Consider the following 56095-nt stretch of genomic DNA (forward strand, 5'->3'; position numbering starts at 1 on the left):
CACCCTCACCGTCACATCGCTCGACGGCACCGCGACGCAGACCATCACCGTCACCGTGAACGGCGTGAACGACCTCGCCACGATCTCGGGCAACGATGCGGGCGAAGTGACCGAGGATGACACCGGCGCCGCCTCCGTCTCCGGCACCCTCTTGGTCAGCGACGCCGACACCGGCGAGGCTGGCTTCCAGGAGCCGGCCGCCGCCGATCTGGTCACCGACTACGGCACCTTCACCTTCAACACCACCACCGGCGCGTGGACCTTCAAAATCGATAACGAGGCGGCCCAGTCCCTCGGCGACGGCGACAGCGAGGACGTCACCCTCACCGTCACATCGCTCGACGGCACCGCGACGCAGACCATCACCGTCACCGTGAACGGCGTGAACGACCTCGCCACGATCTCGGGCAACGATGCGGGCGAAGTGACCGAGGATGACACCGGCACCGCCTCCGTCTCCGGCACCCTCTCGGTCAGCGACGCCGACACCGGCGAGGCTGGCTTCCAGGAGCCGGCCGCCGCCGATCTGGTCACCGACTACGGCACCTTCACCTTCAACACCGAAACCGGCGAGTGGACCTTCGCCATCGACAACGACAATGCACAGCTCCTCGGCGCCGGCGACAGCGAGGACGTCACCCTCACCGTCACATCGCTCGACGGCACCGCGACGCAGACCATCACCGTCACCGTGAACGGCGTGAACGACCTCGCCACGATCTCGGGCAACGATGCGGGCTCGGTGACCGAAGACGGCACCGCCTCCGTCTCCGGCACCCTCTCGGTCGCGGATGCCGACGACGGCGAGGCGGGCTTCCAGGAGCCGGCCGCCGCCGATCTGGACACCGACTACGGCAGCTTCACCTTCGACGCCGGAACCGGCGCGTGGACCTTCACCATCGACAACGCCGCCGCGCAGTCGCTGGGGGCGGATGACTCCAAGGACGTCACCCTCACCGTCACATCGCTCGACGGCACAGACACGCAGACCATCACCGTCACCGTCACCGGCACCAACGACGCGCCCGTGATCACCAACTCCAACACCACCGCCTCGGTGACCGAGGATGCGGCGACGAACAAGGTGTCGGGCACGCTGTCCATCACCGATGCCGATGCGGGCCAGGCTGGTTTCGCGTCGACCTCGTCGCTGAACGGCACCTATGGCACGTTCACCTTCGATGCCGCGACGAAGGGCTGGACCTACACCCTGAACAACAGCCTCGCGGCGACGCAGGCCCTCACCGCATCGGACGTGAAGACCGAGACGCTGAAGGTCACTTCCACCGACGGGACCACCTTCGACATCAACGTGACGGTGAACGGCGCGGCAGAGCCGGTGACGACGCCCACGACGACGGCGGCTGTAAGTGGAACGACCGCTGCCAACGGGCAGACCGACGTGAACGATATCAGTGGAACAGGCGGACCCAACACGACTGCGACCGCCGGTAACGACAACCTTCGTGACGCGAACAACACCGACGGCACGATCAGCGGTGGCGCGGGCAATGATGACATCTACGGCCGCAACGGAAACGACGTGCTGAACGGCGACGGTGGTAACGACCGCCTGTACGGTTCGACCGGCAATGACGTACTGAACGGCGGCTCGGAGAATGACCAGCTGTTCGGCGGCTCCGGCAACGACACCATGAACGGAAACGACGGAAGCGATGCCCTTACCGGAGGTTTCGGTGCCGACTCCGTAACCGGCGGCACGGGCGCAGACCGCTTCATCTTCATCTCTCTCAACGACAGCGGCGACACCATCACCGACTTCAATGCCGCGGACCCGGACAAGATCGTGCTGACGAGTATCGATGCCAACGGCGCTGTGGCTGCGGATCAGGCCTTCAACTGGGGCGGCACCACCGCCACGGCCAACGGCCTGTGGTATGCCAACAATGCCGACGGCACGTCGTCGACCTTCTATGCCGACACGGACGGCAACACGTCGACGGCCGAACTCTGGTTCATCGTCAACGGCACCTCCTTCAGCAGCGGCAGCTTCGACCTCTGACGCGACGACACACGCATCCCGAAAGGCCCCGCCCCCGTGGCGGGGCCTTTTCCTTTGCGCATCAATGCCCGCCCCGCCGGAACCCGTCCCCGCCCCGCCCGTTCCCCTTGGCCCCAACGTCAAAGGAGACACCCATGCGCGGCATCCTCGCCTGGCTGATCGGCATCCCGATCCCCATCATCATCATCCTCTACTTCCTCGACGTATTCTGACCCCCTCAAGCCCCCTGCAGGGCCCGCCCCCGCGCGCGGCGCTGCATCCCCCGCCCGACCCCGCGTCACCCGCCGCCGTGACGCCACGTTACGTTTACCTTCGCGTCAACTTGTCTGCTAACCTGCCCGCAACGCACCAGATTCCGGCCATCCCGCCGACCACCGGACAGGCACCGACATGACCGCCGACACGACCAACAGAGACGACCACCTGACCATCCGCCAGATGTGTGACGCCTTCGACGTCACCCCCCGCACCCTGCGCTTCTACGAGGCGAAGGAACTCCTCTCCCCCCTCCGCCGGGGCACGGCCCGCTTCTACACCTACCGCGACCGCGCGCGGCTCAAACTCATCCTGCGCGGCAAACGCTTCGGCTTCTCGCTCGAGGATATCCGCCAGCTTCTCGACATGTACGACCGCGACGGCGGCCAGCAAGAGGCGCAACTGCGCCGCACCTATGACCTCGCCCGCGACCGCCTCGCGCAGATGGAACGCCAGCGCGCCGAACTGGACGAGGCGATTGCAGACCTCAAGGACCAGATCGCCTGGGGGGAAAGTGTGCTTTCCGCCTTCCGCAAGGCCGCCGAATAAGGAGACGACAGGATGCCCAGCTACACCGCCCCCGTAAAGGACATGCAATTCGTCCTGCATGACCTGCTGAACGTCACCGCCTCCGACATTCCCGGCTATGCCGATCTCGACGCCGCCTTCACCGCCGCCGTGCTGGAAGAGGCGGGCAAACTGGCGACCGACGTCCTCGCCCCGCTCAACCCTGTGGGCGACCGCGAAGGCTGCACCCTCGAAAACGGCATCGTCCGCACCCCCACCGGCTTCAAGTCCGCCTTCGACCGGCTCCGCGACGGCGGCTGGACCGCGCTCGACTGCGACCCCGACTATGGCGGTCAGGGTCTGCCCTACCTCATGGGCACCGCCGTGGGCGAAATCCTCGTCTCGGCCAACATGGCGCTGAACATGTATCAGGGCCTGACCCACGGTGCCTATTCCGCCATCCACGCCCATGGCACGCCGGACCAGAAGGCGACCTTCCTGCCCCGCATGGTGTCCTGCCAATGGACGGGCACCATGAACCTGACCGAACCGCATTGCGGCACCGACCTCGGCCTCATGCGGACGAAGGCCGAACCGCAACCCGACGGCAGCTACCGCATCACGGGGCAAAAGATCTTCATCTCCGCCGGCGAACACGACATGGCGGAAAACATCATCCACCTCGTGCTGGCCAAGGCCCCGGGCGGCGGCGAAGGCACCAAGGGCATCTCCCTCTTCATCGTGCCCAAATTCCTCGTGAACCCCGACGGCACCCTGGGCAACCGCAACGCCCTCTCGGTCGGCAAGATCGAACACAAGATGGGCATCCACGGCAACGCCACCTGCGTGATGAACTATGACGGCGCGACGGGGTATCTGCTGGGCGAGTTGCACAAGGGCATGCGCGCCATGTTCACCATGATGAACGAAGCCCGCATCGGCGTCGGCGTGCAGGGCTATGCCGTGGCCGAGGCCGCCTATCAGAACGCGCTCGCCTACGCCAAGGACCGCCTGCAGGGCCGCGACGTGACGGGGGTCAAGAACCCCGACGGCCCCGCCGATCCGCTGATCGTCCACCCCGACATCCGTCGCAACCTGATGGACCAGAAATCCTTCGTCGAAGGCGCCCGCGCCTTCACCTTCTGGGGTGCCTCGCTGATCGACCGCGCCCACCGTACGGGCGACGCCTCTGCCGAAGGGCTCATCTCGCTGCTCACCCCCGTCATCAAGGGCTTCCAGACCGACCGCGGCTTCGACATGGCCGTGGCCGCGCAACAGGTCTATGGCGGGCATGGCTATATCGAAGAATGGGGCATGTCCCAATTCGCCCGCGACGCCCGCATCGCCATGATCTACGAAGGCGCCAACGGCATCCAGGCGCTGGACCTCGTGGCGCGCAAACTGGCCGCCGACGGCGGCAAGCACGTCATGGCCTTCTTCGACCTCGTCAAAACCTTCCTCAAGGAAAACGAAGGCGACGAACGCCTGAAGGCGGGCTTCCTCGACCCCCTGAAAAACGCCTCCAAATCCCTGCAGGGCGCGGCCATGTATTTCATGCAGAACGGCATGAAGACCCCCAACGCCGCACTGTCGGGCAGCTACGACTTCATGCACCTGATGGGCCATGTCTGCCTCGGCCTGATGTGGGCGCGCATGGCCAAGGCCGCCTATGCCGCCCTCGACGCGGGTGCCCCCGACCGCGACTTCTACGAATCGAAGATCGCCACCGGCCGCTACTACATGGCCCGCCAGCTCCCCGCCTGCGCGATGCACCTCGCCCGCATCGAATCCGGCGCGGAACCGGTGATGGCCCTGAAGGCAGAGGCGTTCTAGGCTGGGCCGAACAGACAGGAGACCGCCATGCCCAAACGCTTCCGCCTCACCCGCCGCTTCCCCGTCGCCATGACGGAAGACGGCTACCGCAAGCTCAAACGCTTCGCGACCGAGGCGGGCCTCGACGAAGGCGAGGCGCTCTCCTTCCTGTTCGAGAATTTCGACAGCGTGACGGACAAGGACACCCTCACCCACCGCCTGCGCCTGTTCAATTCCGAACTCGAAGACCGCAAGCGGTGACGCGGGTGGACAGGGAAGATTTGGGTATTTGGACCGAGATGAAAACCAGGGCGCACGCTGCGCCCCGAGCCTAGGGTCTGGTTAACCTTCGGGGCAGGACGCAGCGCTTCACCTCGGGCGGCCATCGGCTCCCCAGCCTGTACCGCAGGGGCAAGACTGGGAAGAAAAGATGAAGAAACCGTTTCTTCATCTCGGAAAAAATACCCTCGGGGTCCGGGGGTGAAGCCCCCGGGTGGCGGGCACAGGGAGGAACGGATGGGAATGAAGCTCCACTGCTTCGGCGAAAGCGGCAACGCCTACAAATGCGCCCTTGCCCTGACCCTGACGGGGCAGGACTGGCAGCCCGTCTTCGTTGATTTCTTCAGCGGCGAAACCCGCACCCCCGCCTTCCGCGCGCTCAATCCGATGGGCGAGGTGCCGGTGATGGAGGATGGCGACACCATCCTCACCCAATCCGGCGTGATCCTCGACTACATCTCCTCGAAAACCGGCCAACTCGGCGGGCGCTCGGCGGCGGAACGGCGCGAGGTGCTGCGCTGGCTCTTCTGGGACAACCACAAACTGTCCACGCAGGTGGGCACGACCCGCTTCCTGTCCAACTTCATCCCCGAAACCAAACGCCCCGAAGGCGTCATACCCTTCCTGCAGGCCCGCCTGAAATCCGCCTACACCGTGCTGAACGACCACCTCTCCACCCGCCAATGGATCGTGGGCGACGCCCCCACCATCGCGGACCTGTCCTGCGCCTCCTACCTCTATTACCCCGAACCCTTCGGCTTTTCCCGCGCCGACTGGCCCCACATGGACCGCTGGCTGGACGGCATCTCCGCGCTGCCCGGCTGGAAACACCCCTACGACATGATGCCCGGCAACCCCTCGCAACGGGCATGAAGGAGACGACGATGACCGACGCCTATATCTACGACGCCATCCGCACCCCGCGCGGCAAGGGCCGCCCCGACGGCGCCCTGCACGAGGTGACCTCCGTCACCCTCTCCGCCCGCATCCTCGACGCGCTGGCGGAACGGAACGGGCTGACCGGCCACGCGGTCGAAGACGTCATCTGGGGCAACGTCACACAGGTGGGCGAACAGGGCGGCTGCCTCGCCCGCTCTGCCGTCCTTGCCTCCGGCCTCGACCAATCCATCCCCGGCCTTGCCATCAACCGCTTCTGCGCCAGCGGAATGGAAGCCGTGAACCTCGCCGCCAATCAGGTGAAGGGCGGCGCGGGCGCGGCCTATATCGCGGGCGGGGTGGAAATGATGGGGCGTGTGGCGATGGGCAGCGACGGCGCCGCCATCGCGGTGGACCCCTCGCTCGCCATGAAGACCTATTTCGTCCCGCAAGGCATCAGCGCCGACATCATCGCCACCGAATACGGCTTCACCCGCGATCAGGCCGACGCGCTCGCCGTGGAATCCCAGCGCCGCGCGGCCGAGGCATGGGCCGCAGGCCGCTTCGCCAAATCCATTGTCCCGGTCAAGGACCAGAACGGCCTGACCATCCTCGCCCATGACGAATACATGCGCCCGGGAACCGACATGCAGGCGCTCGGCGCGCTGAAACCCAGCTTCAAGGACATGGGCGAAGGGATGCCCGGCTTCGACAAGCTGGCGCTGATGAAATACCCCCATCTGGAACGGATCGACCATATCCACCATGCCGGCAACTCCTCGGGCATCGTGGACGGGGCCGCCGCCATCCTCATCGGCAACGCCGACTTCGGCCGCGCCCACGGCCTCAAACCCCGCGCCCGCATCCGCGCCACGGCCAAGATCGGCACCGACCCGACCATCATGCTCACCGGCCCCGTCCCGGTGACCGAGAAAATCCTCCGCGACAGCGGCATGGGCATCGCTGACATCGACCTCTTCGAGGTGAACGAAGCCTTCGCCTCGGTCGTGCTGCGCTTCATGCAGGCCTTCGACGTGGACCCCGCCAAGGTCAACCCCAACGGCGGCTCCATCGCCATGGGCCACCCCTTGGGCGCGACGGGGGCCATCATCATCGGCACACTGCTGGACGAACTGGAACGCACCGGCAAATCCACCGGCCTCGCCACGCTCTGCATCGCCTCCGGCATGGGTGCCGCCACCATCATCGAGAGGGTGTGATGCCGAAGCTCGACCTCGCCTCCGTCCCGGTCAAGACCGGCTCCATCTACCCCGCGCCCTATGCGGCGATGATGGCGGGCCGGTCCTCCCTGCGGCTGGGCGAGGCGGGGGGCCTTACCCATTTCGGCGTCAACCTCGTGACGCTGGACCCCGGCGCGATGTCGTCGCTGCGCCACTGGCACGCGCAAGAGGATGAATTCGTCATGGTGCTGGAAGGCACCTGCACCATGGTCACCGACGCGGGCGAGGAAGAGATGCACCCCGGCGACTGCGCCGCCTTTCCGGCGGGCCGCGCGGACGGGCACCATTTCCTCAACCGGACCGACCGACCCGCGCGCTTCCTCGTCATCGGAACGAAAGCCGCGCGCGAGGTCGCCACCTATTCCGACGTGGACCTGATGGTCACGATCGACGGGAAAACCGCCACCTTCACCCGCAAGGACGGCACGCCCTTCGTCGCCGACGACCGCGACACTCTCCCTCCCCCGCCCGCGGGGGAGGGTCGGGGTGGGGGTCGCAAACTCACTCCGCCCGCATGGGCCACCGACAACCCGACCCACCCCATCCTCGGCCCCGGCCCCGGTCCCTACAGCTACCAGCTCCTCTCCGACCCCGGCGGCCTGACGCAATTCGGTGCCTTCCTCGAAGAACTCCCCCCGGGCAGCCGCTCTGGTCACCATCACTGGCATGAAAACGAAGACGAAATGGTGATCCTCCTGTCCGGCACCCTCACCCTCGTCGAAGACACCGAAACCCCCATGCAGGCAGGCGACGTCGCCGCATGGCCCGCAGGCCACCCCATCGGCCACCGCCTCGACAACCGCAGCGCGGAAGCTGCCCGCTATCTCGTCATCGGCACCCGCCGCCAGACGGACCGCATCCATTACACCGACCACGACCTGATCACGGAAAAGGACGGCCCCGCGCGCCGCTACCTGCACCGCGACGGCACCCCTTACGGAGACGCGAAATGACCGACTTCACCTATGCGCTCGACGCCGACGGCGTCGCCACCATCACCTGGGACGTCAAGGCGAAGTCCATGAATGTCATGTCCACCGACGGCTTCGCCCTGCTGGACAGCCTGATCGACCGCGCACTGTCAGACGCCGCCGTAAAAGGCGTCATCCTCACTTCCGCCAAGAAGGACTTTGCCGGCGGCATGGACCTGAACGTCATCGCCCGGATGCGCGCGGGTGGCGCCGAAGCCATCTTCAACGGCGTCATGCAGATGCACGCCGTCCTGCGCAAGATCGAACGCGCCGGCATGGACCCCAAGACGAAGAAGGGGGGAAAGCCCATCGTCGCGGCCCTCCCCGGCACGGCGCTCGGCATCGGCTACGAACTCCCCCTCGCCTGCCACCGCATCATCGCGGCGGATAACCCGAAGGCCAAGATCGGCCTGCCCGAAATCATGGTGGGCATCTTCCCCGGCGCGGGCGGCACCACCCGCCTCGTCCGCAAACTGGGCGCGATGATGGCCGCGCCCTTCCTGCTCGAAGGCAAACTCTCCGACCCGAAATCCGCCAAGGCGGCGGGCCTGATCGACGAAGTCGTGGCCCCCGAAGACCTGCTCACCCGCGCGAAGGAATGGGTCCTCACGGCCAAAGACGCCGACCTCGTCAAACCCTGGGACGACAAGGGCTACAAGATGCCCGGCGGCGCCCCTTACCACCCCGCGGGCTTCATGACCTTCGTCGGCGCCTCCGCCATGATCATGGGCAAGACGATGGGCGTCTACCCCGCCGCCAAGGCCCTGCTCTCTGCCGCCTATGAAGGCGCCCTCGTCCCCTTCGACACCGCGCTCAAGATCGAGGCGCGCTGGTTCACCTCCGTCCTGATGAACCCGTCCTCCAGCGCCATGATCCGCTCGCTCTTCATCAACAAGGAGGCGCTGGAAAAAGGCGCGAACCGCCCCAAGGTGGCCGATCAGACCGTCCGCAAACTCGGCGTCATTGGCGCGGGCATGATGGGCGCGGGCATCGCCTATGTCAGTGCGAACGCAGGCATCGACGTGGTTCTGATCGACTCCACGCAAGAGGCGGCGGACAGGGGCAAATCCCATTCCGCCGACCTCCTCGACAAAGGCATGAAGCGCGGCAAGGTCACGGCAGAGCGCAAGGAAGAAACCCTGTCACGCATCACCGCCACCACCGACTACGCCGCCCTGTCCGGCTGCGACCTGATCGTCGAGGCCGTCTTCGAAGACCCGAAGGTCAAGGCCGACGTCACCGCCAAGGTCGACGCCGCCACCGGCGCGGCGACGATCTTCGCCACCAATACCTCCACCCTTCCCATCACCTCGCTGTCCAAGGCCAGCGCGCGGCCCGCCAACTTCATCGGCATCCACTTCTTCTCGCCCGTGGACAAGATGAACCTCGTGGAAATCATCCGCGGCAAGGACACCTCGGACACCGCCGTCGCCAAGGCGCTGGACTACGTCCGCCAGATCAGGAAAACCCCGATCGTGGTGAACGACGCCCGCTTCTTCTACGCCAACCGCTGCATCATCCCCTATATCAACGAAGGCATCCGCATGGTCGCCGAAGGCGTGGAACCCGCGCTGGTGGAAAACGCCGCCAAACTGGTGGGGATGCCGCTGGGCCCCCTGCAACTGGTCGATGAAACCTCCATCGACCTCGGGGTAAAGATCGCCAAGGCCACCCGCACCGCCATGGGCGACGCCTATCCCGATGGCGCGGTGGATGACGTCCTCTTCCGGATGGCCGATCAGGGCCGTCTGGGCAAGAAATCCAACGCGGGCTTCTACGCCTATGACGCGGCGGGCAAACGCGAGGGGCTCTGGGACGGCCTCGCCACCCAATACCCCGTGGTCGCAGAACAACCCGACCTCACGACCGTCCAGCACCGCCTTCTGATGGCCCAAACCCTCGAGGCCGTCCGCGCCCTCGAACAGGGCGTCCTGACCGACATCCGCGAAGGCGACGTGGGCGCCATCCTCGGCTGGGGATTCGCGCCGTGGTCGGGCGGGCCCTTCTCGTGGCTCGACATCATCGGCGCCCCCCGCGCCGTCGAGATCTGCGACCGCCTGACCGCCACCTTCGGGCCCCGCTTCACCGCCCCCGCGCTCCTGCGCGACATGGCGGCGAAAGGCGACGGCTTCTACAGCCGCTTCTCCGCCGCCAAGGCCGCCTGAGCGGGCGCGTAAAGCCGCGCCCTCTCGCCCTCGCGGATCAGGCCCGCCACCAGTTGGCGGGCCGCAGCCACGTTCAGCGTCATCATCCCCGGCGCGGCAAAGGCATTTGCGGCCAGCGCCCCGGTCCCGCCACAGCCCAGCAGCAAGCTCCGCCCCGCAAAGACCACCTGCGGCCTGTCGAATTGCAGATGCACGATCTCCACCTCGCGCGGGGCGCTCCGCACGATCCCGTTCCAGCCGCACAGCGCCACCGCCGGCACCATGACGAAAGGCTCGCCAAAGACGTCCTCCGCCAGATCGCTCTCCAGCATCACCATCTGCGCGGGCAGCAATTCCACGGGATGGTCATTGTCGAACGCCCCCTCGGGCAGGCAGACCGGCCAGAAGGTCTGCGGCAGGCGCGGTGCCTGCGCCGACCGGAACACCTGTCGCACCACCCGCTCACCCTGTTCAAAGGTCAGCACCGGATCACCCGCTTCCAGATCGCCCGCCTCGACCCAGCCATCCTGCGTGGCCAGACGCAGGCTTGCGGGCAAGCCGTCCACCAGAACGGGCACCGCCGTCTCTTCCCCCTGCACGCCCATGACCGACACGTCCCGCACTCCGGATCAGCATTCCTGCCTGACCTTTTGCCTGCGTGATTTGTCCGCCATCGGGCAAAAGGCGGGCATGTCGCGGAAAGATTGTGTCACGATCCGGCACAATCAGGCCGGATCGAACCCGTATCCGAACCGCGCAATATCCGCCGCGCAGAGCCCCGCCACCAGCGCGGCATCCGCATCCGTGTAATAGCCCCGCCAGTCCCGCGCCCGCGCGCTGTCATTGGCCCGCGGAAATGGCGTGACACGGAACCCCAGATGCGCCTCGAACGGGGCCAGATCCTCTTCCACCGCCTCCAGCCGCGCATAAAGCGTGGCCCGCTCCACCCCGCCCGCATCGCGCATATAGGCGGCATAGGGCCATGCCGCGAAAGCCGCCCGCGTGTCGGGATGGTTCACAAAGGGCGAAAACTCCAGCGCCTTCGCCAGCCCCACCGCCGGATGGTCGAAGGACTGCCCCCGCAGCCAGTGGTAATAGCTGACCATCCGGTCCCACGGATTGCGCACCAGCGTGACGGTGAACATCCCCGCCAACTCCTCCGCGCCCAGAACCCCGTCGAGATCGGCCAGCGTCGAATGTTTCCACAACCGCCCCCGCGGCGTCAGCCCCGCCAGCCGCCCCCGCCGCGCCCGCGCCTTGGGCGTGTCCCCGATCAGGATATCATCCCGCATCGCCCGCGCCTCCAGCGCCAGCGCCAGCGCCGTTCCCCCCGTCTTGGGGATATGGACAAAGACGTAACCCCGCCCGCGCGAGAGGATCACCACCGCCCCCGCAAGCGGAATTTGAACGCAAATTCCGCGCCGGAAATTGCTCGCAATTTCCGCCCCCTCACCTCGCCCGCCAGATCCCTACGCACCTCCGCCCCCACCAACTTCCCCGGCAATCGCGTGCAGTTTCCGCCCCGTCACACCACCCGACAGGTCAGCCGGAAATTGCGTGCAATTTCCGCCGCGATTTCTGCGTGCAGAAATCGCCCCGCCCCGTCAATTCACCCGATTGGGCAACTCCCGCCCCTCCAGATGCGCGATCAGGTTGTCGACCGCCATCATCCCCATATTTTCCCGCACCTCCAGCGCCGCCGTCCCCAGATGCGGCAGGAGCGTCACATTCTCCATCCCCATCAACGCCGCAGGCACCTCCGGCTCGAACTCATAGACATCCAGCCCCGCCCCCGCGATCCGCCCCCCGGCCAAGGCCGCGACCAGCGCCCCCTCATCCACCACATCCCCGCGCGCGATGTTGACGAAGATCCCCGTCCGCTTCATCGCTCCAAACGCCTCTGCCCCGATCAGGTGATGCGTGGCCTTCCCCCCCGGCACCGCCACCACCACGAAATCCTGCCCCATCGCCTCGGCCATCGACACCTGCCGCGCGGGAACCCCCGCATCCTCCACCACCGACCGGTTATGGAACACCACCCCCATCCCGAACCCGTGGTGACAGCGCCGCGCAATCGCCTTGCCGATCCGCCCCATCCCGATGATCCCCACCGTCTTGCCGCTGACATGGGTGCCCAGCATCTGCGTCGGCCCCCAGCCGATCCACTTGCCCGCCCGAAGGATGCGCTCCCCCTCGCCCAGCCGCCGCGCCGTCATCAGGATCAGCGACATCGCGATATCCGCCGTCGCATCCGTCACCGCACCGGGCGTGTTCGTCACCGCCACCCCCGCAGCCTTCGCCGCCTCCACGTCGATATGGTTGAACCCCACCCCGAAATTCGCCAGAAGCCGGCAGCGCGGCGCCGCCACATCCGCGAACACCTCCGCCGAGAACCGGTCCCCCAGCGTCGGCATCACCGCGTCATAGTCCCGCAGCGCCGCCCGCAACTCCTCGCCCGACAGCACCCGCGACTCCGCCTCGCGCGCCATCACCTCGACCCGCGCGCGCAGCGCCGCCATCACCCGCTCCGGCATCCGCCGCGTGACCAGAACCCGCATCAGAACATCCTCCCGCCCAAGGGCACCTCATGCCCCGGTCCGATCAGCACCACCTCGCCCGTCTCATCCGGCAGGCCCAGCACCAGCACCTCGGACACGAACTTCCCGATCTGCCGCGGCGGGAAATTCACCACCCCAAGCACCTGCCGCCCCACAAGCCCCTCCGGCGTGTAGTGCTTCGTGATCTGGGCCGAAGACCGCTTTTCCCCGATCTCCCCCCCGAAATCGACCCACAGCTTGATCGCGGGCTTGCGCGCCTCCGGATACGGCTCCGCCCGCACGATCCGGCCCACGCGGATATCGACCTTCTGGAAATCCTCGTACGAAATCACTTCCCCAACTCCCGCCCGCGATCCGCCGCCGCCTTCACGGCACGGCCCATCAACCCCGGCAATTCCGGCATCAGAACCGCCAGCGCCGCCGCCGTCGTCCCCCCGGGCGAGGTCACATTGACCCTCAACTGCGCCACGCTCTCCCCCGACCGGTGCGCCAGCTCTCCCGCCCCGCTCACCGTCGCCCGCGCCAGCTTCATCGCCACCTCGGGCGACAGCCCCTCCGCCTCGCCCGCCGCCGCCATCGCCTCGATCAGATGGAACACATAGGCCGGCCCCGACCCCGACACCGCCGTCACGGCGTCAATCTGATGCTCGCCCTCCAGCAGCACCGTCTCGCCCACCGCCGCCATCAGCGCCACGGCCAGCCCCATATCCGCATCCGACACATGCGAATTCCGGCACAAGGCGGTAATGCCACGGTTCACCATCGCAGGCGTGTTGGGCATCGTCCGCACGATGGGCGTCCGCGCCCCCAATGCCGCCTCGAAGGCCGCAATCGTCGTCCCCGCCGCGATCGACACGAACAGCGTCGCGCCATTGCCCAAGGCCTGCAGCGCAGGCAGCGCCGCCCCCATCATCTGCGGCTTCACCGCCAGAAGCGCGACGGCAGGCGCCGCAGGCACCCCCTCGTTCAGATGCACCCCCGACGCCTGCAACCACTCCGAAGGGTTCGGCTCGATCACCCAGACCGACCGCGCAGGCACCCCCGCCGCCAGCCATCCGGCCAGCAGCGCCGATCCCATCTTCCCGCATCCCAGAAGAACCAGCCCGTCTTGGGCCACACGCTCCAACGCCATCCGCGTCCCCCGTTGTCAAACAGGGGGCAGGTTAGGCGCGCCCGTAGGCCTCGGCAATGGCGACCTGCATCGCATCGGCGGGGGCACGGTCCCCCCATGCCACCAGCTGGAACGCCGGATAGAACCGCTCCGCCGCGCCCACCGCACTGCCGATCAGCCGGTCGATCTGGTCGGCATTGGCGCATTGCCCCCCCGCCAGCAGCAGACCATAGCGCCAGACCATCAGCTTCTGCTCTTCCCAATAGGTGAAGGCACCGGTCCAGACCATGTCGTTGCAACGGTTGAGCACATCGTAAAGCGCCCCCATCCGCGCCTCCGGCGGCTCCATTTCAAAGGTGCAGATCAGCCGCAGCGTCTCATCCTGCGCCGACCAGGCAAGGGTCAGGCTGTAGGTCCGCCACTGCCCCTCGACTGCCATGGCGATCTGGTCGTCGGTGACACGGTCGAATTCCCAATCGTGATGCGCGGCCAGCGTTTCCACGATGTCGATCGGGTGAAGATCGTCGGTAGAGAGGAAGTCTTCAGCAATCGACATGACCCAAGCCTTATATGAAGCCACCAGCGAAAGCGTTTCCACTAGGGGCTGGGCGTCCGGCAAGCCTCTGCGTTCGCCTGACAAAGGCCATACTAGATATGGTGTCGCAGGTCGGGAAGTCTGTAAAGCGAATTCTGGGCAAATCTTCTGTGGACAAACGATCCACAGCGGACCGCTTCAGAAGGCGCAACGCTAGGGTGGCGGCCGTCACGCCGGGGGGGGCGGGGCGGCCGCCACCCGTGGCTTGGGGCCACGGGCGAAACCCTGCCGTTGTGCATCGGGTCTTCAATCCCAACCGTTCAGGCGCGCGAAGAAACAGGGCCGACGCGCGCCATCCGACACCGCTTGTCACCCTGAAAAACCAAAAAGGCGGCCCGCAGGCCGCCCCTCATCCCGTTACCCGCAAAGGGTACTCACTCCGCCTTCTTCTTCACAGCCTTCGGCGCCGCCTCGGCCAGCTTGGCCTCCAGCACCGCCAGCCGCGCCTCCAGCGCCGCGTTCTCCTCGCGGGCCTTCACGGCCATGGCGCGGGCGGCATCGAACTCCTCGCGCGTGACGAAATCGCGGTCGGCCATCCAGCGGTCGATAAAGCCCTTCATCGCCGTCTCGGCCTCGGTCTTGGCGCCCTGCGCCACGCCCATGGCATTGGTCATCAGCTGCGACATGTCGTCGAAGAACTTGCTGCGCGTCTGCATGATCCGGCCTCCTTGCATCCAGCCCCCTATATGGCCCCCCGCGCCGCAACTCTCAACCCTCCCCGCCTGCTTCATCTCGGCGCAAGTCGGGATGGCGCCCCTGACGCGGCACTCCTCACCCCCTCCTTCATCTCGGCAAAAATACTCTCGGGGGGTGCGGGGGGCAGACGGCCCCCCGCAGCGACGCCAATCCCCCCGCGCAACCCTGTGCACCCACGCACCCTTAACCACGATCCGCCACCCTGCCCTCTCCAAATTTGTATGAACACTTTGCGGTACAGGTTTCGGCACAGGCTCCGGCACAGACCTTTTCGCCCAACCCCTTGAAAACCCCGCGCATCCCGCCCCGTTAACGCGCCGCCGCCCACCACGCCCCGACCGCAGGTTGACATCCCGCCCCCCGCGCCGGAAAACCCCCCACAACCCGCCCGCAGGAGCAGCCATGATCCCCTTCCCCGACATCTCGCCCGAGATCTTCCGGATCGACCTCGGCGGCTTCTCCTTCGCGCTGCGCTGGTACGCGCTGGCCTATATCGTGGGCCTCGTCGCGGGCTGGAAACTCATCGCCCGCCTCGTCTCCACCCCCCGCCTCTGGCCCGCAGGCGCGCCCATGACACCGGCACAGGTGGAAAGCCTGCTGACATGGGTCATCCTCGGCGTCGTCCTCGGCGGCAGGCTAGGGTTCGTGGTCTTCTACCAACCCGCCTACTACATGCAGAACCCGGGCCACATCCTGCGCGTCTGGGAAGGCGGCATGTCCTTCCACGGCGGCTTCCTCGGCGTCGTGGTGGCGGGCATCGCCTTCTGCCGCCTCAACCGCATCCCGATGCTGCCGCTGGCCGACCTCATGGCCATCGTCGCCCCCATCGGCATCGGTCTGGGCCGCCTTGCCAATTTCATCAACGCCGAACTCTGGGGCCGCCCCACCACCCTGCCCTGGGGCGTGATCTTCCCGGGCGAGGCCGCCCAGACCTGCCCCGGCGTGGTGGGCCTCTGCGCCCGCCACCCCTCGCAACTCTACGAAGCCGCCCTCGAAGGCGCCCTCCTCTTCGCAGCCCTCCTTTACGTAACCTACCGGAAAGGTTGGCTTTCCACCCCCGGCCGCATCGCGGGCCTGTTCTTCGCAGGCTACGGCGCCGCCCGTTTCGCGGTGGAATTCGTCCGCCAACCCGACGCGCAATTCGTGACCGAAGGCAACCCGCTCGGCCTTGCCGTCCACGTCGCGGGCTATGGCCTGACCATGGGCCAGATCCTGTCGCTGCCCATGATCCTCGCGGGCCTGTGGTTCATCACCCGCGCCCGCCGCCAGACCGCCCCCGCATGACGGAACTGGCCGAAATCCTGAAGGCGCGCATCCGGGCCACGGGTCCGATGACCCTTGCCGATTACATGGCCGACTGCCTGCTCCACCCGACCCACGGCTATTACGCCACCCGCGATCCCTTTGGCGCACAAGGCGATTTCACCACCGCGCCGGAAATCAGCCAGATGTTCGGCGAGCTCATGGGCCTCTGTCTTGCCCAGACATGGCTCGACCAAGGCTCGCCCGCCCCCTTCACCCTTGCCGAACTCGGCCCCGGTCGCGGCACGCTGATGGCCGACATCCTGCGCGCCACCCGCGCCGTGCCGGGCTTCCACGCCGCTGCCACTGTCACGCTGGTCGAGGCGTCTCCCACCCTCCGCCGGATCCAGCGCACCACGCTCGGCCCCCACCCCGTCACATGGGCCGACACGGTGGAATCCCTGCCCGAAGCCCCCATCTTCCTGATTGCCAACGAATTCTTCGACGCCCTCCCGATCCGCCAATTCACCCGTCAGGGGGGCGGCTGGGCCGAAACCGTGGTGGGCCTGACCGACGACCACCTCACCCTCGGCCGCACGCCCCCCGCCCCCATCGCGGCACTCACCCACCGCCTGACCGACACACGCGACGGCGACATCATCGAAACCTGCCCCGCCGCCGCACCCGTCATGGCCCGCCTCGGCCACCTCATCGCCACCCATGGCGGCGCGGCCATCCTGATCGACTACGGCGATGCGCGCTCCCTCGGGGATACCTTCCAGGCCCTTGAAAACCACCGCTTCACCGACCCCCTGGCCCATCCCGGCAATGCCGACCTGACCGCCCATGTCGATTTCGGCGCCCTTGCCGCCGCCGCCACCCCGGCCAAGGCCAGCCGCCTGATCGCCCAAGGCGACCTCCTCAGACGCCTCGGCATCGACGCCCGCGCCGCCCGCCTTGCTCAATCCCTGACCGGCGACGCCCTGCAATCCCACCTCGCCGCGCATCACCGCTTGACCGACCCGCAGGAAATGGGTTCGCTGTTCAAGGCGCTGGCGATCCACCCGCCCCACCTGCCGCCCCCGCCCGGATTCGACGCCCAAGATGCTTGAAAAGATCACCTCCGACGCGCTCGCCGCCCGCCACGGCTTCTTCACCCGCAAGGGCGGGGCCTCCTCGGGCATCTTCGCGGGGCTGAACTGCGGCCCGGGATCCTCGGATCAGGCCGAGGTGGTGGCGATCAACCGCGCAAGGGTGGCCGAGGCGATGGGCGTCGCCCCCGACCACCTGCTGTCGGTCCACCAGATCCACTCTCCCGACGTGATCCACGTCACCGCGCCGCTTGCCGACAAACCCCGCGCCGACGCCATGGTCACCGCGACACCCGGCCTTGCACTGGGCGTGCTGACCGCCGATTGCCAGCCCGTCCTGTTCCATGACGCTCAGGCGCGCATCATCGGCGCGGCCCATGCCGGATGGCGCGGCACCCGCGACGGCGTGCTCGAGGCGACCGTGGACGCCATGGTCGCCCTCGGCGCCCGCCGCGACAACATCACCGCCGTCATCGGCCCCACCATCAGCCAATCCGCCTACGAGGTCGGCCCCGAATTCTTCGAGAATTTCACCGATGACGACCGCGACAATGCCCGCTTCTTCATCGCGGGCCAGAACGGGCGCTATCTCTTCGACCTGCCAGCCTTCGGTCTGTCGCGCCTGCGCGCGGCGGGCGTGGGCCATGCCGAATGGACCCGCCACTGCACCTATCGCGATTCGGAGCGGTTCTTCTCCTACCGCCGCACCACCCACGCGGCCGAGGCCGATTATGGCCGCCTGATCAGCGTCATCCGCCTCTGATTGCGGCGACAATCCGGCACGGGGCCGCCACGGGATTGTCGCATTTCCCGAAACAATCCCGCGCCATTGTCACGCCCACGGAAACACCCCTGAGATTCCAGACACTTAGACCCCGTTATCCTTTCGGGCAACGCCGCCACAATCCCCGCCAGACCGCCCCGATCCGGCCCGCATTTTCCACGCGGGCGGCCAAAACACTGCCGCAAACCGGCGTCAGATTGTCCTCAACAGGGACGCAGCGCCCAAGACATCGCAAGACGGAGACGGATGATGAAAAAGGAACGCCGCTGGCTCAAATCGGTTCTCGCCGCCAGCCTCGACCCCACCCCCGCCCTGCCGTGGCAGCGCGGCAGCCGCCGCCGCCCCGAAGCGGTGAAGGCCACCCCCGCCCCGCTGAAACCGCGCGCCATGGCCGCGCGCTGATCCGTCGGCCCGAAACGAAAAAGGCCGGGCCCCGCGCCCGGCCTTCGCCATTTCCAACCGTGGGACGTCAGGCCGTCCGCGCCAACCGCGCCTCCAGCACGTCGAAAGGCACGCCGGGCTGATCCTTGGCACATCGGATCACCAGCGAGGTCTTGACCGTCGCCACATTCTCGGCCTTCAGCAACTCGCCCGTCAGAAAGCTCTGGAAGGTGGACAGGTCTGGGGCCACGCATTTCAGGATGAAATCGATCTCGCCGTTCAGCATGTGGCACTCGCGGACCAGCGGCCAGTTGCGGCACCGCTCTTCGAAGGTCGCAAGATCCGCCTCGGCCTGCGACTGCAAGCGCACCATGGCAAAGACCTGCACCTCGAAGCCCAGCTCGCGTGCGTCGATATCGGCGTGATAGCCCTTGATATACCCCGCCTCCTCCAATGTCCGCACGCGGCGCAGGCAGGGCGGCGCGGAAATCCCCACACGGCTGGCCAGTTCCACATTCGTCATCCGCCCGTCGGCCTGCAATTCCGCAAGGATATGTCGGTCGATGGGGTCGAGCTTCGATCCAGCCATGGCGATTGGTTCCCTTGTTCCGGTCTATGACGGCATACCGGACTTTCGGCTGTAGATAGGCTTCCCCTCGCCCCCGCGCAATATTGTTTCAACATCACGCAAGAAAAAACCGCATCCGTTTCAAACAAAGGGTCAAAAGCACGGCAAACCGGCCTTGCACGGGCGGCCCTTCCCCCCGCCCGCGGCTTTCCCTATATGGGAAAGCCGGACGAAACGGGGGTCAAAGATGGGCAATACGCGGCATACCAAGGTTCTGATCATCGGCTCGGGGCCGGCCGGCTATACCGCCGCCGTCTACGCCTCGCGCGCCATGCTGGAGCCGATCCTCGTGCAGGGCCTGCAACCCGGCGGCCAACTGACCATCACGACCGAGGTCGAAAACTGGCCCGGCGACACCCATGTGCAGGGCCCCGAGCTGATGGTCCGCATGGAAGACCACGCCCGCGCCATGGGGGCAGAGGTCATCACCGATTACATCACCAGCCTTGACCTGCAAAACCGCCCCTTCACCGCGCAATCCGACAGCGGCACGGTCTACACCGCCGATGCCGTCATCCTCGCCACCGGCGCACAGGCCAAATGGCTGGGCCTGCCGTCCGAGGAACGCTTCAAGGGCTTCGGCGTCTCGGCCTGCGCGACCTGCGACGGCTTCTTCTATCGCGGGAAAGAGGTCGTCGTGATCGGCGGCGGCAACACGGCGGTGGAAGAGGCGCTCTTCCTGACCAACTTCGCCACCAAGGTCACCGTGATCCACCGCCGCGACAGCTTCCGCGCCGAAAAGATCATGCAGGACCGCCTGTTCAAGAACCCCAAGGTCGAAGTCCTCTGGAACCACACGGTCGAGGAAGTGCTGGGCGACGAAACGCCCCTCGGCGTCACCGCCGTCCGCGCCCGCGACGTGAACACCGGCGCCACGCGCGACATCCCCTGCGCGGGCTTCTTCGTGGCGATCGGCCATGCCCCGGCGTCCGAACTGGTCAAGGACCAACTCGAACTGCACAATGGCGGCTATGTCCGGGTCGAACCCGGCACCACCCGCACCTCCATCCCCGGCGTCTTCGCGGCAGGCGACCTGACCGACCATGTCTACCGTCAGGCCGTCACCTCGGCCGGCATGGGCTGCATGGCCGCGCTGGACGCCGAACGCTGGCTGGCGGGGCACTGACGGTAAATTTCTGACGCAGAAATTTACCCGGAATTTGACGCAAATTTCGGGCCTCGGCGTCAGACCGTTTCCTGTGTCAGGAAACGGCGCGGACCCTGCGTCAGGGTCCGCCTTCTCGGCACAAGGCAAAGGGCGAAACACTCTCCACCCTCCTTGCACCGCGCCGGAACAGCGTTCCACCCCGCACCCGATGCGCGGCATTTCTGCCCTATTGCGCGCCCTTTACCCTTGTTTGCTGGAATTCCGTCCGCCAAAGGCGTAAAGCGCGCCGCAACAGGCGGGGTCACCCGCCGCCGGAACATCACCCAGAGGCCCGTTTCAGATGACGCTGTCCAATACCGCCCCGATCCCCGAACTCTACGTCTCGCCCGAATCCGCGCAGAAGCTGAAGCACGAGGCGGGCAACCTGCCCTCGTGGGATCTCACCCCGCGTCAGGTCTGCGATCTGGAACTGCTGATGAACGGCGGCTTTTTCCCGCTCAAGGGCTTCCAGTCCGAGGCCGACTATAACGGCACCGTCGAAAACATGCGCACCGCCGACGGCACGCTCTGGCCGATCCCGGTGACGCTCGACGTGTCCGAGAAGTTTGCCGAAACCGTCGCCCCCGGTCAGGACATCGCCCTGCGCGATCAGGAAGGCGTGATCCTCGCCATCCTGTCGATCACCGACAAATGGACGCCCAACAAGGCGAACGAGGCGGAAAAGGTCTTCGGCGCCGACGACCTCGCCCACCCTGCCGTCAACTACCTGCACAACGTCGCGGGCCCCGTCTATCTGGGCGGCCCGATCACCGGCATCCAGCAGCCCGTCCATTACGACTTCCGCGCCCGCCGCGACACGCCGAACGAACTGCGCGCCTTCTTCCGCAAGATGGGCTGGCGCCGCATCGTGGCCTTCCAGACCCGCAACCCGCTGCACCGCGCCCATCAGGAACTCACCTTCCGCGCCGCGAAAGAGGCAGAGGCCAACCTCCTCATCCATCCCGTCGTCGGCATGACGAAACCGGGCGACGTGGACCACTTCACCCGCGTCCGCTGCTACGAGGCGGTGCTGGACCAATACCCCGCCTCCACCACGCACCTGTCGCTCCTGAACCTCGCCATGCGCATGGGCGGCCCGCGCGAGGCGCTGTGGCACGCCATCATCCGCAAGAACCACGGCCTGACCCATTTCATCGTGGGCCGCGACCATGCCGGTCCGGGCAAGAACAGCCAGGGCAAGGATTTCTACGACCCCTACGCCGCCCAGACGCTGGTGGCCGAACATCAAAAGGAAATCGGCATCGAGATGGTCGATTTCAAACAGATGGTCTACGTGCAGGAAAAGGCCCAGTACTACCCCGTGGACGAGGTGCCGGAAGGCTCCACCGTGCTGGACATCTCGGGCACCGAACTGCGCCGCCGCCTGCGCGAAGGGCTGGAGATCCCCGACTGGTTCTCCTTCCCGCAAGTGGTGCAGGAACTCCGCCGCACCTCGCCCCCGCGCTCCAAGCAGGGCTTCACCGTGTTCTTCACGGGCCTTTCCGGTTCCGGCAAATCCACCATCGCCAACGCGCTGATGGTGAAACTGATGGAAATGGGCGGCCGCCCCGTCACGCTCTTGGACGGTGACGTGGTGCGCAAGCACCTGTCGTCGGAACTCGGCTTCTCCAAGGAACACCGCGACATCAACATCCGCCGCATCGGCTATGTGGCGTCCGAGATCACCAAGAACGGCGGCATCGCCATCTGCGCCCCCATCGCGCCCTACACCGCCACACGGCGGGCCGTGCGCGAGATGATCGAGGCCTTCGGCGCCTTCATCGAAGTCCATGTCGCAACCTCCATCGAGGAATGCGAACGCCGCGACCGCAAGGGCCTGTACAAACTGGCGCGCGAGGGCAAGATCAAGGAATTCACCGGCATCTCCGACCCCTACGAGGCCCCGACCAAGGCGGAACTCGTGGTGGATACCGAAGGCACCGACGTGGATTACTGCGCCCAGCAGGTGATCCTGAAGCTGGAAAGCATGGGTCTGATCAAGGCGTAAAGGGGGGTCGCCTGACGTAGGGCGGGGTTCACCCCGCCTGCCACCCCCTCGGTCTTCTCCCTGACACCCCGCGCAACGGCAAGTTCCGGCCCGTGCTACAGGTACGGGCCGCGCACGACCCGCCCCCCCCGGGGCGCGCGCATTCTGCGCACTCCCCGGCGGGACGCGCGCGGCCCTACCGGCGGAGGGCGGAATGGCTCCACCGGAGCCTTTCCACCCTCCTTGCACTTCAAGAGGACAGGCACGCCGATCCGAGCGGAGACAAAGGCAACACGCCCCTACCGCTCCGTCGCACCCTTCCCCGCCAGTATCCTCTCCCGAAACCCCGCGATCCGCCGCCGCCGCGTCTCGGCCCCCTTGGCCCCGCGCAGATTGACCACATAGCTCCGCTGCCGCCCCGGCGTCAGCGCATGGAACGCCCCGGCCAGCGCCAGATCGGCCTCCAGCGCCTCGACCAACTCATCCGGCAAATCCACCTCCGCCGCCACCTTCGGCGCGCGCCGCCCCGCCGCCGCATGGCCCATCGCCTCGGCCAGATAGGCGTGGATCACGGGGGCCAACGCCTCCACCCGCCCCGCATCGGTGAACCGGATCGTATCGGGATACCGCGTATTCGGCCCCTGCCGCTCCATCACGCCTTCGGGGTCCGCCATCAGGCCCGCGTCAAAGAAATTCAGCCGGAACTCCCCGCGCAACGCCCCGATCAGCACCACGTTCCGCCCTGCATGGACATAGCAGGGATGCCCCCATTTCACCGTCTCGACCAGCCCCGCCCCAAGACACAGCCGCCGCAGAGCCACCACCCCCGCCTCCCAGCGCAGCGCCGAACACTCCGCCGTGGCGAACCGCGCACAGCGTCCGCAGCCCTTGGTGAAATAGTCAGCCGGGTCGGTGATCATGCGGCCCTCCGGACAGGATCACCGCATATTGGCACATCCGGATGGGCACGCCACCCCCTGCCGCCCGACATCATCCCGATGGAACCCGCGCCCCGGGCCTGACCCGGGGCCTCCCCCGCAGCTGCACTCCGGAACCGCGAACGAGGTCCCGGTTCAAGCCCGGGACGCGTCGTCACCCGTAGGGCGGGGTTCACCCCGCAACGGGCACCGCCCGCCGCGCCCTCAATGCACGTTCACCGGCGCCAGATCGTTCTGCCGCGCCAGCGCGAAGGCCAGCGCCCGGTCGCGCACCAGCGCCAGCCGGTCGCCATCCGCATCATGCAGCGCATAGATGGTCTTGAGCCCGCCCGCATGCGCCTGCACCTCGGCCGGCAGGTCCGCCACCTTCACAGGGCGGACATAGACGATGCGCGTCGCCCCCTCGGGGATACCGTCGAATTTCACATCCATGACATCACCTCATTTCCGACCGTTGCGCGAACTGATGGCAATCGTCTGCACCACCGTCTCGGGCACCGCCCGCTTCAGGTCGATGTGCAACAGCCCGTGTTCCATGCTCGCCCCCGCGACCTCCACCCCGTCGGCCAGCACGAAACTGCGCTGGAAGGCGCGGCTTGCGATGCCACGGTGCAGATAGACCCGCTCGCCCGCCTCCTCGGCCTGACGGCCGCGCACGACAAGCTGCCGGTCCTCGACCGTGATCGCCAGATCCTCCTCGCGGAACCCCGCGACGGCCAGCGTGATGCGATAGGCGTTCTCGGCGGTGGCCTCGATGTTGAAGGGGGGATAGCCCTCGGACGACTTCGCCGTCCGTTCCACCAGCCGCTCAAGCTGCTCGAACCCCAGAAGGAACGGGTGCGTGCCAAAGCTCAGTTTCGTCATCGGTCATGCCCTTGCATCAAAGCGACATAGCACCGGCGGTCCCGATCGCGGCAACCTCCGGTCCTTGGAATATGGGGCGCGCCCCGCCCGCCCGCAAGTCCCCCGCCACCTGCCCCAAGCCTGCGGATTTCCGCGTTTTTCCGACAGATTCCTTCCCGCAAGGGCAGAGAATCACTATAATGGTGCTAAGCAAGAAGAAGCACCCAGCCCGAAGGCCAAGGTCATGAACGCGCCCAGCGAAATGAACTTCGAAGACATGCTCCGCATCCGGCTGGAGGTTCTGCGGCGCGAACACCGCGATCTTGACGAGGCGATCCACGCACTCGAAACCGCAGGCCGCCCCGACCAGCTGACCCTGCGGCGGCTGAAAAAGCAGAAGCTCGCGCTGAAAGACCAGATCGTGAAGCTGGAAGACCAACTCATCCCCGACATCATCGCCTGACCCGCCGGATGGGCGATTGCCCATCCCGTGGTGCTTGCCCCCACGCCCCAATCCACTATACCCGCCCCAACCGCAGGGAACGGAGGCGCACATGCCCGTTGACGTTGGAATCATCATGGGGTCCCAATCCGACTGGGCCACGATGAAAGAGGCCGCCGCCATCCTCGACGAGCTCGGCATCCCCTACGAGACGAAGATCGTCTCCGCCCACCGCACCCCCGACCGGCTCTGGACCTATGGCAAGACCGCCGCCGACCGCGGCCTCAAGGTCATCATCGCAGGCGCGGGCGGCGCGGCGCACCTGCCGGGCATGATGGCCTCGAAAACCCGCATCCCCGTCATCGGCGTGCCCGTGCAGACCAGGGCGCTGTCGGGTGTCGACTCGCTCTACTCCATCGTCCAGATGCCCAAGGGCTTCCCCGTCGCCACCATGGCCATCGGCACGGCGGGGGCGGCCAATGCGGGCCTCATGGCGGCAGGCATCCTCGCCATCACCGACGCCGCCCTTGCCGCCCGACTCGACGCATGGCGCGACGCCCTGTCGGCCTCCATCCCCGAGGAGCCGACGGATGACTGACACCCTGCCCCCCGGCGCCACCATCGGCATCCTCGGCGGCGGCCAGCTTGGCCGGATGCTGTCCGTCGCGGCCTCGCGTCTCGGCTTCCGCACGCATATCTACGAACCCTCCGCGAACCCGCCCGCCGCCCATGTGGCGGACCGCGTGACGACCGCCCCCTATGACGACCTCGCAGCACTCGCCGCCTTCGCGGCCTCCGTCGACGTCGTCACCTACGAATTCGAAAACATCCCCACCGCCGCGCTGGACGTGCTGGAGAAATCCCACCCCATCCGCCCCAACCGCCGCGCGCTGGCCGTTTCGCAGGACCGCATCGCGGAAAAGGATTTCCTCACCTCGCTCGGTCTGACCACAGCCCCCTACGCGGCGGTGCAGACGCTCGACGACCTGCACCACGCCATCGCGAAGATCGGCACCCCCGCCATCCTGAAGACCACCCGCCTCGGCTATGACGGCAAGGGTCAGGCCCGCCTGAAATCCCCCGCCGATGCCGAATCGGCACTCGCCCAGATGAACGGCGCCCCCGCCGTGCTGGAAGGCTTCATCGACTTCTCGCACGAGGTCAGCGTGATCGCCGCCCGCGGCACCGACGGCTCCGTCGCCTGCTATGATCCGGGCGAGAATGTGCACAAGGACGGCATCCTCTCCACCACCACCATCCCCGCCCGCCTGTCGCCGTCCCAAAGAACCGACGCCATCCTGCTGGCCGCCCGCATCCTGAACGCGCTGGATTACGTCGGCGTCATGGGGGTCGAGCTCTTCGTCACCCGCGCCGGCCTCATCGTGAACGAGATCGCGCCGCGCGTGCACAACTCGGGTCACTGGACGCAGAACGGCTGCGCGGTGGACCAGTTCGAACAGCACATCCGCGCCGTGGCAGGCTGGCCGCTGGGCGACGGGTCGCGCCATTCCGACGTGGTGATGGAAAACCTGATCGGCGATGACATCCTCCGCGTGCCGCAGATCGCCCGCGAAAGGAACGCCGCCCTCCACCTGTACGGCAAGGCCGAGGCGCGACCGGGCCGCAAGATGGGCCATGTGAACCGGATCACGGGCTAAGGGAAAAACGCGCCCCGGACTTGATCCGGGGCCTCCATAGCGCCACGAGGCCCCGGGTCAGGCCCGGGGCGGGGTCACATCCACCACCCCAACACCACCGGCACGATCACCGCCGTCATCACCGCATTCAACCCGATGGCGATGCCCGCAAAGGTCCCCGCCACCGGGTCCACCTGAAAGGCCCGCGCCGTCCCGATCCCGTGGGATGCCAGCCCAACCGCAAACCCCCGCGCCCGATAATCCCGTATCCCCAGCGCATCCATCAGCGGCGTCACCACCAGCGCCCCGATCATCCCCGTCAGGATCACCAGCACCGCCGTCAGCGCGGGATCGCCCCCCTGCGCTTCGGTGATCGACATCGCCACCCCCGCCGTCACCGATTTCGGCGCGATGGCCACCAGCACCCCTTCCGGCGCGCCAAAGGCCCAGACCACGCCCAGCGCCGACACCGCCGCCACCACACTCCCCGCCACCAGCGCCGCCAGCATCGGCACTGCCGACCGCCGCACGACCGCCCGATGCTCCCACAGCGGCAGCGCCAGCGCCACCGTCGCAGGCCCCAGCAGGAAATGCACGAACTGCGCCCCCGCGAAATAGGTCGCATACTCCGTCCCCGAGGCCACCAGCACCCCGCCCACCAGCGCGACCGAGATCAGCACGGGGTTCGCCACCGGATGCCGCCCCGCCCGCAGCGACAGCCCGTCCGCCACCGCATAGGCCGCCAGCGTCACCGTCAGCCACAAAAGCGGCCCCTGCGTCAGATAGACCCAAAGCGCGAAATCCTGCCGCATCATTCCCCCACCATCCGCGCCACGACCCGGAACGTCACCACCGACACCACAAGCGTCAGCACGGTCGACACCACCAGCGCCACCGACAGCGCCAGCCACTCCGCCGCCAGAACGTCAAGGTTCCCCACGACCCCAACCCCGGCGGGGACGAACAGCAGCGACAGATGCGCCAGCAGGAACCGCCCCGCAGGCTCCACCCCCGCCAGCACGGGCGGCCGGAACCGGTCGCGCAACCACAGCACCCCCACCATCGCCGCCATCCCCAGCACTGGCCCCGGCACCGGCAGGCCCAGCCCCCGCGCCACCACCTCGCCCAGCAACTGGCACCCAAGGATCACAGCCAGACTGCCGATCATCCCCCGCCCCTTCATCTGTTCCCAAATATCCTGCGGGGGTGCGGGGGCGCAAAACCCCCGCAGCGACGCCCGCCACCCGCGCTACGCCTCCGGCGTATCCGTATCCGTCTCGCCCCGCTCCAGCCGCCCCCGCGCCTCCAGCGCCAGCCGCTCGTAGCGCGCGCGGAAGGCCTCGATCTGCCGCTCTTCCAGCTCCTCCAGATCCATCAGCGCGTTATGCGCCCCCTGCGTCGCGCGGATCAGCTCGTCCAGCTTCAGCTGGATCGCCGCCGTGTCGCGGTTCTGGGTGTTCTGGATCAGGAAGACCATCAGGAAGGTGACGATGGTCGTGCCCGTGTTGATCACCAGCTGCCAGGTGTCGGAAAAGCCGAAGACCGGCCCCGTGACGATCCATGCAACGATCACCCCCGCCGCCAGCAAAAAGGTCGACGGCCGCCCGCACCAGCGCGACACGCGCTTGGCCACGCCCGCATAGACATCCCGCATCGCCCTCACTCCCCGCCCAGCCGCTCCACCGCCTCGCCATAGCCGATCTCGGGATCGAAGCGCCCCGTTCCCAGAAACTCCACAACCTCGGCAATGACCACGGGGTTCATCATCATGAAGGTATGCGTCACCGGCAAGACGATATGGTCCGTCATCCCCGCCACCCGCGTCCGCGCCACCGACACCTTGCCGTCATCCGGCCCGGGGATGACGCTGGAATAGACGGGGTTCAGCGACCGGTCCCCCGCGATCACGCCCAGCTCGTAATCCGGCAAGGGCAGCGCCAGCGGCACAGACCCCGCCCCCGTTCCCAGCTCCATCCCCGCAGGCCCGTTCACCCATTCAAAGGCCCCGATATCGCCGAATGCATCCACCAGCTCCGACCCGCGATTGGGCGGCGCCAGCATCACCACCCGCCCCATCACGGCAGGCCGGTTCGCGGCCAGCCACGCCCGCGCCAGTATCCCGCCCATCGAATGTGTCACGAAATGCACCCGCTCCGTCCCGCATTCCGCCACCGCCGCCCCCACGCGCGGCACCAGCTCCCCAATGGGAAATTCCGTCGACGGATAGCCGTCATTGACGACCCGATACCCTGCCGCCTCCAGCGCCGCCGCCATCGGTACCAGCGACGCCTCGCTCCGCGCCAGACCGTGCAGCAGCACCACGCACTCTGCCCGCGCGGGCGCGGCCATCGCCAGAAGGATGAACAACCACCTCATCCCGCAACCCTAACCGATTTTCCGGCCCGATGGGCAAGTTTGCCGGTCCCGCGGCACCCACCCCGCCCATTTACAAACCCTTCCCCCCGCGCCACCCTGCCGCGCATGAGATACCGCCCCCACCGCATCGCCGCCCGCGCGCTGATCCTGCACGAAGACCGCCTTTTGCTGGTCAACGCCTATGGCGGCGGCCGCTCCGATCTCTGGTGCGCCCCCGGCGGTGGCCTCCACCCCGGCCAGTCCATCCCCGACAACCTCGCCCGCGAGGTGATGGAGGAAACCGGCCTCTCCGTCGCCATCCACGCCCCCGCCATGGTCAACGAATTCCACGACCCCGACACGGGGTTCCACCAGATCGACCTCTTCTTCCACGCCACCATCACCGGCGGCGCGCTCGACCCCCGCCGGATCGATCCCGAAGGCATCGTCACCGACCGCCACTTCTTTTCCCGCGACGACCTCTCCTCGGGCCGCATCCGCTTCAAACCCGACAGCCTGCCCGCCGCCGCATGGGGCACCGCCGCCCTCTACGACCCGCTGGAACGGATCGTCCCATGAGCCGCGCTTTCGTGAAAGAGGGCGACGGTTCCCTCGACCCGCTCCCCGACCTGCCCGTCTCGCCCCACCCCAACCACGTCACCCCCACCGGCCTTGCCGCCCTGCAACAACGCCTGCGCGACACGCAGACCCGCCTCGCCGCGCTCAAGGCCCGCCCCGACCGGCTCGACAAACTCCCCGAAGCCGCCGCCGAACGCGACATCCGCTATCTCGAATCCCGCCTCCGCTCGGCCATCCTGATCGACCCCGCCACCCTGCCCACGACCGAAGTCGCCTTCGGCCATATCGTCACCGTGGCGGATGATGAGGGCCGCGAACACCGCTTCCAGATCACGGGCGAGGATGAGGCCGACGCCACGGCAGGCCGCATCACCCCCCAATCCCCCCTCGCCCGCGCCCTGATCGGGGCCTCCGTGGGCGATGTGGTGAAATGGCGCAAACCCTCGGGCAGCGTGGACCTCGAAATCCTCGCCATCGAACAGCCATGATCCGCGACCTGCACCCCGACACCGACCTCGCCGCCGTCGCGGCCTTTCTGGACGAGGCCGCCGATTACTGGCTCCTCGCAGACGGCGCGCGCCCCGGACCGCAGGCCGCACGCGATTTCTTCACCGACTGCCCGCCCGATTGCGACCCGGCGCAATCCCACCGCCTCGGCCTCTTCGTGGACGGGCGGCTCTCCGGCCTCGCCGAACTCTCCTTCGGCTTCCCGAACCCCGGCGACGCCTATCTCGGCCTGATGATCCTCGCCCCCCGCATCCGCAACAGGGGCCACGGCCCGACCTTCCTCGCCGCAGTCGAAACCCGCGCCCGCGCCGCAGGGGCCCCCGCCCTCTACCTCGGCGTGCTTGAGGCCAACCCCAAGGGCCGCGCCTTCTGGACCCGCCACGGCTTCACCCCCACCGGCATCTCCCGCAGGGACGACCGCAACCTCACCCACCGCCTCGTGAAACCGCTCTAGGCCAGCTCGCCCACGCCACCCCGCCCAGCACCAGCAGCGCAGCGACGGCAAACCGCCACCCCACCGCCTCGCCCATCATCAGCGCGCCCCCCGCCGCCGCGATCAGCGGCACGGTCAGTTGCGCCACCGCCGCCCGCCCGGCCCCCAGCGCGGGCAGCACCGCATACCACAGCGCATAGCCCAGCCCCGACGTCACCGCCCCCGACACCAGCGCCAGTCCCACCCCGCGCCCCGTCGCCGCCCCCATATCCACCCCCGCGACCAGCGCCACCCCCGCCGCAGGCCCCAGCGCCAGCACGAAATTCCCCGCCGTCGCCGCCAGCGCATCCCGCGCCCCCCGACCGGCCAGCGAATAGACCCCCCAGCCCACCCCCGCCGCCGCCATCGCCGCAAACCCAGCCCAGCCGCCCCCCGCAGGCGCCACCAGCACCGCCAGACCCGCCAAGGCCAGCCCCGCCCCCGCCCAGCGCCGCGCGGGCACCACCTCGCCCGCCCACAACGCACCGGCAAACATCGTCACCTGCACCACGGCAAACAGGACCAGCGCCCCCGTCCCCGCCTCCAGCCGCCCATAGGCCAGCGAAAACCCGAACAGATAGACCGACAGCCCGACGACACCGCCGACGGTTGCCCCCCGCCACCCCCGCCCCCGCCCCCGTCCTCGCCATGCCACCAGCGCCAGCAGCACGCCCGCCCCCGCCACCAGCCGCACCACGGCAAACTCCACCGCCCCGATCGCGCCCGCCCCCACCGCCATCCGGTTCAGCACCGAATTGGCGGCAAAGGCCACCATCACCACGCAGGTCAGAAGAAACAGCCTCACCGCACCCCCGCAGGCGGCGACGACGTGGCGAACAGCACCCCCCCCAGCGCCACCGGAAATCCGATCAGATGGAACGCCTCCAGCCGCTCGCCCAGAAAGACCACGGCCAGCCCCGCCCCGAAAACCGGCATCAGATGCAGAAAGAAGACCGACCGCGACGGACCGATCCGCGCCACGGCGGCGTTGTAGCTCAGCAACGCCACGACAGACGCGAACACCCCCGTATAGGCCACCGCCCCCAACCCCGCCGGCGTCAGCGGTACCACCAGCCCCCGCGCCACCTCCCACAGATGGAAGGGCAGCACGAACCCCGCCCCCATCACCGCGATGAAAAAGGTCAACCCCACCGCCGACAGCCCCGCAGGCCGGAACTTCAGCAGCACGGAATAGACCCCCCACACCACCAGCGCCCCCAGAATCCACGCATCCCCCACGTTGAACTCCAGCGCCAGCAGACGCGCAGGCTCGCCCCGCGCGATGATATAGGCCACCCCGCAGAAACTGACCCCGATCCCCGCCGCCTGCCGCGCCGTCAACCGCTCGCGCAGCACGACCCATGCGATGATGACGACAAAGACCGGCATGGTCGCACTGACCAGCAGCGCGTTGATCGCCTCCGTCGAATGCAACCCGATATAGGTCATCGACTGGAACATCGCCGCCGACAAGAGCGCCATTCCCGCCACCAGCGGCAGATGCGCCCGCACCACCGCCCAATCCCCGCGCAACCGCGCCACGGCAAAGGGAAACAGCACCCCCGCCGCCAGCACCCAGCGCCAGAAGGTCAGGCCAAAGGGCGGCACATCCGCCCGGATCGCCCGCCCCAGCACCCAGTTCCCCGCCCAGCAAAGCGAGGCCAGCGCCGCCAACCCCGCCGCTATCATGAAATTCCTGTTCATGCGCGACAACCTAACCCCGCAAACTTCTCCCCAAAACCCCCTCATTTTCCGTCCCCAAATATCCTCAGGGGGTCCGGGGGCAGAATGCCCCCGGCACAAGGCGGCACGCCAAAGGAAAAGGGGCGACCCGCAGGCCGCCCCTTCCCGAAAACCGATCCTGTGACGGATCAGAAGTCCATGCCGCCCGGCATGCCGCCACCCGCGGGGGCCGAGGCCTTGTCGGCCGGCTTGTCCGCGATCATCGCTTCCGTGGTGATCAGCAGCGATGCCACCGAAGCCGCGTCTTCCAGAGCGGTGCGGGTCACCTTGGCCGGGTCGATCACGCCGAACTTGAACATGTCGCCATATTCTTCGGTCTGCGCGTTGAACCCGAACGAGGTGTCCGACGATTCGCGGATCTTGCCCGCGACGACAGCCCCGTCCACACCGGCGTTTTCCGCGATCTGGCGCAGCGGCGCTTCCAGCGCGCGGCGAACGATGGCGATACCGGCGTTCTGGTCGCTGTTGGCACCTTCCAGACCGGCCAGAACCTTGCCCGCCTGCACCAGAGCCACGCCGCCACCGACGATCACGCCTTCCTGCACGGCCGCACGGGTCGCGTTCAGGGCGTCATCCACGCGGTCCTTGCGCTCTTTCACTTCGACTTCGGTCATGCCGCCGACGCGGATCACCGCAACGCCGCCCGCCAGCTTCGCCACACGCTCCTGCAGCTTCTCGCGGTCGTAATCGCTGGTGGTTTCCTCGATCTGGTTGCGGATTTGCGCCACGCGCGCCTCGATCTCGGCCTTGTCACCGGCGCCGTCGACGATGGTGGTGTTGTCCTTGTTGATCGAGATCTTCTTGGCACGGCCCAGCATGTCGATCGTCACCGACTCCAGCTTCATGCCGAGGTCGTCCGAGATCACCTGACCGCCGGTCAGGATGGCGATGTCCTGCAGCATGGCCTTGCGACGGTCACCGAAGCCCGGCGCCTTCACGGCAGCGATCTTCAGACCGCCACGCAGCTTGTTGACGACCAGCGTCGCCAGAGCTTCGCCCTCGACGTCCTCGGCGATGATCACCAGCGGACGCTGCGACTGGATCACGGCTTCCAGCAGCGGGACCATCGGCTGCAGCGACGACAGCTTCTTCTCGTGCAGCAGGATGAAGGCGTCTTCCAGTTCCGCGATCATCTTGTCGGCATTGGTGACGAAGTAGGGCGACAGATAGCCGCGGTCGAACTGCATGCCTTCGACGACTTCGACTTCCGTCTCCATCCCCTTGTTCTCTTCGACGGTGATCACACCCTCGTTGCCGACCTTCTGCATCGCATCCGCGATGAAGCGGCCGATCTGGGCCTCGCCATTGGCCGAGATGGTGCCGACCTGCGCGACTTCGTCCGAGTCCTTGACGGGACGGGCAGCCGCCTTGATCGCCGCGACGACCTTGGTGGTGGCCAGATCGATCCCGCGCTTCAGGTCCATCGGGTTCATGCCGGCGGCAACCGCCTTCATGCCTTCCTTGATGATCGCCTGCGCCAGAACGGTCGCGGTGGTGGTGCCATCGCCGGCCTCGTCATTGGTGCGGGAAGCGACTTCCTTCACCATCTGCGCGCCCATGTTCTCGAACTTGTCGGACAGTTCGATTTCCTTGGCGACCGACACACCGTCCTTGGTGATGCGGGGCGAGCCGAAGGATTTTTCGATCACCACGTTGCGGCCTTTCGGGCCCAGCGTCACCTTCACCGCGTCGGCAAGGATGTTCACGCCGCGCAGCATCCGGTCGCGGGCGTCGGTATCAAAACGGACTTCTTTGGCACCCATGGTGCAAACTCCTCTGAATTCTTGTTGCCTTGATCATGCGGGCACGCGGCCCGGTGGGCGGGGTTCACCCCGCCCGGCGCATCACGAGATGATCCCGAGGATGTCGCTTTCCTTCATGATCAGCAGCTCTTCGCCATTGACGGTCACTTCGGTGCCCGACCACTTGCCGAACAGCACGCGGTCGCCCGACTTCACGGCCGGAGCGATGAGTTCGCCCGAATCCTTCCGCGCGCCTTCGCCGACGGCGACGACTTCACCCTCTGCGGGCTTTTCCTTGGCGGTATCGGGGATGATCAGACCGCCCTTGGTCTTTTCGTCGCTCTGGACGCGGCGGACCAGCACACGGTCATGCAGCGGTTTGAAAGCCATCTGAGAACACTCCCTAGGTTCCAGGTTGATTGATCTTAGCACTCGATCCTGATGAGTGCTAACGCCGGATGAGTTAGGCAAACCCGCCGCACGAGTCAACACCTCCGGCCCGATCCGCCTCGCGAATTTTGCGCCCTGCCCCGTGGCCCCTATTTCACCCCTCCCCCTTTTCACCCCGCGCGCCCGATGCCACCTTTGCGCCAGGCCACCGGTGAAAGGTCCCGCATGTCCCGCCCGCTGCTCGCCCTGCTGACTGCCGCCCTCCTGCTGCCCGCCATGGCGCGGGCCGAATGCGCGGGGCAGAACATCCTCGATTCCCTGCCCGATGCCGACCGCAGCGCGCTCCACGCCGCCGCCGACGCCGTCCCCAATCCGCGCGGGCTGCTCTGGCGGGCCACCCGTGGCGACAGCACGGTGCATCTCGTGGGCACCTACCACCTCGACGACCCGCGCCATGCCGCCACCATGGCGCGCATCACCCCCCTGATCGACGCCACCACCACCGTTCTGGTAGAAGCCGGCCCGCAGGAAGAGGCCGCGCTGATGGCCGATCTCGCCCGCGACCCCTCGCTGATGGTCGCCACCGAAGGCCCCACCCTGCGCGAGGCGCTGCCGGACGAGGAGTGGGCCCTGCTCGCTGACGCGATGCGCGCCCGTGGCCTGCCGCCCTTCATGGTCTCGAAATTCCGGCCCTGGTATGTCTCGATGCTGCTGGCCATCCCCGCCTGCGATGGCGCGGTGGCGGTGGCCAAGGGCGGGCTTGACGGCATGGTGATCGACCACGCCACTGGACGCGGCATTCCCGTCCTTGCGCTGGAACCGCATGAAACCGTGTTCCGCCTGTTCCAGTCCATGTCCTTCGAAGACCAACTCGGCATGATCCGCTCTTCCCTCGCGCTGGAACCACGCTCGGCCGACTATGCCGTCACCCTTGCCGACGCCTATTTCGCCGAAGAGCCGCGGCTCATCTGGGAACTCACCCGCCACCTCTCGCTCACCGCACCCGGCGCGGATGTCCCCACCGTGCAGGCCGATTTCACCCGCATGGAACAGACCCTGATGACCGACCGCAACCGCGCGTGGATCCCCGTCATCGAACAGGCCGCCGCCGATGGCCCCGTCCTCGCAGCCTTCGGCGCGCTGCATCTTCCCGGCGAAACCGGCGTCCTGCGCCTGCTGGAAGACGCGGGCTGGACCGTCGAACGCCTGCCGCTCTGATCCCCGCCGCGCCCCGTAGGATCGGCAATATTGCCCATCCTACCCCCCCCCGCGCCCATTTTGCCGCACCGCAGCATCACCCCCGCGCCCATGCGTGACAACCGCGCGCCCCTTGCCTATAAGCGCGCGCAAATCACCCATCCCCAAATCACCCAAAGGTTCGCACCCATGACCACGCTCGTCCTCGGCCACAAATCCCCCGACACCGATTCCACCGGTTCCCCCATCATCTGGGCCTGGTACCTGTCCGAAGTGAAAGGCACCCCCGCCAAGCCCGTCCTCCTTGGTGAACCCAACACCGAAGCCGCCTTCGTCCTGCGCCACTGGGGCCTCGACAAACCCGCCATCATCGCGGACGTGACCGCCGATGATTCCGTCGTGATCGTCGACACCAACAACCCCGCCGAACTGCCGCCCTCGATCAACGACTCGAAGATCACCGCCATCATCGACCACCACCTGCTGGTCGGCGGCATCAAGACGAAGAATCCGATCGACATCACCATCCGCCCGCTGGCCTGCACCGCCACCATCATGCACGACCTGATGGGCGACGCCGTGGCCCGCGCCCCCAAGGCGATCAAGGGCGCGATGCTCTCCTGCATCCTCTCCGACACGCTGGAATTCCGCTCGCCCACCACCACACCCCATGACCGCGCCGTGGCCGAAAAACTGGCCGCCGATCTGGGCGTGAACATCAACGAACTGGCAACCGCCATGTTCGAGGCAAAGTCCGACGTCTCCGCCTTCTCCGACGCGGAGCTGCTGCGAATGGATTCGAAGGAATACACCGTCGCGGGCAAGGAACTGCGCGTCTCGGTCCTTGAAACCACAGCGCCCAAGGTCGTGCTGGACCGCAAGGACAGCCTGATGGCCTCCATGGTCGGCGTGGCGGAAGAGGACGGCGCGGATCAGGTCCTGCTCTTCGTCGTCGACATCATCAAGGAAGAGGCGACGCTTCTGGTCCCCAACGACCTCGTGAAGCAGATCGCCGAGGCCTCCTTCGGCTGCACCGTCACCGGCGACACCGTCGTCCTGCCGGGCATCATGTCGCGCAAGAAGCAGATCATCCCCGCGCTGAAGCTCTGACCGCCACGGGATCGCCATGACAGGGGCCGGAGGGGAAACCTCCGGCCCTTTTTCGTTCTCCCCGCCCCCGCACCACGCGCCCAGAGGATCGACGGGAAACTGTCCAGTGGACAGTTTCGCCGATCCGATCGCGGCTGAGGCAACGAAGCCGCGAGGGGTGTTCAGCCAGACCGAACGCCGGGGGCACGGGACGCGCCCGCCCCGGTGGGGGCGCTTGCGCCCCCGCCGCCCAGGGGGCGGGGGCGGCCCGTGCGCGGGCGCCCGGGCGGCTAGGTGGACCCTTGGTCGCGGCGCGTGCGGCGATGGCCGCACGCTTGGGAAACGTTTGCCCCTCCCCGCCCCGGGCTTGACCCGGGGCCTCCTCCGCCACCCGCCCCCGGGAACAGGAGGTCCCGGGTCAAGCCCGGGACGCGTCCCCCTAGGATAGCGCCCCGCAAACCCTTACCACCCCCTACCCCACCGCCCCCTGCGTGCTGACACCCTGCGGTACACCCACCGGCACAGAAACCGCACAGCCGGAACCCGCGCCATTCCCCCCACCTTCCCCCTGCGCTACAACCCGTCACGACAGCGCAGAAAGGCCCGCCATGACCGACCTCATCCCCAGCCTCGCCAGCATTTCCGACCGCTACGACGCCGTCTTCTGCGACCTCTGGGGCTGCCTCCACAACGGCCAGACCCCCTTCCCCGCCGCCGTCGCCGCGCTCCGCGCCTTTCGCGCCAAAGGCAAAACCGTCCTCCTCCTCACCAACTCCCCCCGCCCGAAATCCAGCGTCATCAACCAGTTGGCCCGCATCGGCGTCCCCATCGACGCCTGGGACGAGATCGTCTCCTCCGGCGACGCCACGCAATATGCCCTGCTCTCGGGTGCCGTCGGCACCCGCATCCACCACATCGGCGCCCCCAAGGACGAGACTTTCTTTACCGACCTGCCCCAAGATGCCCCGCAAACCCCGATCACCCGCGTCCCCCTGACCGACGCCGAAGGCGTCGTCTGCACCGGCCTTTTCGACGACCTGACCGAAACCCCCGACGACTACCGCGCCACTCTCCTGATGATGAAGGCCCGCGACCTGAAGATGCTCTGCGCCAACCCCGACCTGATCGTCGACCTCGGCGACCGTCGCCTGTACTGCGCCGGCGCACTGGCACAGGCCTATGAAGCCATGGGCGGCACCGCGCTCTACTTCGGCAAACCCCACCCGCCGATCTACGACCTCGCGCGCCGCCGCCTCGCTGCCCTCACGGGGCGCGACGATGCCAACATCCTCGCCATCGGCGACGGCATCCACACCGACATTCAGGGCGGCATCGGCGAAGGCATCGACACGCTCTTCGTCACCGCAGGCATCGCCGCCCATGAATTCGGCCCCGATCCGGCAAGACCCGACGTCACGCGCCTTAACCATTGGCTAACCAACCTGCAACTTTCCCCCACCCACGCCATCCCCCTCCTCGCCTGACGCGATGTCTGACACAGACATCGCCACGGAATGTGACGCAAATTCCGCGCCCTACGCCTGCCATCCGGTTCTTGCGTCAAAAACCGGCGCGAAATCTGCGCCAGATTTCACCCGAACCGAAAAGTAACATTCTTGCGCGAAAAGTCGCACCGGCGATAAAAAGTTACGCAACAGAATTGCGCTGCATCGCGGCATAGGCTACCGTCCGCCCAAGACCCAAAAGGATTCGGCCATGTTCGCACGCGCCATCGACAACCAGCCCCGCGGCACCATCTGCATCGAGGATCTCGAAATCGGGATGACGCGCTCGCTGCTGAAAACCGTCACCGACCGCGACATCGAAATGTTTGCCGAAGTCTCCACCGACCGGAATCCCGTCCATCTCGACGATTCCTACGCACAGGACACCATCTTCCAGGGCCGCATCGCCCACGGGATGCTGACCGCGGGCCTCATCTCCGCCGTCATCGGCGAACAGCTCCCCGGCCACGGCACCGTCTATCTGGGCCAAAGCCTCAAATTCATGGCACCCGTCCGCCCCGGCGATACCGTCCGGGCCGAGGTCAAGGTCACCGCCATCGACCACGCCAAGCGCCGCGTCACCCTTGAAACCCACTGCGCCGTGGGTAATACCGTCGTCCTGAAGGGCGAGGCGCTGGTTCTGGCACCCTCGCGCAAGTTCGACTGACACGGGGGCTTCCCCCGCCACGGGGAAAGATGCACCACCACCACCACTGGCAGGGACTGGCCCCAGACGCCCGCGGCGCATCCGTCGCCATGGGCAATTTCGATGGCGTCCATCTGGGCCACCAGTCGGTGATCGACCTTGCCCGCCGCACCGACATTCCGCATGACGCGCCGCTGGGCATCGTCACCTTCGAACCCCACCCGCGCCAGTTCTTCGCCCCCGACGCCCCCGCCTTCCGCCTCATGAACCCCGAGGCACGGGCGAACCGCCTTGCCAAACTGGGCGTGCGGCACCTGTACGAGCTTCCCTTCGACGCGACCCTCGCCTCGCTCTCGCCCGAAGCCTTCGCGCGCGACGTGCTGGCCAATGGCCTCGGCATCGCGCATGTCGTGGTCGGCGCCGACTTCTGCTTCGGCAAGGGCCGCAGCGGCACCGCCACCGACCTGCAGACCCTCGGCGCGAAATACGGCTTCGCCACCACCATCGCCCCCCTCCTCTCCGTCGGCGGGACCGAGGTCTCGTCCACCGCCATCCGCACCGCGCTGGCCGAAGGCCGCCCCCGCGACGCCGCCGCCATGCTGGGCCACTGGCACCGCATCGAGGGCGAGGTGATCCACGGCGAAAAGCGCGGCCGCGAGCTGGGCTATCCCACCGCCAACATGTCGGTGGACGGCCTGCACCTGCCCCGCCTCGGCGTCTACGCGGTCAAGGCCGACATCCTGACGGGTCCGCAGGCGGGCAGCTACATGGGCGCGGCCTCCCTCGGCGTGCGGCCCATGTTCGGCGTGAACCGCCCGAACCTCGAAACCTTCCTCTTCGACTTCAAGGGCGATCTCTATGGACAGCACCTGTCCATCGCCTTCGTCGATTACCTGCGCCCCGAGCTGAAATTCGACGGCCTCGACGCCCTCATCACCCAGATGGACGCCGACTGCCGCAAGGCGCGCGACATCCTCGCCGCGCTCTGACGCAAAACTCTTCTGGCGAAGAGTTTTGCAGGCGGTTCTTCTGGCGAAGAACCACCCCGCCCGAACCCGAAATTTCGCCAGAAATTTCGCCCCGAAGATTTTTCGCCAGAAAAATCTTCCCCCCGACGCTTCCCTTTTCCCCCGCCCCGTCGCACCTTCGCGCCATGACCGACAAACTCCGCCCCCGCTTCTGGGAAACCATCCCCCTGTCGAAACTCACCGCCCCCGAATGGGAGGCGCTCTGCGACGGCTGCGGCAAATGCTGCCTGAACAAGATCGAGTATGAGGATACGGGCGAAGTCGACTACACCCGCATCGCCTGCCGTCTGCTGGACGGCGAAACCTGCCGCTGCACCCAATATCCGATCCGCCACCAGTTCGTGCCCGACTGCGTCCGCCTGACGCCCAAGACCCTGCCCAAGATCGCCTACTGGATGCCGCGCACCTGCGCCTACCGCCTGCTTTACGAAGGCCAGCCCATCCCCGACTGGCACCCGCTGAACACGGGCGATCCCGACAGCACGCACAAGACGGGCAACTCCGTCCGCGGCATCACCGTCCCCGAATTCGAAGTGCACGAAGACGACTGGGACGACTACATCATCGAAGAGAAACCCTGATGTTCTTCGCCTCCGACAACACCTCCGGCGTGCCGTCCGAAATCATGGCCGCCCTGACCCGCGCCAACGAAGGCTATGCCCGCAGCTACGGCGCGGATGACATCATGGCCCGCGTCACCGCCCGCATCAGGGCACTCTTCGACGCGCCCGACGCGGCGGTCCACCTCGTCGCCACCGGCACCGCCGCCAACGCCCTTGCCCTCGCCACGCTCACGCCCCCTTGGGGCGCGATCTTCTGCCACCGCCACGCCCATATCGCCGAAGACGAATGCGGCGCGCCCGAATTCTTCGCAGGCGGCGCGAAACTCGCCCTGATCGACGGCCCCCATGGCAAGATCACACCCGACGCGCTGACCGAATCCCTCGCCACCACCGGCGCCTCCGGCGTCCACGGCGTGCAGCGCGGCGCGCTCTCGCTCACCAACGTGACCGAGGCCGGCACCTGCTATACCCCCGCCGAAATCGCCGCCCTGACCGCCATCGCCAAATCCCACGGCCTGCCCTGCCACCTCGACGGCGCGCGCTTCGCCAATGCCCTGATCGCCACCGGCGCGACGCCTGCCGAAATGACATGGAAGGCCGGCATCGACGCCCTCTCCTTCGGCGGCACCAAGAACGGCCTCCTCGGCGTAGAAGCCGTCATCCTCTTCGACCCCGCCAAATCATGGGAACTGGAACTCCGCCGCAAACGGGGCGGGCACCTCTTTTCCAAACACCGCTTCCTCTCGGCCCAGATGGAGGCCTACCTGACCGACGACCTCTGGCTCCGCCTCGCGCGCCACGCCAACGCGATGGGCCAGCGCCTTTCCAGCGGCATCGCCTCCCTCAACAGCGCCGCCCTCACCCACCCGACCCACGCGAACATGGTCTTCGCCAACTGGGAACAGGGCGGCCACGCCCGCCTGCAATCGGGCGGCGCGATCTACTACGACCTCCGCCCGCTGCCGGACGGCCGCGAAACCGCCCGCATGGTCGCGTCATGGAACACCACCGACGACCACGTCGACCGCTTCCTCGCGCTCCTCAAAGGCTAGGGAATACCCGCCCCGGGCCTGACCCGGGGCCTCTTGCCATCCAACGCGCTACGCCCGCAGGAGGCCCCGGGTCAAGCCCGGGGCGCGCTGTCTGCCAGATGCTCCTCCAGCATCTCCAGCCGGTCCTGCCCCCAGAACCGCTCCTCGCCCACGATATAGAAGGGCAGGCCGAACACCCCCCGCGCCACGGCCTCGTCAAGGTTCCGCACATAGACATCCGCCGCCGTGAACATCCCCCGATCCGCCACGGCCGGATCGAACCCGTTTTCGGCCAGAATCGCCTTGACCACCTCGTCATCCGCGATGTTGCGCCCCTCGGCCCAGACCGCCCGCGGAAAGGCCCTGACCAGCCCCGCCAGATCGCCACCCCCCGCCGCCTGCGCCGCGATGATCGCGTAACTCGCCGGCGCCGGATTCACCGGAAAGAAGAACGGCTGCAGATCCAGCTTCATCCCCAGCTTCCGCGACCACCGCGCCAGCTCCTGCAGCCGGTACGCCTTCCGGCTCTCGTGCCGCTCTGCCAGCACCTGCCCGCCCGTCCGCGGAAACAGCGCGGGCCCGTCCAGCGGCACATAACGGATGCTCGCCCCCTGCCGCGCCGCAATCGCCTCCAGCCGGTCGCCCGCCAGATAGACCCAGGGCGACATCGGGGTCAGGAAGTAGTCGATCTGCGCCATTTTCACGCCCTCGCTTGCCTTTGGTTCCCAAGACCGTAACGCGGTGATAAGGCGTGTCCAACACCGATTCCGCTGCCCACCGGAGACCCAAATGCCCGCCATCACCGAGCCGAAACTGATTTCCGGCAACGCCAACCTGTCGCTGGCGAAATCCATCGCCCGCCGCATGTCCATGCATCGCGGCATGTCGGTGAACCTTGTTGACGCGCGGGTGGAACGCTTCAACGATCAGGAAATCTTCGTCGAGGTGTTCGAGAATGTGCGGGGCGAGGACATGTATGTCATCCAGCCCACCTCGAATCCGGCCAATGACAACCTGATGGAACTGCTCATCATGGTCGACGCGCTCCGCCGCTCCTCGGCCAGCCGCATCACCGCCGTGATCCCCTATTTCGGCTATGCCCGTCAGGACCGCCGCGCCAAGGCCCGCACGCCGATTTCCGCCAAGCTGGTGGCGAACCTCATCGAAACCTCGGGCGTCGACCGCGTCCTGACGCTCGACCTGCACGCCGCGCAGATCCAGGGTTTCTTCGACATCCCCGTCGACAACCTCTACGCCTCGCCCGTCTTCGCGCTGGACATCGAGCACCACTTCAAGGGCCAGATGGAAGACCTGATGATCGTCTCACCCGACGTGGGCGGCGTGGCCCGCGCCCGCGAACTGGCCAAGCGGATCAACGCTCCCCTGTCGATCGTCGACAAACGGCGCGAAAAGGCGGGCGAGGTCGCCGGCATGACCGTCATCGGCAATGTCGAAGGCAAGAAATGCATCATCGTTGATGACATCTGCGACACCGCAGGCACGCTCTGCAAGGCGGCCGAGGTCCTGATGGAAAACGGCGCGACCGAGGTCCACTCCTACATCACCCACGGCGTCCTGTCGGGCCCCGCCATCGAACGGGTGAAGAACTCGGTGATGAAGTCCCTCGTCATCACCGACAGCATCGAACAGGGCGACAAGGTGAAGGCCGCGCCGAACATCCGCATCGTGCCCACTGCGCCGATGTTCGCGCAGGCCATCCTGAACATCTGGAACGGCACCTCCGTCTCGTCCCTGTTCGAGACGGACACCCTCGTCCCGATCTACGAAGGCATGTACCAGCGCGCCTGATCCCCGTGGAATGGCAGGGATATCAGCCGATATCCCAGTCATCCGGATCGCGCACGGGACCGATCGCCGTCCAGTCCGCCCGCAGGCGGGCGATGCGCGTGTCGCCCCATGTGCGGAACACCAGATGGAAGCCCGCTTCCGTCACGTTCTCGGCCACCAGATCGGCGCGCATGTTGGTTTCGTGGTCCATGTCCCACAGGGAAACACCCACCATCACCGCCGGCGGCAGGATGAACGGCTCCGAGAAGGCCACCACTGTCCGGCTTTCGCGGTCACCCGACCCTGTCCACATCACGCCGTTGGTGGCGTAATCCGAAAACAATTGTCGGCTCCCCTGCTCGATCCCGACGCTGTTTGCGCCAATGCGTTTCATTCGCTGTTGTCTTCTGTGCACCACGTCCACTCGCCCCGAACAAATGGCAATACGCGTGCCAGAATAGCGAAAGCCCCGCCGTTTCCGGCGGGGCATTCACGACATTTCTACCGAAGCGTGTCTTATTGGCCGACAGCAGCCCGCAGGGCGAGCATATCGGCCACCAGCTTTTCAGCCGCATCCTTGTCCTCGGTCGTCGCGGCGGCATCGCGGGCCTCGGCCAGCAGCGCATCGAACAGCGCCGCATTCGCCTCTTCCACGGGAACCGCGCGCTCGGCCAGAACCGACACGCCCGTCGCGCTGATCTCGGCGAAACCGCCGGTCACGACATAGGACTTGGTCCCTTCCGACGAAAGCGCCTTCAGGATACCGGGGCGCAGCGTGGTGATGGTCGGCGCATGGCCTTCCATCGCCGTGAGGTCGCCATCGGCCCCCGGGATCTGCACCTCGCTCGCCGAGACGGAGGCAAGCCTCCGCTCCGGCGAGACGAGATCGAATTGAACGGAGCCTGCCATTGGCTTGCCCCCTTACGCGGCTTGCGCGGCGAGACGCTGCGCCTTGGCGATCACTTCGTCGATGTCGCCGACCATGTAGAAGGCGGCTTCCGGCAGGTGGTCATACTGGCCTTCGACAACCGCCTTGAACGAGGCGATGGTCTTTTCCAGCGGAACCTGCACGCCGTCCGAACCGGTGAAGACCTTTGCCACGTCGAAGGGCTGCGACAGGAAGCGCTGGATCTTCCGGGCGCGGGCCACGGTCAGCTTGTCCTCTTCCGACAGTTCGTCCATCCCGAGGATGGCGATGATGTCCTGCAGCGACTTGTAGCGCTGGAGAATCCCCTGAACCGCACGGGCCACGTTGTAATGCTCTTCCCCGATGACGGCGGGGTCCAGCAGACGCGAGGTGGAGTCGAGCGGGTCCACGGCCGGATAGATGCCGAGTTCCGAGATCGCGCGCGACAGAACGGTCGTGGCGTCAAGGTGCGCGAAGGAAGTTGCAGGCGCCGGGTCGGTAAGGTCGTCGGCCGGAACGTAGATGGCCTGAACCGAGGTGATGGAGCCAGCCTTGGTCGAGGTGATGCGTTCCTGCAGCGCGCCCATGTCGGTCGCCAGCGTCGGCTGGTAACCCACGGCCGAAGGGATACGGCCCAGCAGAGCCGACACTTCCGAACCGGCCTGCGTGAAGCGGAAGATGTTGTCCACGAAGAACAGCACGTCCGTACCGGACTGGTCGCGGAACTGTTCGGCCAGCGTCAGGCCGGTCAGCGCCACGCGGGCGCGCGCCCCCGGGGGTTCGTTCATCTGGCCGTAGACAAGGGCCACTTTCGACTCGGTCAGGTTGTCGATCTTGATAACGCCCGACTCGATCATCTCGTGGTACAGGTCGTTCCCCTCACGGGTCCGTTCGCCCACACCGGCGAACACGGAATAGCCCGAGTGCACCTTCGCGATGTTGTTGATCAGTTCCATGATGAGAACGGTCTTGCCGACGCCCGCACCACCGAACAGGCCGATCTTCCCACCCTTGGCGTAGGGCGCCAGCAGGTCGATGACCTTGATGCCGGTGACCAGAACCTGCGATTCCGTCGCCTGCTCGCTGAACTGCGGGGCGGGCTGGTGGATCGCGCGGGTCTGCGAAGCGGAAACCGGGCCCTTTTCGTCCACCGGTTCCCCGATGACGTTCAGGATGCGGCCCAGCGTGGCGTCGCCCACGGGGACAGAGATCGGAGCGCCGAGGTCCTTGACCACCGCGCCACGGACCAGACCTTCGGTCGCGTCCATCGCGATGGTGCGGACGGTGTTTTCACCGAGGTGCTGGGCCACTTCCAGAACCAGACGCTTGCCGTTGTTGTCCGTCTCGAGCGCGTTCAGGATCGCCGGGAGCGCCCCATCGAACTGCACGTCGACGACGGCGCCGATCACCTGCGTGACTTTGCCTTGTGCCATGTTGTTTCTCCGGTTCCTCAGAGCGCCTCAGCGCCCGAAATGATTTCGATAAGCTCTTTGGTGATCGCCGCCTGACGCGAACGGTTGTACTGGATCGTCAGCTTGTTGATCATGTCGCCCGCATTGCGCGTGGCGTTGTCCATCGCCGACATCCGCGCACCCTGTTCGGATGCACCGTTCTCCAGCAGCGCAGCGAACACCTGCGTTGCAACACCGCGCGGAAGCAGGTCCGCAAGGATCGCCTCTTCGCTCGGTTCATAGTCATACAGCGCCGTCGCACCGCCGCCTTCGAACTTGGCGGGGATCACCTGCTGCGCGGTCGGGATCTGGCTGATCACCGACTGGAAGCGGTTGTAGAAGATCGTCGCCACATCGAACTCGCCCGCTTCGAAACGGGTCAGCAGGTCGCGTGCGATGGTCTGCGCGTTGGAATAGCCCACGCGCTTCACCTCGCTCAGGTCCACGTGGCCGACGAAGTGGTTCGCCAGATCACGCTTCAGCTGTTCGCGGCCCTTCTTGCCGACGGTCAGGATCTTCACCGTCTTGCCCGCTGCCAGCAATTCGTTGGCATGGGCCCGCGCCAGACGGGCAATGGTCGAGTTGAAGCCGCCGCACAGGCCGCGCTCTGCGGTCATGACGACCAGAAGATGCACCTTGTCCGACCCCGTCCCAGCCAGCAGGCGGGGCGCACTGGCCGACTGGCCGACAGAGGAAGCCAGCCCCGCCATCACGGCATTCATCCGCTCGGCATAGGGGCGGGCCGCTTCCGCAGCCTCCTGGGCGCGGCGGAGCTTTGCCGCCGCGACCATCTGCATCGCCTTCGTGATCTTCCGCGTGTTCTTCACGCTTCCGATACGGTTTTTTAGGTCCTTCAGGCTGGGCATCTGCCTACTCCCTCAAGGGCCAAATCAGGCGAAGTCTTTGGCGAATGCATCAAGCTCCGCACGGATCGCCTTTTCCAAGTCGCCCGCCACCTTGCGGTCGTTCTTGGTGATGTCTTCCAGCAGCGCCGCGCCCTTGGTGCGCAGGTGCTTCAGGAGACCGGCTTCGAAACGGCCCACATCCTTGACCGCCACCTTGTCCAGATAGCCGTTGGTGCCCGCGTAGATCACGCAAACGATCTCGGCATTGGTCAGCGGCGAATACTGCGGCTGCTTCATCAGCTCGGTCAGACGCGCACCGCGGTTCAGAAGCTGCTGCGTCGCGGCGTCGAGGTCGGACCCGAACTGCGCGAAGGCCGCCATTTCGCGGTACTGCGCCAGTTCCAGCTTCACCTTGCCCGCGACCGACTTCATGGCCGAGGTCTGGGCCGAAGACCCCACGCGCGACACCGACAGACCGGTGTTCACGGCCGGACGGATGCCCTGATAGAACAGTTCCGTCTCAAGGAAGATCTGCCCGTCGGTGATCGAGATCACGTTCGTCGGAATGAAGGCCGACACGTCGCCGCCTTGCGTTTCGATGATCGGCAGAGCGGTCAGCGAACCCGCGCCGAAATCCTCGTTCAGCTTGGCCGAACGCTCCAGCAGGCGCGAGTGGAGGTAGAACACGTCGCCCGGATAGGCTTCACGCCCCGGCGGACGGCGCAGCAGCAGCGACATCTGGCGATAGGCCACGGCCTGCTTGGACAGGTCATCATAGATGATCAGCGCATGGCGGCCGTTGTCGCGGAAATATTCCGCCATCGCGGTTGCCGAATAGGGGGCAAGGAACTGCATCGGCGCCGGGTCCGATGCGGTGGCGGCCACGACGATCGTGTAGTCGATCGCGCCGGTCTCTTCCAGCTTCTTCACCAGCTGCGCCACGGTCGAACGCTTCTGCCCGATCGCGACATAGATGCAGTACAGCTTCTTCGACTCATCCGAACCGGCGGCCTCGTTATAGACCTTCTGGTTCAGGATGGTGTCCAGCGCCACGGCGGTCTTGCCGGTCTGGCGGTCGCCGATGATCAGTTCGCGCTGGCCACGGCCAACGGGGATCATCGCGTCGACGGCCTTCAGGCCGGTCGCCATGGGCTCGTGCACCGATTTCCGCGGAATGATGCCCGGCGCCTTCACGTCCGCAACGCGGCGCTCGGCGGCCTTGATCGGGCCCTTGCCGTCGATCGGGTTGCCCAGACCGTCAACCACGCGGCCCAGCAGGCCGTCACCGGCGGGCACGTCCACGATGGACTTGGTCCGCTTGACGACGTCGCCTTCCTTGATGTCCTGGTCGGAACCGAAGATCACGACGCCGACGTTGTCGACTTCGAGGTTCAGCGCCATCCCGCGGATACCGCCGGGGAATTCCACCATCTCGCCGGCCTGCACATTGTCGAGGCCATGCACACGGGCAATCCCGTCACCGACCGACAGCACGCGACCCACTTCGGCAACTTCGGCGTCCTTGCCGAAGTTCTTGATCTGCTCCTTGAGGATCGCAGAGATCTCAGCAGCCTGGATTCCCATCTCACCCAACCTCTTTCATTGCATTCTGGAGAGCCGCGAGCTTCGACCGCACCGACGTGTCGATCATGGTCGAGCCCAGCTTGACGACGAGACCACCGATGAGGCTTTCATCGACGGCGGTTTTCAGTTTCACGTCCTTGCCGACACGCGCCTTCAGCGTCGCGGCGAGTTTCTTGGCCTGATCGGCCGACAGCGCGGCAGCCGAAGTCACCTCGGCCGTCACTTCGCCCTTCTCGGCGGCGATGCGCGCCAGCACGTCGGCCACCAGATGCGGCAGCACGAACAGGCGGCGGTTCTGCGCCATCAGCGCCAGCGTGTTGGCGGTCAGCGCCGACAGTTTCATCTTCTTGGCGATGGCCGCGATGGCCGCGCCCTGCTCGTCCCGGCTGATGACGGGCGAGCCGATCATCGCGGTCAGTTCGGGGCTTGCCGCAAGTGCGGCACCAAGGGCATCGGCATCCGCCTCAAGCGCCTTCAGCGCCTTGTCTTCCTTCGCCAGCTCGAACAGAGCGGTGGCGTAGCGTGCGGCGATGCCGGAGGAGATCGAAGCTGGTTCGGACACGTCAACCCTTCCGCTGTCTGGCCCCGTTTCCCGCGCAGGTTGCACAGGTTCAGGGCATCCGTGGGCGCGGACCGATGGCCCGCGTCGTGAATTCGCGGCGTCATTAGCAGAGCGAGGTTTAGCCCGCAACCGCTTAGGTCAACGGAACGTGACTGTTACGGTCAGGTTTTCTGGGCGGTTAGCGCGAACGTCCGGACCTGCGACACCATGCGCCAGCCCCGCCGCCCGCTCCGCCCCCGCCACAGCGGGCCGGACCCCAGAATCAGGGGCCCCGACAGCCAGCCCGACAACCCGCCCCGCGCCTTTCGCCTGCGCAAAAACATGGGCGTTGGCCGAATCTTCGACAGCGGATATCCTCAGGGTTGTGTTGTGCGTGAATTCGGGGACGAGTATTATGGGTATGCTTCTTCTTATGTCTCTTCTTGGCGCGGGTGCACTCTGGGCAGCCTTGGCCCCTGACGATACGGGACCGGATGACGACCCCGACCGCGGCACGAACGGCCCCTCTCCCGATCCCGATACGAACACGCTCGACCCTGAGGGCGACTTCACCGGCGGCACCGAAGGCCCCGACGACATGATGGCCGACGGTGCCGACACCCTGCGCGGCCGCGCCGGTCCCGACAGCCTCACCGCCTCGGACAACTCCACCGCCTATGGCGACACGGGCCGTGACAAGATCACCCTCTCGGGCACCGCCACCGGCTATGGCGGCGCGGGGGACGATACGCTCTCCGGCATCGACGACAGCATGGCCTATGGCGGCAGCGGCAACGACGAGCTGCAACTGATCGACGGCGCGCAGGGCGCGGGCGGCGAGGGCGACGACCGCATCTTCTGGTATCCCAGCCAGGCCGCACCCTCGGGCCACGACGTCCTGATCTCGGGCAACGAAGGCAACGACACCCTCTCCGCCTGGTCGCAAGAGGACGGGCAGGTCACGCTTGCGGGCGGGATCGGGCGCGATCTGCTCATTGCCGGCGACGGCGTCCTCGCACGCGGCTCCTTCGGCGCGGACACGCTGGTGGGCGGGGCAGGTGCGACCCTGACCGGAGGAGAGGGCGCAGACCGCTTCATCGTATCGAAAAACGAGGCTTTCAGCAAATCGAATGAACCAACCACCATCACCGATTTCGTCAAGGGCACCGACACCCTGACCGTCGCGTTTGACCATACGCCGTCGCGGATCGACCTGTCCGAAAGCGGCGGCGACACCCGCCTGACGGTCGAATGGATCAGGGCCGATGCCGCGACCGACAGCCAGAGCATCCTCGTCAAGGGCGTCACCGGACTGACACTGGACGATTTCACCTTCGTGCAAGAGGTGCGCCAGACATACGGCACCGACGGCACCTTCGACGTCGTGCCCTCTGCCCCGCTCGGCCCCGTGACGACCGGCACCGCAGGGGCCGACAGCCTGACCCTGCCTGCCGGTGCGCCTGTGGTCATCACGGGTGACGGCAATGACAGCGTCACTGCGGGGCCGGGAACGACCGACGGGATCATCGCGCTTGGCGACGGCAACGACACCTATTCCGCCACGGGCGCCTTCGCCACGCTTTACGCCGGAAACGGCGACGATGCCGTCACCTATGAAACCGGCCCCGATCCCGCAGATTTCGACGGCTATTTCGTCCGCCTCGACACCGGCGCGGGCAACGATACCGTCTCGATCGACGCAGGCGCCCCGGCCGCGGACGGCGTCTATCTGTCGGTCGAACTCGGCGCGGGCAACGACGTCCTGACCGTGGACAAGGACGTGACGCGCGAGGTTTCGGTCCTCGACGGCGACGGTGACGACACCGTCTCGGTCTGGATGGGCCACAGCGTCAACTCGGCCGAGGCGGGCAACGACCTTCTGACCATCAGCGTGGACGCGGACCATATCGACACCCGCCAACCCGTGCGCCTGATCGAATTCGGCAAGGGCGACCGCGTGGTCATCGAACTGGAATCCGGGATCACGGGCGACGTCCAGTTCGTCCCGCTCCCCTCCACCGATTCAAGCGAACCGGTGACAGAGGTGCGGGTGGGCGGCAAGCCGGTCGTCATCTTCGAAGGCACGATCAAGGCCGACGACCCCCGCATCACCGTCACCCGCGACGCGGTCTTTGCCTGACCGCCCCCCTTTGCCTGACAACACCCCCCCAATGCGGCGGGGGGGCTAGCTGCGGTTCATCGCGGGTTCCGGCGCGCCCTTGCCCACGCCTTCCAGCACCTTCAGCGGCCGCCGCACCACCGCGCCCAGCCCGCCCCGCGTCGGCGCATAGACCTGCTTCGATGCCTCCACCATCAGCACGCCCCCCGCCAGCCACGGCCCGAACCGCCGCCCGAAGCCTTCCCAGAAATCCGCCGTCCTGAGCCAGAACCGCGCCTGCGACGGCGGCGCGAACAGCGCGGCACTCGTCCGCTCCGGCGTGAAGCCGTGCCGCTTCAACTGCGTCTCGAGTTGCGACATCGAATAGGGCCGCCCGAACCCGAAGGGCGTGATGTCCCGCCGCGACCACAGCCCCGACCGGTTGGGCACGATGAACAGAGCCCGCCCCCCCGGCCCCAGCACGCGATGCGCCTCTTCCAGCACCGCGCTGGGATGTTCCGACGTCTCCAGCCCGTGCAGCATCACCAGCCGGTCCACCATCCCCGTGGGCACCGGCCACAGCGTTTCCTCGCAAAGGACGCTCACATTCTCCATGCCCGCAGGCCATGGCATCACCCCCTGCGGCCCCGGCATCAGCCCGATCACGCGGCGGCTCTCGGCCAGATAGGGCCGCAACAGCGGCACCGCGAAACCGAACCCCGCCACCGTCTGCCCCGCCTGCACCGGCCACATCGCGACCACACGGTCACGGATCGCCCGCTGCGCCACGCGGCCAAGCTGCGTGCGATAATAGAAGTTCCGCAGGTCGAGCACGTCGAGGTGCATTGCACTTGGCCTTCACGCCGGTCCAGACTGGCGACAGAATACCGATGAACGGAACAAAGACCATGCCGCTCGAACTCGTCACCATTCCCTGCCTCTCGGACAATTACACCTACCTCGTCCATGACGGCGAAACCGGCGAGACGGCGGTCATCGACGTCCCCGACTCCGCGCCGGTGCTCAAGGCGCTCTCCGACCGTGGCTGGACGCTGTCGGCCATCTGGCTCACCCACCACCACTCCGACCATATCGACGGCGTGGCCGAACTGCGCGCCGCGACCGGCGCGATGGTGATCGGTGCCGCAGCCGATGCCCACCGCCTGCCCCCCCTCGACCTCGCCCTGCCGGACGAGGGGGCGCTGACCCTCGGCCGCCACACGGTGGAAACATTCCCCGTGCCGGGCCATACCGTGGGCCACATCGCCTTCCACATCCCCGACGCAAAGCTCGTCTTCACCGGCGACAGCCTGATGTCGGCGGGCTGCGGCCGCCTCTTCGAAGGCACGCCCGCGCAGATGTGGGCCTCGCTCTCGCGTCTGGCGGACCTGCACCCCGACACGCTGGTCTGCTCGGGTCACGAATACACCGCCTCGAACATCCGTTTCGCCCTGACCCTTGAACCCGCGAACGCAGCCCTTATCTCCCGTTCAGAACGGGTCGCGGCCCTTCGTGCGTCCGGCCGCCCCACCGTCCCCGTCCCCTTGTCCGAAGAACTGGCAACCAACCCCTTCCTGCGCGCCCCGCTGCCTGCGCTCAAGGCAGCCATCGGCAAACCCGACGCCTCCGACGCCGAGTGCTTCGCCGAAATCCGGGCCCGCAAGGACAGGTTCTGACCAAATCCTGCATCCCGCCGTTCACTTTTTGCGGCTCGGGTGCAGCAAACCGCAATATCGGCCAAAAAACCCTTGAAGTAAGGCAAAATAAGCCGAACTCTAAAGGGCATGAGGCCACGGTTCGGCGGGGCTCTTCCCCCAAGGAACCCTGAGGAACAGGAGCACATCAACGTGCCGTCTTTTTCGACAACACTCGAGCAGGCCATCCACGGCGCACTGGCCCTTGCCAATGCCCGCCGCCACGAACTCGCCACGCTGGAACACCTCCTGCTGGCCCTGATCGACGAACCCGACGCGGCCCGCGTGATGAAGGCCTGCTCGGTCAACCTTGACGAACTCCGCAAGACGCTGGTGGATTTCATCGACGACGACCTCTCCACCCTCGTCACCGATGTCGAAGGGTCCGAGGCCGTGCCCACCGCCGCCTTCCAGCGCGTGATCCAGCGCGCCGCGATCCACGTCCAATCGTCGGGCCGCACCGAAGTGACCGGCGCCAACGTCCTTGTCGCGATCTTCGCCGAACGGGAATCCAACGCCGCCTACTTCCTGCAGGAACAGGACATGACCCGCTACGACGCGGTCAACTTCATCGCCCATGGCGTGGCGAAAGACCCCTCATACGGCGAATCCCGCCCCGTCTCCGGCGCGGACGAAGACCGTCAGGAAACCCCCAAGGCCGAAGCGGGCGAGGCGAAGGAATCCGCCCTGTCGAAATACTGCGTCGACCTGAACGTCAAGGCGATGAAGGGCGACGTCGACCCGCTCATCGGGCGCGAGGCGGAAGTGGAACGCGCGATCCAGGTCCTTTGCCGCCGCCGCAAGAACAACCCGCTCCTCGTGGGCGACCCCGGCGTGGGCAAGACCGCCATCGCCGAAGGTCTGGCGTGGAAGATCGTGAAAAAGGAAGTCCCCGAGGTTCTCTCGGGCGCCACCATCTTCTCGCTCGACATGGGCGCGCTGCTCGCGGGCACCCGCTATCGCGGCGACTTCGAGGAACGCCTGAAGGCCGTGGTCAAGGAGATGGAGGATCACCCCGACGGCATCCTCTTCATCGACGAGATCCACACCGTCATCGGCGCGGGCGCGACCTCTGGCGGCGCGATGGACGCATCGAACCTGCTGAAGCCCGCGCTTCAGGGTGGTAAACTCCGCACCATGGGCTCCACCACCTACAAGGAATTCCGCCAGCACTTCGAAAAGGACCGCGCCCTGTCGCGCCGCTTCCAGAAGATAGACGTGAACGAACCCTCGGTGCCGGACGCCATCAAGATCCTCATGGGCCTGAAACCCCATTTCGAAGAACACCACGACCTGCGCTACACCGCCGACGCCATCAAGGCAGCGGTGGAACTGGCGGCACGCTACATCAACGACCGCAAACTCCCCGATAGCGCCATCGACGTGATCGACGAGGCGGGCGCGGCGCAGCACCTCTTGCCCGAAAGCAAGCGCCGCAAGACGCTGGGCACCAAGGAGATCGAGGCGGTCGTGGCGAAAATCGCCCGCATCCCGCCCAAGAACGTCTCCAAGGACGATGCCGAAACCCTGCGCGATCTGGAAAAGACCCTCAAACGCGTCGTCTTCGGTCAGGACAAGGCGGTAGAGGCTCTCTGCTCCTCCATCAAACTCGCCCGCGCAGGGCTGCGCGAGCCGGAAAAGCCCATCGGCAACTACCTTTTCGCGGGCCCCACGGGTGTGGGCAAGACCGAGGTGGCAAAGCAGCTCGCCTCCTCGCTCGGCGTGGAACTCCTGCGCTTCGACATGTCGGAATATATGGAGAAACACGCCGTTTCCCGCCTGATCGGCGCGCCTCCGGGCTATGTCGGCTTCGATCAGGGCGGCATGCTGACCGATGGCGTGGACCAGCACCCCCATTGCGTCCTCCTGCTGGACGAAATGGAAAAGGCGCATCCGGATGTCTACAACATCCTGCTGCAGGTGATGGACCACGGCAAGCTGACCGACCACAACGGCCGGACGGTGGACTTCCGCAACGTGATCCTCATCATGACCTCGAACGCGGGCGCGTCGGACATGGCCAAGGCCGCCATCGGCTTTGGCCGCGAACGCCGCACGGGCGAAGACACCGCCGCGATCGAGCGGATCTTCACCCCCGAATTCCGCAACCGCCTTGACGCGGTGATCTCCTTCGCCCCCTTGGGCAAGGAAATCATCCTTCAGGTGGTCGAGAAATTCGTGCTCCAACTCGAAGCACAGCTCATGGATCGTGGCGTCCATATCGAACTCACCCCCGAGGCCGCGCAGTGGCTGGGGGACAAGGGCTATGACGACAAGATGGGCGCGCGTCCCCTTGGCCGCGTGATTCAGGAACACATCAAGAAACCGCTGGCCGAGGAACTGCTCTTCGGCAAGCTGACAAAGGGCGGCGTGGTCCGCGTGGCGGTCAAGGACGATGCGATCGAACTGCTGATCGAGGAACCGGCCAAGCCCCGCCTGACGGGCCAGAAACCCCCGCTGCTGACGGCAGAATGATCCGTCCGCTGGCCCTACTGACATTGGCCCTCGCCACCCCGGCGGGGGCCTTTGACTTTGCCCAGCCCATCGCCTGCACCCTTGGCACCGATTGCCACGTGCAGAACTACTTCGACCGCGACCCCGGCGCGGGCACCGCCGATGTCGGCTGCGGCAACCTCACCTACAACGGCCATGACGGCACCGACTTCGCCCTGCCCTCGCTGGCCGCGATGCAGGCGGGTGTCGACGTCCTCGCCGCCGCGCCCGGCACGGTGCGCGGCATCCGCGACGGAATGCCCGACATCGCCATATCGGACCCCGCCGCCCCCCCGCTGGACGGGCGCGACTGCGGCAACGGCGTCGCCATCGACCACGGCGACGGCTGGGAAACCCAGTATTGCCACATGAAACAGGGCAGCATCCGCGTCCGCACAGGCGACCGCGTGGAAACGGGCCAGCCGCTCGGTCTGGTGGGCCTGTCGGGCAACACCGAATTCCCCCACCTGCACCTGACGATCCGCAAGGACGGCACCGAACTCGACCCCTTCGCCCCCGAACCCGCCACCGCCTGCGGCACCGTTCCGCCCGATACGCTCTGGTCCGCCCCCCTTGCCTATGATCCCTTCGGCTTCACCGGCGCGGGCTTCTTCACCGCCGTGCCGGAATGGGACGCGATCAAGGCCGGGCTGGACAGCCCCGCCACCCTGCCCACCGATGCCCCCGCCCTCGTCCTCTGGGCCAGCTATTTCGGCCCGCGTCAGGGCGACGAACTCACCCTCGCCATCACCGGCCCGCAGGGCGAGGTGATCCGCCAGACCATCCCGATCGACCGCACACAGGCCATAGCCTTCCGCGCCGTGGGCAAACGCACCCCGCAGGGCGGATGGCCAGCGGGCAGCTATTCCGGTGAAATCGCCCTGACCCGCAACGGGGTGGAACTGGGGCGACAGGGCGTGATGCTGACGGTCGAGTAAGGTTTTTCCAGACTTGGCGCGACGGTCAGGACGGGACCGTGGCCCAAAGCCACGGTCCGCGCACGTCCCGCCCCACCGGGACGTGCGCCACGGGCGCCCGCCCCGGCGCGACGCGCGCGGCCCTACCGGCGGAGTGTAGAAACGCCCCACTGGGGCCTTTCAACACTCCTCGCTCTTCAAAAACAGAACTGCCGCCCGCTCATGGGGAGACCCGCCAGCACTCTGACTGGCCGTATTTCGCCCCTGCACTGGACTCATCCCTATTGATTGCGCCCGGCTCCGAAAAACCCACAACATCCGAGCCCAACTGTGCGCCAGCGCACGCTTAACCACGTTTTCCCGCCCGCCTCTCTCCGGATTTGTATGCACACTCTGCGGCACAACCAGCGGCACAGGCAGCGGCACAGCCGTTTCCGCCCAACCCACCGAAATTCCAGCGTAAATTAACGCCGCACCCTAGCGTTCGGTCAGCTTCAACTCGATCCGCCGGTTCAGCGCACGGGCCGCATTATCATCCCCCGCCGCAACGGGCCGATACTCGCCAAACCCCGTCGCCGCCAGCCGGTCCGGCGGGAAGCCAAGGCTTTCCTGCATGTATCTAACAACGCTCAAAGCCCGCGCCTGCGACAACTCCCAATTGTCGCGGAACTCGCCGAAACCGGACAGGGGAAGGTTGTCCGTATGCCCGTCCACACGGATGATCCAGTCGATCTCGGGCGGG

General features: G+C 66.8%; 60 protein-coding genes (1 of these 60 cut by a window edge). 32 read left to right on the forward strand and 28 right to left on the reverse strand.

Annotated elements, in window-relative coordinates:
- The 8 genes from GU927_RS09270 to GU927_RS09310 all read left to right on the forward strand — a co-directional run.
- Positions 1-2023, forward strand: a 2023-nt coding sequence (locus tag GU927_RS09270) for a VCBS domain-containing protein (protein ID WP_217765580.1), incomplete at its 5' end; no start/stop codon positions are given.
- A gap of 390 nt (positions 2024-2413) precedes the next feature.
- A complete protein-coding gene (locus GU927_RS09275; protein WP_161762171.1) occupies positions 2414-2827 on the forward strand; it encodes a MerR family transcriptional regulator in 414 nt (137 codons plus the stop codon).
- A gap of 12 nt (positions 2828-2839) precedes the next feature.
- Positions 2840-4618, forward strand: coding sequence for an acyl-CoA dehydrogenase C-terminal domain-containing protein (locus GU927_RS09280; protein WP_161762172.1), 1779 nt, complete (start codon positions 2840-2842; stop codon positions 4616-4618).
- A 27-nt stretch (positions 4619-4645) separates the two neighbouring features.
- Positions 4646-4858, forward strand: a complete 213-nt coding sequence (locus tag GU927_RS09285) for a hypothetical protein (protein ID WP_161762173.1) — start codon at positions 4646-4648, stop codon at positions 4856-4858.
- A 255-nt stretch (positions 4859-5113) separates the two neighbouring features.
- The gene (locus GU927_RS09290; RefSeq protein WP_161762174.1) at positions 5114-5749 is read left to right on the forward strand and encodes a glutathione S-transferase family protein; all 636 of its coding nucleotides are present in this window, start codon (positions 5114-5116) and stop codon (positions 5747-5749) included.
- An 11-nt stretch (positions 5750-5760) separates the two neighbouring features.
- Entirely contained in the window at positions 5761-6972 is a 1212-nt protein-coding gene (locus GU927_RS09295; protein ID WP_161762175.1) for an acetyl-CoA C-acetyltransferase, read from the forward strand.
- A complete protein-coding gene (locus GU927_RS20625; RefSeq protein WP_332838499.1) occupies positions 6972-7946 on the forward strand; it encodes a cupin domain-containing protein in 975 nt (324 codons plus the stop codon). The genes GU927_RS09295 and GU927_RS20625 overlap by 1 nt, the downstream gene beginning before the upstream one ends.
- Positions 7943-10129: a 3-hydroxyacyl-CoA dehydrogenase NAD-binding domain-containing protein gene (locus tag GU927_RS09310; RefSeq protein WP_161762176.1), complete on the forward strand. Its 2187-nt coding sequence runs from the start codon at positions 7943-7945 to the stop codon at positions 10127-10129. The genes GU927_RS20625 and GU927_RS09310 overlap by 4 nt, the downstream gene beginning before the upstream one ends.
- Here GU927_RS09310 and GU927_RS09315 read toward each other — a convergent pair.
- The 7 genes from GU927_RS09315 to GU927_RS09345 form a co-directional block, all read right to left on the reverse strand.
- Positions 10096-10731 carry a Hint domain-containing protein gene (locus tag GU927_RS09315; protein WP_161762177.1) on the reverse strand — a complete coding sequence of 212 codons (636 nt, stop codon included), beginning with the start codon at positions 10729-10731 and terminating at the stop codon, positions 10096-10098. The two genes, GU927_RS09310 and GU927_RS09315, sit on opposite strands and share 34 nt — an antisense overlap.
- Before the next feature lie 102 nt (positions 10732-10833).
- Positions 10834-11490, reverse strand: a complete 657-nt coding sequence (locus GU927_RS09320; protein ID WP_161762178.1) for a sulfotransferase family 2 domain-containing protein — start codon at positions 11488-11490, stop codon at positions 10834-10836.
- Between the two features lie 222 nt (positions 11491-11712).
- Complete coding sequence (locus tag GU927_RS09325; RefSeq protein WP_161762179.1) at positions 11713-12666, reverse strand: 2-hydroxyacid dehydrogenase; 954 nt, start codon at positions 12664-12666, stop codon at positions 11713-11715.
- Positions 12666-12998 carry a tRNA-binding protein gene (locus GU927_RS09330; protein ID WP_161762180.1) on the reverse strand — a complete coding sequence of 111 codons (333 nt, stop codon included), beginning with the start codon at positions 12996-12998 and terminating at the stop codon, positions 12666-12668. The genes GU927_RS09325 and GU927_RS09330 overlap by 1 nt, the downstream gene beginning before the upstream one ends.
- Complete coding sequence (gene proC / locus GU927_RS09335; RefSeq protein WP_161762181.1) at positions 12995-13798, reverse strand: pyrroline-5-carboxylate reductase; 804 nt, start codon at positions 13796-13798, stop codon at positions 12995-12997. The genes GU927_RS09330 and proC overlap by 4 nt, the downstream gene beginning before the upstream one ends.
- Before the next feature lie 31 nt (positions 13799-13829).
- Positions 13830-14333 (reverse strand): type III secretion system chaperone family protein, encoded by a 504-nt coding sequence (locus tag GU927_RS09340; RefSeq protein WP_161762182.1) that lies wholly within the window; start codon positions 14331-14333, stop codon positions 13830-13832.
- A gap of 413 nt (positions 14334-14746) precedes the next feature.
- Entirely contained in the window at positions 14747-15028 is a 282-nt protein-coding gene (locus tag GU927_RS09345; RefSeq protein WP_161762183.1) for an accessory factor UbiK family protein, read from the reverse strand.
- A 442-nt stretch (positions 15029-15470) separates the two neighbouring features.
- Between GU927_RS09345 and lgt the strand changes: the two genes are divergently transcribed.
- From lgt to GU927_RS09365, 4 genes are all read left to right on the forward strand, one after another.
- On the forward strand, positions 15471-16352 hold the full coding sequence (gene lgt, locus GU927_RS09350; protein ID WP_161762184.1) for a prolipoprotein diacylglyceryl transferase: 882 nt from the start codon (positions 15471-15473) through the stop codon (positions 16350-16352).
- Positions 16349-17422, forward strand: coding sequence for a class I SAM-dependent methyltransferase (locus GU927_RS09355; protein ID WP_161762185.1), 1074 nt, complete (start codon positions 16349-16351; stop codon positions 17420-17422). Before lgt ends, GU927_RS09355 begins: the two co-directional genes overlap by 4 nt.
- Entirely contained in the window at positions 17415-18164 is a 750-nt protein-coding gene (gene pgeF / locus GU927_RS09360) for a peptidoglycan editing factor PgeF (protein ID WP_161762186.1), read from the forward strand. The genes GU927_RS09355 and pgeF overlap by 8 nt, the downstream gene beginning before the upstream one ends.
- Before the next feature lie 270 nt (positions 18165-18434).
- The gene (locus tag GU927_RS09365) at positions 18435-18587 is read left to right on the forward strand and encodes a hypothetical protein (protein WP_161762187.1); all 153 of its coding nucleotides are present in this window, start codon (positions 18435-18437) and stop codon (positions 18585-18587) included.
- A 67-nt stretch (positions 18588-18654) separates the two neighbouring features.
- Here the strand turns inward: GU927_RS09365 and GU927_RS09370 are convergent, their stop codons facing one another.
- The gene (locus GU927_RS09370; protein WP_161762188.1) at positions 18655-19155 is read right to left on the reverse strand and encodes an Lrp/AsnC family transcriptional regulator; all 501 of its coding nucleotides are present in this window, start codon (positions 19153-19155) and stop codon (positions 18655-18657) included.
- Positions 19156-19381: 226 nt separating this feature from the next.
- Between GU927_RS09370 and trxB the strand changes: the two genes are divergently transcribed.
- On the forward strand, positions 19382-20320 hold the full coding sequence (gene trxB / locus GU927_RS09375; protein WP_161762189.1) for a thioredoxin-disulfide reductase: 939 nt from the start codon (positions 19382-19384) through the stop codon (positions 20318-20320).
- 322 nt (positions 20321-20642) lie between these two features.
- Complete coding sequence (locus GU927_RS09380; RefSeq protein WP_161762190.1) at positions 20643-22349, forward strand: bifunctional sulfate adenylyltransferase/adenylylsulfate kinase; 1707 nt, start codon at positions 20643-20645, stop codon at positions 22347-22349.
- A gap of 278 nt (positions 22350-22627) precedes the next feature.
- Here the strand turns inward: GU927_RS09380 and GU927_RS09385 are convergent, their stop codons facing one another.
- The 3 genes from GU927_RS09385 to GU927_RS09395 all read right to left on the reverse strand — a co-directional run bounded on the left by GU927_RS09385 (position 22628) and on the right by GU927_RS09395 (position 24130).
- Positions 22628-23248 carry a YdeI/OmpD-associated family protein gene (locus GU927_RS09385; RefSeq protein ID WP_161762191.1) on the reverse strand — a complete coding sequence of 207 codons (621 nt, stop codon included), beginning with the start codon at positions 23246-23248 and terminating at the stop codon, positions 22628-22630.
- A 222-nt stretch (positions 23249-23470) separates the two neighbouring features.
- Positions 23471-23698 carry a DUF1150 family protein gene (locus GU927_RS09390; RefSeq protein WP_161762192.1) on the reverse strand — a complete coding sequence of 76 codons (228 nt, stop codon included), beginning with the start codon at positions 23696-23698 and terminating at the stop codon, positions 23471-23473.
- Between the two features lie 9 nt (positions 23699-23707).
- A complete protein-coding gene (locus GU927_RS09395; RefSeq protein WP_161762193.1) occupies positions 23708-24130 on the reverse strand; it encodes an Hsp20 family protein in 423 nt (140 codons plus the stop codon).
- Positions 24131-24353: 223 nt separating this feature from the next.
- Between GU927_RS09395 and GU927_RS09400 the strand changes: the two genes are divergently transcribed.
- From GU927_RS09400 to GU927_RS09410, 3 genes are all read left to right on the forward strand, one after another.
- Positions 24354-24572: a YdcH family protein gene (locus GU927_RS09400; protein WP_161762194.1), complete on the forward strand. Its 219-nt coding sequence runs from the start codon at positions 24354-24356 to the stop codon at positions 24570-24572.
- 91 nt (positions 24573-24663) lie between these two features.
- Positions 24664-25149 (forward strand): 5-(carboxyamino)imidazole ribonucleotide mutase, encoded by a 486-nt coding sequence (gene purE / locus GU927_RS09405; RefSeq protein WP_161762195.1) that lies wholly within the window; start codon positions 24664-24666, stop codon positions 25147-25149.
- Entirely contained in the window at positions 25142-26209 is a 1068-nt protein-coding gene (locus tag GU927_RS09410; RefSeq protein WP_161762196.1) for a 5-(carboxyamino)imidazole ribonucleotide synthase, read from the forward strand. Before purE ends, GU927_RS09410 begins: the two co-directional genes overlap by 8 nt.
- Positions 26210-26283: 74 nt before the next feature.
- On the opposite strand, the gene GU927_RS09415 is transcribed toward GU927_RS09410, so the two are convergent.
- From GU927_RS09415 to GU927_RS09430, 4 genes are all read right to left on the reverse strand, one after another.
- Positions 26284-27000 carry an LrgB family protein gene (locus tag GU927_RS09415; protein WP_161762197.1) on the reverse strand — a complete coding sequence of 239 codons (717 nt, stop codon included), beginning with the start codon at positions 26998-27000 and terminating at the stop codon, positions 26284-26286.
- Entirely contained in the window at positions 27000-27356 is a 357-nt protein-coding gene (locus GU927_RS09420; protein WP_161762198.1) for a CidA/LrgA family protein, read from the reverse strand. The genes GU927_RS09415 and GU927_RS09420 overlap by 1 nt, the downstream gene beginning before the upstream one ends.
- Positions 27357-27437: 81 nt before the next feature.
- Entirely contained in the window at positions 27438-27842 is a 405-nt protein-coding gene (locus GU927_RS09425; RefSeq protein WP_161762199.1) for a low affinity iron permease family protein, read from the reverse strand.
- Positions 27843-27847: 5 nt separating this feature from the next.
- The gene (locus GU927_RS09430) at positions 27848-28564 is read right to left on the reverse strand and encodes an alpha/beta hydrolase (protein WP_161762200.1); all 717 of its coding nucleotides are present in this window, start codon (positions 28562-28564) and stop codon (positions 27848-27850) included.
- A 105-nt stretch (positions 28565-28669) separates the two neighbouring features.
- Between GU927_RS09430 and GU927_RS09435 the strand changes: the two genes are divergently transcribed.
- Genes GU927_RS09435 through GU927_RS09445 form a run of 3 tightly spaced genes read left to right on the forward strand, consistent with a single transcriptional unit; the run spans position 28670 to position 30083 of the window.
- Positions 28670-29122 (forward strand): NUDIX domain-containing protein, encoded by a 453-nt coding sequence (locus GU927_RS09435; RefSeq protein ID WP_161762201.1) that lies wholly within the window; start codon positions 28670-28672, stop codon positions 29120-29122.
- Positions 29119-29610, forward strand: a complete 492-nt coding sequence (locus tag GU927_RS09440) for a GreA/GreB family elongation factor (protein ID WP_161762202.1) — start codon at positions 29119-29121, stop codon at positions 29608-29610. The genes GU927_RS09435 and GU927_RS09440 overlap by 4 nt, the downstream gene beginning before the upstream one ends.
- On the forward strand, positions 29607-30083 hold the full coding sequence (locus GU927_RS09445; RefSeq protein WP_161762203.1) for a GNAT family N-acetyltransferase: 477 nt from the start codon (positions 29607-29609) through the stop codon (positions 30081-30083). The genes GU927_RS09440 and GU927_RS09445 overlap by 4 nt, the downstream gene beginning before the upstream one ends.
- Here the strand turns inward: GU927_RS09445 and GU927_RS09450 are convergent.
- The 4 genes from GU927_RS09450 to groES form a co-directional block, all read right to left on the reverse strand.
- Positions 30055-30906 (reverse strand): DMT family transporter, encoded by an 852-nt coding sequence (locus GU927_RS09450; RefSeq protein WP_161762204.1) that lies wholly within the window; start codon positions 30904-30906, stop codon positions 30055-30057. The two genes, GU927_RS09445 and GU927_RS09450, sit on opposite strands and share 29 nt — an antisense overlap.
- A complete protein-coding gene (locus GU927_RS09455) occupies positions 30903-31805 on the reverse strand; it encodes a DMT family transporter (protein ID WP_161762205.1) in 903 nt (300 codons plus the stop codon). Before GU927_RS09455 ends, GU927_RS09450 begins: the two co-directional genes overlap by 4 nt.
- Before the next feature lie 167 nt (positions 31806-31972).
- Positions 31973-33607: a chaperonin GroEL gene (gene groL, locus GU927_RS09460; RefSeq protein ID WP_161762206.1), complete on the reverse strand. Its 1635-nt coding sequence runs from the start codon at positions 33605-33607 to the stop codon at positions 31973-31975.
- 81 nt (positions 33608-33688) lie between these two features.
- Positions 33689-33976 (reverse strand): co-chaperone GroES, encoded by a 288-nt coding sequence (gene groES / locus GU927_RS09465; protein ID WP_023665209.1) that lies wholly within the window; start codon positions 33974-33976, stop codon positions 33689-33691.
- A gap of 225 nt (positions 33977-34201) precedes the next feature.
- Here groES and GU927_RS09470 point away from each other — a divergent pair, with 225 nt between their 5' ends.
- The 7 genes from GU927_RS09470 to GU927_RS09500 all read left to right on the forward strand — a co-directional run bounded on the left by GU927_RS09470 (position 34202) and on the right by GU927_RS09500 (position 41056).
- On the forward strand, positions 34202-35194 hold the full coding sequence (locus tag GU927_RS09470) for a TraB/GumN family protein (RefSeq protein WP_161762207.1): 993 nt from the start codon (positions 34202-34204) through the stop codon (positions 35192-35194).
- 168 nt (positions 35195-35362) lie between these two features.
- A complete protein-coding gene (locus GU927_RS09475; RefSeq protein WP_161762208.1) occupies positions 35363-36283 on the forward strand; it encodes a manganese-dependent inorganic pyrophosphatase in 921 nt (306 codons plus the stop codon).
- 587 nt (positions 36284-36870) lie between these two features.
- Positions 36871-37746 (forward strand): TIGR01459 family HAD-type hydrolase, encoded by an 876-nt coding sequence (locus GU927_RS09480; RefSeq protein WP_161762209.1) that lies wholly within the window; start codon positions 36871-36873, stop codon positions 37744-37746.
- Positions 37747-37978: 232 nt separating this feature from the next.
- Positions 37979-38434, forward strand: a complete 456-nt coding sequence (locus tag GU927_RS09485) for a MaoC family dehydratase (protein ID WP_101919074.1) — start codon at positions 37979-37981, stop codon at positions 38432-38434.
- Positions 38435-38463: 29 nt separating this feature from the next.
- Positions 38464-39402, forward strand: coding sequence for a bifunctional riboflavin kinase/FAD synthetase (locus tag GU927_RS09490; protein WP_161762210.1), 939 nt, complete (start codon positions 38464-38466; stop codon positions 39400-39402).
- 164 nt (positions 39403-39566) lie between these two features.
- Positions 39567-40022 carry a YcgN family cysteine cluster protein gene (locus GU927_RS09495; RefSeq protein ID WP_161762211.1) on the forward strand — a complete coding sequence of 152 codons (456 nt, stop codon included), beginning with the start codon at positions 39567-39569 and terminating at the stop codon, positions 40020-40022.
- Entirely contained in the window at positions 40022-41056 is a 1035-nt protein-coding gene (locus tag GU927_RS09500; protein WP_161762212.1) for a threonine aldolase family protein, read from the forward strand. The genes GU927_RS09495 and GU927_RS09500 overlap by 1 nt, the downstream gene beginning before the upstream one ends.
- A gap of 71 nt (positions 41057-41127) precedes the next feature.
- Here the strand turns inward: GU927_RS09500 and GU927_RS09505 are convergent, their stop codons facing one another.
- Entirely contained in the window at positions 41128-41733 is a 606-nt protein-coding gene (locus GU927_RS09505; RefSeq protein WP_161762213.1) for a 2-hydroxychromene-2-carboxylate isomerase, read from the reverse strand.
- Positions 41734-41824: 91 nt separating this feature from the next.
- Between GU927_RS09505 and GU927_RS09510 the strand changes: the two genes are divergently transcribed.
- Positions 41825-42844, forward strand: coding sequence for a ribose-phosphate pyrophosphokinase (locus tag GU927_RS09510; protein WP_161762214.1), 1020 nt, complete (start codon positions 41825-41827; stop codon positions 42842-42844).
- Between the two features lie 22 nt (positions 42845-42866).
- Here GU927_RS09510 and GU927_RS09515 read toward each other — a convergent pair whose 3' ends face one another.
- The 6 genes from GU927_RS09515 to GU927_RS09540 form a co-directional block, all read right to left on the reverse strand.
- Positions 42867-43217 carry an H-type lectin domain-containing protein gene (locus GU927_RS09515; protein ID WP_161762215.1) on the reverse strand — a complete coding sequence of 117 codons (351 nt, stop codon included), beginning with the start codon at positions 43215-43217 and terminating at the stop codon, positions 42867-42869.
- 122 nt (positions 43218-43339) lie between these two features.
- Positions 43340-43732 (reverse strand): F0F1 ATP synthase subunit epsilon, encoded by a 393-nt coding sequence (locus tag GU927_RS09520; protein WP_161762216.1) that lies wholly within the window; start codon positions 43730-43732, stop codon positions 43340-43342.
- A 12-nt stretch (positions 43733-43744) separates the two neighbouring features.
- Positions 43745-45163: a F0F1 ATP synthase subunit beta gene (atpD, locus tag GU927_RS09525; RefSeq protein WP_161762217.1), complete on the reverse strand. Its 1419-nt coding sequence runs from the start codon at positions 45161-45163 to the stop codon at positions 43745-43747.
- A gap of 17 nt (positions 45164-45180) precedes the next feature.
- A complete protein-coding gene (locus GU927_RS09530) occupies positions 45181-46047 on the reverse strand; it encodes a F0F1 ATP synthase subunit gamma (RefSeq protein WP_161762218.1) in 867 nt (288 codons plus the stop codon).
- Between the two features lie 24 nt (positions 46048-46071).
- The gene (gene atpA / locus GU927_RS09535; protein WP_161762219.1) at positions 46072-47610 is read right to left on the reverse strand and encodes a F0F1 ATP synthase subunit alpha; all 1539 of its coding nucleotides are present in this window, start codon (positions 47608-47610) and stop codon (positions 46072-46074) included.
- A 1-nt stretch (position 47611) separates the two neighbouring features.
- Entirely contained in the window at positions 47612-48172 is a 561-nt protein-coding gene (locus GU927_RS09540) for a F0F1 ATP synthase subunit delta (RefSeq protein ID WP_161762220.1), read from the reverse strand.
- A gap of 412 nt (positions 48173-48584) precedes the next feature.
- Here GU927_RS09540 and GU927_RS09545 point away from each other — a divergent pair, with 412 nt between their 5' ends.
- Entirely contained in the window at positions 48585-50291 is a 1707-nt protein-coding gene (locus GU927_RS09545) for a calcium-binding protein (RefSeq protein ID WP_217765581.1), read from the forward strand.
- Positions 50292-50336: 45 nt separating this feature from the next.
- Here the strand turns inward: GU927_RS09545 and GU927_RS09550 are convergent, their stop codons facing one another.
- Entirely contained in the window at positions 50337-51095 is a 759-nt protein-coding gene (locus tag GU927_RS09550) for a class I SAM-dependent methyltransferase (protein WP_161762222.1), read from the reverse strand.
- Between the two features lie 62 nt (positions 51096-51157).
- Here GU927_RS09550 and gloB point away from each other — a divergent pair, with 62 nt between their 5' ends.
- The 3 genes from gloB to GU927_RS09565 all read left to right on the forward strand — a co-directional run bounded on the left by gloB (position 51158) and on the right by GU927_RS09565 (position 55374).
- Complete coding sequence (gene gloB, locus GU927_RS09555) at positions 51158-51925, forward strand: hydroxyacylglutathione hydrolase (protein WP_161762422.1); 768 nt, start codon at positions 51158-51160, stop codon at positions 51923-51925.
- A 171-nt stretch (positions 51926-52096) separates the two neighbouring features.
- Positions 52097-54418, forward strand: a complete 2322-nt coding sequence (gene clpA, locus GU927_RS09560) for an ATP-dependent Clp protease ATP-binding subunit ClpA (RefSeq protein WP_161762223.1) — start codon at positions 52097-52099, stop codon at positions 54416-54418.
- Positions 54415-55374, forward strand: a complete 960-nt coding sequence (locus tag GU927_RS09565; protein ID WP_161762224.1) for a M23 family metallopeptidase — start codon at positions 54415-54417, stop codon at positions 55372-55374. The genes clpA and GU927_RS09565 overlap by 4 nt, the downstream gene beginning before the upstream one ends.
- 456 nt (positions 55375-55830) lie before the next feature.
- Here GU927_RS09565 and GU927_RS09570 read toward each other — a convergent pair whose 3' ends face one another.
- Positions 55831-56095: the 3' end of a peptidoglycan -binding protein gene (locus GU927_RS09570; protein WP_161762225.1), read on the reverse strand. The gene runs 1328 nt beyond the window's last position; 265 of the gene's 1593 nt are visible here — the last part of the coding sequence; the start codon falls outside the window, past its right edge — the gene reads right to left on this strand; it ends in the stop codon at positions 55831-55833.

The sequence above is a fragment of the Paragemmobacter amnigenus genome, assembly GCF_009908265.2.
Lineage (GTDB): Bacteria > Pseudomonadota > Alphaproteobacteria > Rhodobacterales > Rhodobacteraceae > Paragemmobacter > Paragemmobacter amnigenus.

Bases quoted from the DNA above. Each gene is read 5' to 3' on its own strand.
- GU927_RS09275 (WP_161762171.1), top strand. From the start codon at position 2,414: ATGACCGCCGACACGACCAACAGAGACGACCACCTGACCATCCGCCAG.
- GU927_RS09280 (WP_161762172.1), top strand. From the start codon at position 2,840: ATGCCCAGCTACACCGCCCCCGTAAAGGACATGCAATTCGTCCTGCAT.
- GU927_RS09285 (WP_161762173.1), top strand. From the start codon at position 4,646: ATGCCCAAACGCTTCCGCCTCACCCGCCGCTTCCCCGTCGCCATGACG.
- GU927_RS09290 (WP_161762174.1), top strand. From the start codon at position 5,114: ATGGGAATGAAGCTCCACTGCTTCGGCGAAAGCGGCAACGCCTACAAA.
- GU927_RS09295 (WP_161762175.1), top strand. From the start codon at position 5,761: ATGACCGACGCCTATATCTACGACGCCATCCGCACCCCGCGCGGCAAG.
- GU927_RS20625 (WP_332838499.1), top strand. From the start codon at position 6,972: ATGCCGAAGCTCGACCTCGCCTCCGTCCCGGTCAAGACCGGCTCCATC.
- GU927_RS09310 (WP_161762176.1), top strand. From the start codon at position 7,943: ATGACCGACTTCACCTATGCGCTCGACGCCGACGGCGTCGCCACCATC.
- GU927_RS09325 (WP_161762179.1), bottom strand. From the start codon at position 12,666: ATGCGGGTTCTGGTCACGCGGCGGATGCCGGAGCGGGTGATGGCGGCG.
- proC (WP_161762181.1), bottom strand. From the start codon at position 13,798: ATGGCGTTGGAGCGTGTGGCCCAAGACGGGCTGGTTCTTCTGGGATGC.
- GU927_RS09340 (WP_161762182.1), bottom strand. From the start codon at position 14,333: ATGTCGATTGCTGAAGACTTCCTCTCTACCGACGATCTTCACCCGATC.
- GU927_RS09345 (WP_161762183.1), bottom strand. From the start codon at position 15,028: ATGCAGACGCGCAGCAAGTTCTTCGACGACATGTCGCAGCTGATGACC.
- lgt (WP_161762184.1), top strand. From the start codon at position 15,471: ATGATCCCCTTCCCCGACATCTCGCCCGAGATCTTCCGGATCGACCTC.
- GU927_RS09355 (WP_161762185.1), top strand. From the start codon at position 16,349: ATGACGGAACTGGCCGAAATCCTGAAGGCGCGCATCCGGGCCACGGGT.
- pgeF (WP_161762186.1), top strand. From the start codon at position 17,415: ATGCTTGAAAAGATCACCTCCGACGCGCTCGCCGCCCGCCACGGCTTC.
- GU927_RS09365 (WP_161762187.1), top strand. From the start codon at position 18,435: ATGAAAAAGGAACGCCGCTGGCTCAAATCGGTTCTCGCCGCCAGCCTC.
- GU927_RS09370 (WP_161762188.1), bottom strand. From the start codon at position 19,155: ATGGCTGGATCGAAGCTCGACCCCATCGACCGACATATCCTTGCGGAA.
- trxB (WP_161762189.1), top strand. From the start codon at position 19,382: ATGGGCAATACGCGGCATACCAAGGTTCTGATCATCGGCTCGGGGCCG.
- GU927_RS09380 (WP_161762190.1), top strand. From the start codon at position 20,643: ATGACGCTGTCCAATACCGCCCCGATCCCCGAACTCTACGTCTCGCCC.
- GU927_RS09385 (WP_161762191.1), bottom strand. From the start codon at position 23,248: ATGATCACCGACCCGGCTGACTATTTCACCAAGGGCTGCGGACGCTGT.
- GU927_RS09390 (WP_161762192.1), bottom strand. From the start codon at position 23,698: ATGGATGTGAAATTCGACGGTATCCCCGAGGGGGCGACGCGCATCGTC.
- GU927_RS09395 (WP_161762193.1), bottom strand. From the start codon at position 24,130: ATGACGAAACTGAGCTTTGGCACGCACCCGTTCCTTCTGGGGTTCGAG.
- GU927_RS09400 (WP_161762194.1), top strand. From the start codon at position 24,354: ATGAACGCGCCCAGCGAAATGAACTTCGAAGACATGCTCCGCATCCGG.
- purE (WP_161762195.1), top strand. From the start codon at position 24,664: ATGCCCGTTGACGTTGGAATCATCATGGGGTCCCAATCCGACTGGGCC.
- GU927_RS09410 (WP_161762196.1), top strand. From the start codon at position 25,142: ATGACTGACACCCTGCCCCCCGGCGCCACCATCGGCATCCTCGGCGGC.
- GU927_RS09415 (WP_161762197.1), bottom strand. From the start codon at position 27,000: ATGCGGCAGGATTTCGCGCTTTGGGTCTATCTGACGCAGGGGCCGCTT.
- GU927_RS09420 (WP_161762198.1), bottom strand. From the start codon at position 27,356: ATGATCGGCAGTCTGGCTGTGATCCTTGGGTGCCAGTTGCTGGGCGAG.
- GU927_RS09425 (WP_161762199.1), bottom strand. From the start codon at position 27,842: ATGCGGGATGTCTATGCGGGCGTGGCCAAGCGCGTGTCGCGCTGGTGC.
- GU927_RS09430 (WP_161762200.1), bottom strand. From the start codon at position 28,564: ATGAGGTGGTTGTTCATCCTTCTGGCGATGGCCGCGCCCGCGCGGGCA.
- GU927_RS09435 (WP_161762201.1), top strand. From the start codon at position 28,670: ATGAGATACCGCCCCCACCGCATCGCCGCCCGCGCGCTGATCCTGCAC.
- GU927_RS09440 (WP_161762202.1), top strand. From the start codon at position 29,119: ATGAGCCGCGCTTTCGTGAAAGAGGGCGACGGTTCCCTCGACCCGCTC.
- GU927_RS09445 (WP_161762203.1), top strand. From the start codon at position 29,607: ATGATCCGCGACCTGCACCCCGACACCGACCTCGCCGCCGTCGCGGCC.
- GU927_RS09455 (WP_161762205.1), bottom strand. From the start codon at position 31,805: ATGAACAGGAATTTCATGATAGCGGCGGGGTTGGCGGCGCTGGCCTCG.
- groL (WP_161762206.1), bottom strand. From the start codon at position 33,607: ATGGGTGCCAAAGAAGTCCGTTTTGATACCGACGCCCGCGACCGGATG.
- groES (WP_023665209.1), bottom strand. From the start codon at position 33,976: ATGGCTTTCAAACCGCTGCATGACCGTGTGCTGGTCCGCCGCGTCCAG.
- GU927_RS09470 (WP_161762207.1), top strand. From the start codon at position 34,202: ATGTCCCGCCCGCTGCTCGCCCTGCTGACTGCCGCCCTCCTGCTGCCC.
- GU927_RS09475 (WP_161762208.1), top strand. From the start codon at position 35,363: ATGACCACGCTCGTCCTCGGCCACAAATCCCCCGACACCGATTCCACC.
- GU927_RS09480 (WP_161762209.1), top strand. From the start codon at position 36,871: ATGACCGACCTCATCCCCAGCCTCGCCAGCATTTCCGACCGCTACGAC.
- GU927_RS09485 (WP_101919074.1), top strand. From the start codon at position 37,979: ATGTTCGCACGCGCCATCGACAACCAGCCCCGCGGCACCATCTGCATC.
- GU927_RS09490 (WP_161762210.1), top strand. From the start codon at position 38,464: ATGCACCACCACCACCACTGGCAGGGACTGGCCCCAGACGCCCGCGGC.
- GU927_RS09495 (WP_161762211.1), top strand. From the start codon at position 39,567: ATGACCGACAAACTCCGCCCCCGCTTCTGGGAAACCATCCCCCTGTCG.
- GU927_RS09500 (WP_161762212.1), top strand. From the start codon at position 40,022: ATGTTCTTCGCCTCCGACAACACCTCCGGCGTGCCGTCCGAAATCATG.
- GU927_RS09505 (WP_161762213.1), bottom strand. From the start codon at position 41,733: ATGGCGCAGATCGACTACTTCCTGACCCCGATGTCGCCCTGGGTCTAT.
- GU927_RS09510 (WP_161762214.1), top strand. From the start codon at position 41,825: ATGCCCGCCATCACCGAGCCGAAACTGATTTCCGGCAACGCCAACCTG.
- GU927_RS09515 (WP_161762215.1), bottom strand. From the start codon at position 43,217: ATGAAACGCATTGGCGCAAACAGCGTCGGGATCGAGCAGGGGAGCCGA.
- GU927_RS09520 (WP_161762216.1), bottom strand. From the start codon at position 43,732: ATGGCAGGCTCCGTTCAATTCGATCTCGTCTCGCCGGAGCGGAGGCTT.
- atpD (WP_161762217.1), bottom strand. From the start codon at position 45,163: ATGGCACAAGGCAAAGTCACGCAGGTGATCGGCGCCGTCGTCGACGTG.
- GU927_RS09530 (WP_161762218.1), bottom strand. From the start codon at position 46,047: ATGCCCAGCCTGAAGGACCTAAAAAACCGTATCGGAAGCGTGAAGAAC.
- atpA (WP_161762219.1), bottom strand. From the start codon at position 47,610: ATGGGAATCCAGGCTGCTGAGATCTCTGCGATCCTCAAGGAGCAGATC.
- GU927_RS09545 (WP_217765581.1), top strand. From the start codon at position 48,585: ATGTCTCTTCTTGGCGCGGGTGCACTCTGGGCAGCCTTGGCCCCTGAC.
- GU927_RS09550 (WP_161762222.1), bottom strand. From the start codon at position 51,095: ATGCACCTCGACGTGCTCGACCTGCGGAACTTCTATTATCGCACGCAG.
- gloB (WP_161762422.1), top strand. From the start codon at position 51,158: ATGCCGCTCGAACTCGTCACCATTCCCTGCCTCTCGGACAATTACACC.
- GU927_RS09565 (WP_161762224.1), top strand. From the start codon at position 54,415: ATGATCCGTCCGCTGGCCCTACTGACATTGGCCCTCGCCACCCCGGCG.